Genomic DNA, 40,414 nt, shown 5'->3' with positions numbered 1-40,414 from the left:
TACATCGTTGAAATTAATCAGATTGTAGACTGAATTGAATAAGGGAGCTACTGATATGAAATGGGTAAAATTAAAAAAATATTGCATCGACTCAGGTGATACCGCAAACGCAGTTCATGCCAAACGTAAAAAAGGTGTATGGCTTGATGGGATACAATGTAAAATAGGACCAGATGGTAATATATGGATTAATTTAATTGAGGTTGAGCGATGGGTGGAAAACGGCAACAAGGCAATAGCTCGCAGCCTACGCGCGGTATAAATGTCCGTGAGTGGGAAACGGGGCAATGCATTAGAATTGTTTTTAGATTCAAGGGGGTCTTGTGCCGTGAAACACTAAAAATTGAGCCCACAAAAGCAAACTTAAAATATGCTGAACGGTTGCGCGGTGAAATTATCAATGCAATTGCTTTGGGTACGTTTAATTATGCCGATTACTTTCCAAATTCGAAACGCGCAAGATTATTCGGCCATGTAATCATTAAGGCAACGACTGGTGAGTTGCTCAAAGATTATATGGCAATTGCAGAAAAGACATTGGAAGCAAGCACCTACAATGGCTATAGGAAGGTTTGCGAAGCGCATTTGTATCCAACCTTTGGGAAAATTCCTATTCGTGAATTATCACCGGTGATCATCCGTAATTGGGTGACTGAACTGAATTTAACCGTTAAAACCGTGCGTAATATTCTAACGCCTTTACGCAATATGTTGGATCAAGCACTTAACGATGGGGTGATTGAGCGTAACCCACTTGATAAATTGGTGCTGTCTAAATTGATCAACAAAAAAACCAGTCACAGTGACTGGGAAGTAGACCCATTTGATCAAGATGAGATAAAAGCCATCTTAAATGAAGCAACAGGGCAGGCAAGAAATTTATTCCAATTTGCATTTTTTGCAGGTCTTCGCACATCAGAGCTCATCGCTTTGGAGTGGGATGATATCGACTGGCTGAAAGGAATGGTTCGAGTCTCGCGTGCCGTTGTGTTGAAACAAGAAAAGGGAACAAAAACCAAGTCCGGTTCACGTGATGTTTTATTACTACCCCCTGCTTTGGAAGCTTTAAAAAATCAAAAATCGTTCACTTATCTTGAAGGTAAACGGGTATTTTATAATCCTCGTACCAATAAACCATGGGAAACATCGCAGCAAATTCGTCGTACTCAGTGGATGCATATTTTAAAAAGAGCAGGAATCCGCTATAGAAATACATACCAAACTCGCCATACCTATGCATCAATGATGCTGTCACAAGGTTACACCAAAATTGATCGCCAATTTTTTATACGTATGCTGCATCATTGCCTCTGCGTGGGTTTTTGATCGCAATAATTCATCAAGATGATCAGGTTGTAAATCTGGCTTCTTGATGGCATCGTTAATTGCTTTAATGCAGTCTGATAAGCGCCGACTCTCTATCCATGCGCGCATTGCAATCAATCCCAACTCAAGAACCATGAATGTGCTGGACAGCGCTAAATAATCCGAGGGGGTCAGCGCAGAGATGATCCAATGCGAATCAGTAAATAGTTCAAACCATGAATGAGTCAAGTATTGTTGAAGTTCTGTAAATACTAAGTCACTTGAGATGAGAGTCTTAATCATCTGGGTAATATTCATAAAAAGCCGTAGTCCATGAATAAGGAACCCAAGATAAAGCAGAGCAGTTCGAACAAATGTCAGTACATGCTCTAAAAATTCCCAATGCCCATCAACTATCAAAGGCATTACTGTTGAAAGCAGTAAGCGACACCGCGCAACCAAAATACGTGGCCAGATTGACCGTGAAATCAATCGCCTTATCTGGCGATCAATGTTATAAGCTGATCGTTTCGGCTGAATACTTGAAAAATATTCAAACGCTTCAGGTGTTAAAAAATCAGAGGGTGTAATTGGTTAGTGGACATTATCTTCATCACCCGCTTCTAATCCATGTATCGGATCTAACAGCCACTCATCCATGCTGGGCTGCTGGGGTTGTTTCTTCATCGTTTAGGTTTCCATGGCCTCTAGTAGTGATAGTTCAGGTTTTGTCGGATGTGCAAAGGGGTGTTGAACCATGACTTGGTGGGGTACTGTTGTTTCACGACAAGCCAGATTTTTCATTGATGTTGTCTTGTACCAAATCAATTGCGCAGCCTTCACGGGTGCATGACCTGTTCGCATGATTAAAACTTGGTTGGCGGGCAACCGCATGACTTCATCCGGGCGTAATAATGGCAGCGCCTGATAATGATAACTTTTAGACTGGGAATAGCCTTGTTCCTGGGTGCTTGTTGATGATCCAGTGACACGCACCGTTCGAGTACCCAGTAATTTGCTGACGTACTCCGCATCATTGAGGTCTTCCGTTGCAAACGCAATCTTGGTTTTGATATTGGTAAAGGCTTTGGCTTCATCATGTGAGTATTGTTCATAGGTTTGCGCAATGTATTGCATGATGAGTACACATCGAACGCGGTACTCACGCAACAATTTAAGCGAACGTCGCAAGCGCTCTATTCGGCCGAGTGATGAAAACTCATCAATTAAACAGAGTAACGGATAGGGTTCATCCACTGGATCGGGCACGCGCTTGATCATGAGCGATATGAGTTGCTGCCAAAATAGGGTTAGTAGTGGGGATAACCGCTCCATATCATCATCGGTGAATCCGACATAAATGGTCATTTTCTCACGTCGCAATTGGCTTAAATCAAAATCAGATGAGGATGTGGCTGCGTCAATCATGGGATCATCAAACAATTCAAAATAGCCTGAAAATGTTTCAAGAATAGAGCTTCTCGTCTTTTCGTGATTGTTGAGATAAGAATACCCATTGCGATAAAACTCTGGATCAAAATGTGTTGTTTCTTCTAATACGGATGCCAACCATTCATCGAAACCTGCTTGCTTGACCAAGCGATTAATTTCTCCTAGCGTTGTGGGTCGTTCAGGGGTATCTAATAAATACAACACAGCGACTTTAAATAATTTACGTGATGCTTGTTGCCATATGGGATCTGATTTCTTGCTATCAGGAATTAGGATATGTGCTATGCGTTGAATGTCAGTCAGGCGTAGAGTTTTATCTTCGGAGATCAAGGATAATGGATTATAACGATGTGTTTTTCTATCTTCGCTAGTAGGTGCCCAACAATAGCAGCTATGGCCTAATACGGTTTCACGATAGCCTGAGGTTGTATTAAACATGGTGAGTTTTACATCATTACAGACCACGGAATAAGGATAATGAAACAAGTTCGGAATACCAATACTGCGCGTTTTACCACTGCCTGTGGGCGCAAAAACCAACACATGTTCAAAACCATTGGAATAGAGAGGCGCACCATATTTCTTACCAATGAGAATGCTTTGTTCTTCACGCTTAAAAAATCCGGCTTGATGGGTTTCAAACCCATTGGAAAAATGCGCTTTTCCTAAGGTTTTGCGCGAAGGCCTTAACCGTTCAAATAACACAACGACGACCCCTACGATAACTGTGGCCAGTGAGATGCATTCTGTTTGGATAAACTGATGCCACAGCATGGGTTCTTGATAACGCTGCCAGAATAAATGGGCGAGGCCTTCGTGGCCGTAAAATTGATCTAAATATATCCATGAAAACACCAGGTAACCTAATAAAAACAAGCCTGTTAGGCATAATAAAATCGCGATTGAGGCAAGTGATAAGTATCGTGAAAATCCTGTCTTTGACAGGCCAATGAGGCTTAGAAGAATCCAACCACTCACACATAAGGCCAATTCAGTTTCAATCCAAAAACCATTAGCAATAAAAGCAACCAACGCTGTTGGTGTTACCCATTGAGGGCTACCTATCAAAACTGTAGTGAGTAAACAGGTGATCTCAAGCCACAAGGCAATCTGGATAAAAAGCAAGCTGTAATTAGTGCGCGTTTTTATAATACACCTCCATCAAACGTCGACCTTCATGGGTTTTTGCTACTTGCACGATAATATCTACGACCTCATGTAGGACATTGTAAATATCAGCATCCGTCATGCCCGCAATGGGGTTCAGCTTATAAAGCTGCGCCATGCGCATGAAGGCCACTTTAGGATTGTTGGCATGAATGGTGGCTAATGCGCCGCTATGCCCAGTTGAACAGGCTGATACAAAATCAAAAACTTCCTTGCCTCGAATTTCGCCCATGATGATGCGATCAGGCCTTAGCCTTAATGATGCTTGCACTAAGTCCTGCATGCTGACGTGGTGCGCCTCAACACCTACTTGCTTTAATGCTTTTAAGCGAACGCAATTCGCGTGCGGCACGTTGATTTCAAATGTGTCTTCCAGCGTGATTAAGCGCTCATTCAAAGGAATATGTTGAGCACAGCTATTTAAAAAGGTGGTTTTACCAGAAGACGTTCCCCCTGAAATGATGATGTTTTTCTTCAATTGAATGGCTTGCGCTAAAAACTCCGGCCAATTGAGGGTAGTATAAAGGCGACGTAATATTTCTTCATCTGGTACATCGATTAACGAGCCAGAATCTAAATGTACGCCTTGTGCCCTAGCAAAAAAACCAAGGCTTGCATAGTCATTGAAGGTGAGATTTTTTAGTGTGAATTTTCGAATCGACAACGTTTCATGAAGTGCTGCTCCTGGAATTACTAACTGCACGCGTGAGCCATCATGAAGGTTGCCTGATAAAATCGGTGATGATTCAGAGAGGCACTGCTTATTTTCATTGGCAATCAGTGTAAATAAACGCCGAAGATATTGCGTTGTTAAAACAGGTATATCAAAACGAAGCAATGTGCCTTGCCGCTCAATAAACACTTCTTGAGGTTTGTTGATTAAGATTTCAGATACTTGTGGGTCATCTAAAAAATCTTGCAGTGGCGCTAATAACCCCACTGCACCTGATGAATAACATGCTTTCATGGCTTCCATCATTGTCTTCCTGCAACACGATAAAAGTCTAAATCATGTGCCACAAAGACATTGATAGATGCGCCCTGATTCACCTGTAACGTCGGTCTTGTTTGCATGTCTTGTTGTAGCGTTTGATTGGCGGCCTGTTGGAAACTACCGGCAACATTCATACGGTATTGCGACATGGAGTTGTATTCATCTTGGCCATGAACCCCACCTGTTGCCGTATAAGCACCTAAGACGGACAACAATGCACCGCTACCAAATCGCTCAAAGAAATGGCGGTCAATATAATCAGCCGCTTGCCCTGACCGGCCTATGGAATCGCTAGTTGGGCTATTCAAAGTCACAATAACGCCGTTCGTCATTTGTAAGCGATTCCACACAATAAAGACTCTACTCTGGCCTTGCGTGATTGCCGTATTGAATTGCCCTACTAAGGTTGAGCCTTTTGGTATAAGTAATTTATCGCCTGATAGCGCATAAATATCTCTGGACGTCACGGCACGCACCATACCTGCAAGCTCAGAATTAATGGCGGTTTCAAGTGTTGCAGGAATCATTTCTCCTGCGGGTACGGTCATATTGGGATGGGGTAAACGTTTCGCACTTACCGCGGTAATATCATCCTGCTGGTTTAAAAACTCTGAATTGGCATCATGCCCCATGAGCGCCTTATCTTGACGGTGGCTACCGAGTTTGGATTTAGATTGTGATTCACTGCCATTACCACTGACACTATAAAAGGTGGAGGGCGCATTCATTCGTGCCAATGTTTCTTTGGTCAATGCATCCGAATTTTGTTGAGTTCTTAACACAGGGGGATGCATTGGATCGCCACCTTGATAACCCGAGGAAAGGGTTTTACTTTTGTCTCTCATAGCAGCAATTAGCGCCATATTTTGGTTTAATTGCAGAGACGTATTTTCTTTATTGTTTTCATCAACTATTTGGCTGTTTTTGCGTTTGGGCATTAAGCCGTTTGCGCCAATTCCGACACAGACAAGAATTACGCCTACGAGAAGCACTTTATCTTTTAGCTTCGCATATTTAGGATTTTTAGCGACTCGCGTTCTGCTGCCCACTGACTCTTGGACATTTTTTTCATCTGATTTCATTGAGGTCTCCTGTTTGCAGCAATACGGTTTATTTCTTGTGTGTTAAAAACAGACGTGGCAATCCTGCCTTGCCGTAGCGTAAATTGAGGTGAGATGCGTTGAACGATAAGGTATTTACCTTCTCGTCTGGTGTTTACTGTTGACTCTTTACCGCTTTGATCATCAACGGCAAAAATGGCAGGAACAGCACCATTGTGCGCTAATTCAAAATAGGTGAACTTGCCATCATCAAATACATGCCGTGGCACTAACTGCGGGCTGCCGCTAAAGCGATAGGCCGTATTGAGTGCTTTGGGATGAATGAATGGGTTTACCTTTGGCGGTGCTTGTTTTGTGACTGGTTTCGCAGGAATATTGGTGGGCTGATAAACAAACTTCACCGCATAGGTTTGTTGAGTAGGGTTACGCTCCAATTTTTTGTTAGAGGTTAAATGAAAATAGTAAGCATGCTGATTAGTAATGACCGTCAGGTTGGTACTGGAATCCAAGATGGTTGGTTTTACAAACACAGTATTCGATAATTCTGGGTGATAAGTAACCATCCATGCAGTACTATCACCACCTTCGATATCCAGTATTTCCTCTTTATCACCAAATTGGATTTGTGTGGTGGTGAAGGTCATCCCCTGTATAGAAACCACGTTATTGTCTTGATAGACCACCTGCTTAATTCGTGAGTCCGTTGAAAAAGACACCGGATTATTTTGAGCATGTAATCCTGTGGCTAAGAGAGTGGTTACTGTACCGATTAAAAATTTTTTCATGCATGTTGCTCCACAATACGAGGTTGTTTGCTGTAGCGAATAACTTCAAAACCATCCCAATTTTTCCAACGACGATCAGGTGAATCAGGAGGGCTCGTATAGCGCCATGAAATCATCGCGTTAAAATGCGTGGTGGTGCTTTTACCGGTTGATTTATCGGTATCAACCAGACTAAAAACAACTTCTGCCAAGGCATGGTGGTCTTTATGAATATCGTGTTCATTGGCCAACAACGAATCCAAGAAATTAATGCTGTAGATATGAACTTCTCGTTTGCTATTATTGGCTAATGTATGAATGGGGGAGGCTGCATTTGATGCATCATGCTCAGTTAGATACTCCTTGCCAACGTTATTGTTGGAAAGCAAATTGACCAACTCAAATTGGGCACGATAACTGGATACATCATAGGATTCGCGCAACTCGATGTAGCGCACAATATCACTTTCAACTTGTGCCTGATTAATCGGTGTTTGCTCATTATTGATGGGGTCAATGGTAGTGACACCATTGTCATAATGATGCACCAGCATTGGTACTAACGTTTGATAATGAGCGAGCATACCGATGACAATTAACGCCACCACATTTAGCCCCATAGCTGAAAGAAAGGCTGCCTGATAACGGTTTCGAGACTGTTCCAACCGACCAAACTGATCATCCGCCCAGTGCCTTGCCTGTTTAAAATAATGATTTAAGTCTTTACTCATGATCCCCCCTTGCGTAGATTTTTATGTAATTGTTTCCATAGATTTTGACTGGCAGCACCCATCCGATGGCCTTTTTTGACCAAACTGGATGAGCCACCTAATCCTTGGCGTGAAATACTCATGGGCTTTTGCAACATGGTTTTTGACATTCCCCAAGCGCCAATACTGCCGCCAATAAACCCACCCACCATGGATGCACCACCCGAGGTACACAGTGACCCACCGATGCTTTTACCGATGGCCACAGCTTGCGTGATCCCCATGACACAAAGACAAGCCACGATAAAAATGGGCACCCAAATAGCTGCTGTGAGCTGCTCGGTGTTACCCGATAAGGCAGAGGTGACCCAATGCAATAGATGAACACAAAGACCGACAACGCTTGAGACAAAAATCAGCACAAATGCAAATCCGGTTAAAACGCCTAACCAGCGGTCGAAAAAAGATTTGGTTTGTTCGAACAATGTAAAAATGATGAAGAGTGGCGCAGTACAGAGCGTGATGGCTAACATTAGCTTGGCAATGACGATCTCTATAAAAGCAAGGCCGATGGTGATACTGCCTGATAAAAACACCATCATGCCTGCAAAATAAGGTGTTAATTTTCTTAATGATCCTGCATCAAATAAGGTTGTACCTAGCTTTAAAATTTCATTTAACACATTTTGCAGCCCCTGATTTACAGAACCGCCCGTAGGCTGCTTATGTACCGCTTGCATAAGCGTGGATGCAATTGATTCACTGCCAACAACAAACAGATCACGGATGTGTGAGGCAAACCAATCCCAGTTCATGGCAGCCATATAAATTAAGCCCGCTTTAATGCTAAATTTCAGTAACTCGTGTTGAGGTCGTTCAATGATGCCGCGAGCGATGGCATAACCTGTCAGTATGATATAAAGCACAATCATGGAGCCAAGTGGCGCTTTCAGGAGTGATGCAAGCGCACTGTAACCATCAAGCACAAAGTGATTCGTCAATTGATCGACCTCATTGGCGAGATGAACAATGAAGTTATCGAATTGTAAGCCGCTCATGATTGGCTCACAGGGAAATAATGAGGCCACGTGGTTGCTGCAATTTCTGCATACTTATCGCCTATTTTTTGAAACACGGCTTTATCGGTGAGATCGGATAAAGTGATCTGTTTAAACGCAGGGTAGTGATTTTCTTTGGCAAACTGCACCATGCCCTTGAGTAACTCAGGGCAACGAATATCAACGCTCTTTTTTCCTTCCATGCATTCTAAATAACCATAACCGAACTCATCTTGCTGAATTACAAAGTTCAGGCGTTTTTCAACATTTGCAGAAGCATTCATTAAAAATAGGGCAGATTCTTTGGGTGCGTGCTTTGTTAATGGGTTATCATGATGGCAGCCAGCCAACAGCAATGCTGTTATAACGACCGATATGTTCCAATAGACATTCATGCCTTCTCTCCTTTGATTGGTTCGTCATTAATCGGGTATTGCGGGCAAAACTGGCCGAAGTTGTGGCAAGGAGCTTCCAGATCGGGGGGCTTTGCGCATCCACTTAACACGCCTATTATCAATACAGCGATAAACCATTTGTTTGTCATGCAACTGCTCCTATCAGTGATTCGATAATCGGTTGAACTGCGCCATTTCCGCTCGGTCTTGAAGCTCGGATAAACTTTCTTGGGCGATTTGTTGGCTCGTCAATGCTTGTAGTCGCAAACTCATCAATTGGATAAACCCCAGTTCAGTGATGAGCCTCGAATTCAAATCAACTGCCCCTTTGGTATTGGCGGTTTTTTCAATCTGTTGTGAGAGTTTATGCAAGGCTGCAATGTGTTGATTGATTTCGTTATAGCTTTGGGTGGTTTGAACCTGCACGGCACGATTCACCGCTTTGTCTTCTTTAAAGCGAGCGGCTTTTTCAGGGGTGGTGTAACGTGCATAATCGGTTTCACTTAAGGTGGGGTGATTCTTTTCATAAGCATCAATCAGCGCTTGATAACGCTCAGGATTGCCACCGGATAAATTATGCAAAGCATCCTGCCATGTGCTGACTGGCGATTGCCAACTTTGCAGCGCATCCACACCATTATTGAGATCGCCAAAACCATAATGACCACTGTTCATTGATTTTAATTGGTTGAGATTATCGACTTGGCTTTTAGCCGCTTGATAGGTGTCTGTTAATACGCGATATTGGGTTTGTAATTCGTTCAATTGTTTGAGTGCGACCGCAATCATTTCCGCGTCTGCAACACCGATAATATCCGCATGAAGGCCAGGACTGATGCCAATGGCAACGATGCTAGCCAAGAGTATTTTTTTCATTGCTGGCTCCTTTCGAAGAAAATAGGCAGCCAATGACTTGGGTTATCACCTACTTCATTTATGATTTCATCCAGCAACTTTGTTGAGCGGGTATTCCCTGAAAGCACACGGATGTAATTGCTCAAGCCACTTAAATCAAGTTTGCAAAGCATGGCCTCATTATCTTGCTTGTAAAGGAAGATCCTTGATTCAGGACTATTCTCTTGGATGGCTTGATACTGAGACTCGGTTAATTTCAATTGCTCGATATAGGTCTCCCTATCGGCAAGCGGATTGGGAAACACAAGCATCGTCGCCAAGTTATCAAAAACAACGTGTTTGATGGAGGATGTGGTCACTGTTTTTGGTGATTGCGTCATAAAAATAAAATGGCCATTTTTCTTTCTGATGGTAGGCAACCACTCTTTCAAGCATTTTTCCCAGAAAGGTGAGGCAAACAATTGCCATGCTTCATCAATAACAAAAGATGTGAGGCGTCCATCCATGCATTGGCGCATACGGTGAACAAGGTATAAATAAACAGGTGTCGCAATTAAGGGATGCGTTTGATCTATGAGAAAAGTGACATCAAAGCCTACTTTGTCAAAATTAAGGTTCAGAGCGTCATCAACATTATCAAAAAGCCAGTGGAATTCGCCATCAATCCTTGCGTGATCCTGCTTGAGCCATTTACGTAAATGAGTCCACCGGGGAAAATCGATGGGTAAAAACTGGCTGACATGACTTAACGTTCTGTAGGCAGGCGCTAATTGCTCAAAGGCATAATCGATGCAGTTGTTAATGGTTTCAGCAATATCACTAGGCGTAACACTTTCGCCCTCTGCTTGCACCAATGTGCCAAACCATGTTTTTAAAAATGAACGATTTTCTGGGGAGTCCGGCAATTGCAGTGGATTCATGGCGACTGCATTTGCAGGGTCAATCTTCATATAAGCGCTATTGCCACAAGCCAGAATATAGATTTTGGAAGATTCATCGCGATCGATGTAAAAACTACGCCCTCCAAATCGCATCATTTGGGCATCTAAAAAATTAACCAGCGTGGTTTTACCGGCGTTATTACCGCCAAAGACCGCAGCATGTCCTTTTGAGGGATTCGTGCGCGACCCTTTGGTGTGGTAATTAAAATAGACGGGCGTTTTGGAAGGTGTTTCCAAAAGCGTCACCGCGCCGCCTAGGAAATTCTCATTGTTAAATCCTTGGCTCGCATTATGTAACGGACAAAAATCAACAAAGTTAAGAGAGGTAATCAACGATGCTCGTGCAATAAAATGTTGATTGCAGGGCAACTGACTCCAAAAGGCAGGCTCTAAGCCAAGCGTTTCGCGAGCGACGACAATGCCACTGCTTGCATAGCGCTTAGTTGCTTCAAGTATGAGCGTTTCAAGCAATGCTTTAGTTGGTGCTAATAACATGATTGTGTGGTGATGTGCGCCCAATAGTAAGGTTTCACTGGCAACCCCATCTTCTAAATCCGCTAATGCATCCGTTTGACTAATCGCCTTGTCTTCAGCACTTAATAGTTTGGTGCGCTTGTGATCAATTCGCTTAAGACCTGCATCTAGGCCGATGGAGGCAAATGTATGGGTAGAAATAAACTCACAATCCAATGACAATAGGTGATCTAGTAAAATACTGACGGTGCTTGTTGGGTATTTCTTCAAAGAAAGCATGGCACCGAAGCGGCAATTATCATGGGTATTGCCTTGAAATTGGATGTATTCACCAAAGAGTAGTTGATATCGGCTGACATAATGCCCTAAGTGGCCATGAGGGTATTTTGCTTCTGCTGTAAATGTATTGGGTATTGTGTTGGCTATTGCAGGGCTGTGAATGGGGTGTCTGTATTGTAATGATTGGCCTGCATTGACAACTAAGCCTAAAAACTCGACTAGTTCGCTAAAACCAAGCGTTTCCTCTTTCTCACCTAATATTGAAGCACCAAAGGGCGCTAGATTCGCTTTGAGTTGTTGCATGGTTTGCGTAAGGGTTGTGATTTTCACTTCACGTTGATGTGTCGCGATTTCAGCATGATTTTTTCCTGAAATGCGCTGAACCCATTGCAATAAGGAACCTGTTTTATTCGTGTCATCGCCTTTTAAGACCACCGTGATGTATAGGTGATTAGTGTAAATATTTTGCTCTTTAAAGCGTTGGTGATACTGTTTATCCAGATCATGAGCGAATCCAGATTTGAACGCCCCTGTTAATTGGCAGGTTGTTTTTTGCCGATGCGTGGTCACGTAAACAATAAAACGCGAATCCAATCCAAGAAACGCTTGATGCAGTAAAAATTTTTGGTGATTTAAAGTATCTGGATCTTCGATTTCAAAGGGTACACCACTAACACGGAGTACCGCCCCAACGAAACCTGATTGTGATTCAAAAATACTGGGTGTATTGAGGTGCGTAATTGGAAAAAGATCTGATATCTTGGCTTCTTGATAAACACGCTTGAGCACTTTAGAAAGGTTCATAAGCTCGAGCCCTCCAAATGTAAGCATTAGGTACTTGTGGCAAGGCATGGCGTTTGGCACAAAGGGTAAAAAAGTGTGAGTCATAACGACAAACGACCCATCCAAAGAGGTGAAGTGGTACAAAAATGAGTCCATAAAGTGGCGATATCCCAATGAACGCACACATCGATACAATCAAATTGATCATGTGGTATTCGAAGGTAACGCCAGCTGTCATAGCGGGTCTTGTTAGGGCATTAAATAACGGACTTATCTCTAACTCGCTCACAGGAGTCCCCTTAGCCAATAATTGTTGAATACAAGGAAGATCCACCAAAGATGATGCCCATACCGACCAAAATCATGACGAAATATTCCTTGGGGAATTTTTGAAGAGCCAAACACAGATAGCCTGCAATGATGATGCAAAAAATACCCACAGTTCTTGCAAGACCGCCTTGTAAATAGGTGATGGTTCGGTTAATGATGCTTTCAATGGATTGTGCTTGTGAGATTGAAGGCACCATCAAGCAGACAGCTATCCAATAAAGATTACCCGTGCACTGTGGCCAGCTTTTTAGTCGTCTCATAACGCCACCTTCGCTTTTTCTTGCTGCAATTTTTTTAGATAAATTTCTTCGCGGTCAATGTCGATATGCTGTGGGGCATTGATGCCAATACTGATAATATCGTCTGTGACTTTCAGCACTTTCATTTGAATCAAACCCTTACCAATCAATATCTGTTGCCCAATTTTTCTAGTTAAAACCAACATAGTGTTCTCCTGTGTTATTTGGCTAAAAATTCCTTACACTGCTGCAAACAAGACAAAACAACTGCCGGATTTGCAGGGACATACGTTTCTTTCACAACATCAACAAACGTTTGTTTTTTAATTTGCCTACAGCACTGACGCATTTGAGGCAGTGTAGGCGGCATCTCATAAAACTCTCGGCAATTCAGTATTGCTTGAGTAAGCACCTCATCCGTAAACTCACTTAACGCCTCTTGCCACTCCTTTTTAGCAAATTTAAAAAACACCTCATCTTTAAATTGGCTTCGCCAAATATGCCCATAAAAAGCAGCAAATTTGGAGAACAGTAAATCAATCCGCTTATCAACTTTGTAAATATCTTTGGAGCTGGATGACATTGTTTCTTTCTGGTTCGTCGACATCACAGGGCGGGCAGAACATGTCTGAACCTGCGCCACGTTTTCGAGTATTTTTTGTATGCTCTGCATGCTGTGTCTCCTGTAATGCATCCGTAGAGTGTTCATCCTCCCAGCATCGTTGGGTTAACCAATTCGCCGGATATTTCCAAGGTGGTACCCATGTGCCACGTAATTGCATTGCCTCAACATGATTGATTTGTGTCTGTAAGGCTTGTATGAGCTGCTGAAATAACGTTGGATCAGGGTTTAGCTGTTCAAATGCGGCTTGTGCCTTGTGTTTTGATTTTTTCTCTGGATAAAGCGACCAAAATTTTTCGAATTGCGATAATAAATAAATATAATTATTATCTTTTAGAGGTATGGCGGCTTTTTGTGATTCTGCTATGTCGGCTTTTGAGTACCCAGCCCCCCAACCCTCAGTATTTACAAGGCTTTTCTCATGCTGGTTTGTGGTGGCTTTCTGTGGCGGGTTTATGGCGGCTTTATTTTGGACGGAATAATCCCTATGAGCCAATTCGCATTTTAAAATTAATTGCATCCCTTCTGATTGCACAGTAATAACGCCGGCACGCGCTAAACCAGACATGGCGCGTCTCAGTTGATCACGTGAAAAATTTTGGCTCTTAATGCCTTGATGCGGCTCAACATACAGCTGCTCAGATATCGATTGATAACTGATACGCCTTTTAATACCCACTAATCCGGTTTTAACGTCCATATACGGTCGTATACCTCTCAGATAAGCCAGTTGCTGGATATGCGGTAATCCGCAGAGTGCAGCAAGCTCATTATCGTTAATGACAAAATCCATAAAATCCTCATTTATCCATTGACTTAAGATTTCCGATGACACTTTAAGAAGTAAGCATCGTTATTCTTTTTTTCTTATGCTATATTTGAATTAAATAATAATTTAATTATTGATACTCGTGATAATATTATCACATAGGTGATAATGTCAATAGTTTATTAACTATCTCAAATAGGAAATTTAAAGCGACATGAATGATATAAAGAAATTGATTGGGCAGCGGATCCAGGTCGAGCGAAAAGCTAAGGGGTTAACTCAAGCAAAGCTTGCCGAGTTAGCCGGTGGGCTAAAGCAACCCAGAGTTAATAATTGGGAGCAAGGTATTCGGACACCTGGACCGGAAGAGATTAAACAATTAGCAAAGGTACTCGAGGTCTCCCCTGCATTCTTGATGTGCCTCACCGACCGCAAACAACCACATCCTTTGGATAAAAATTATGTCGGGGCATTAATGCCGTTGTTGAGTCCTGAGCAACTTGATAATCCACAACATTGGATTCAATCCATAAGAGAGGGAGAGTACGACGGTGAAATAACATTTATACCCATCACTATAGAACTTGCTAAAGTGATAGGTGACAATGCTTTTGCGCTGAAAATGGAAGATGAAAGCATGGAACCTGAGTTAAGGCCAGATGATGTCCTAATCGTTAATCCGGATGCGACGCCAAAGCCAGGCAATATTGTTGTGGTCAAAAGTGACGGCAATCCTGAAGTGATTATCCGTCGTTATAAACAGTTATCTATTTCTAAGTCAAGCCTGCAATTTGAGCTACTAGCTACTAATAAAAATTGGGCGGCTATTCAAAGCCATGAACTCGTCGGGTGTAAAATTTTAGGTACTGTTATTAATTTAAGTAGGCAAATAGCATAGGGACTCATTCTACCTGTGCTCTTTTGATGCTTATGCTTTAAAGCATTCCATGCTTGGAGTATCAGCCTCTATTATGGTTTAAAAACATTTGCAAACACCCGGAAATTATTTAGGAATATTAAAATGGCTAGTATTGATTCCGCCACAAACAATCACAAGAATTGATTCTGCTGCATGAATGACACTACCTACATAAACAACAATAAAAAAGGAATTGTTAATTACAGTGAACGGCAAAAGGCGGGGCTCGTCTACACTAGTAATCTTGCAGAATCAACTGTGAATACACTTATTAATGACCGGCAGAAAGGGAAGCAAAAAATGTTATGGGGTCGTGATGGTGCGCACAACGTTTTACAAATCAGAGCTTCTGTTTTTAGTGGTTCATGGGATGGTGATTGGAATAAAGTGGAATCAGAAATATACAAAAAGGTAGCTTAAAAATCATGATTAGGATGCATTAAAGATCAATAATGGTGATGCTTCCGATTTCCACCAACAATCTCATATGGCGCTACATCTTTAGTGACCACCGCACGAGTGCCAATAATCGCACCATCACCAATGATTACACCTGGCATAATTGTCGCGTCATAGCCTATCCACACATCATTACCAATTACGGTATCTTTTTTGCGATTAGGAATAAATGGCACTTCAGGCCAATAAGATTGAAAAATAATGAAGGGAAATGAGGAGAAACCGCCCAAATGGTGACTGCCACCGTTCATTATAAATTTAACATTGGTGGCGATTTGACAGAATTTGCCAATAATCAGTTGGTCACCAATAAAATCGAAATGATAAAGAACGTTTTTTTCAAAATTGTGGACATCAACTGGATCATCATAGTAGGTATAATTTCCCACAATGATGTTAGGATTTTTGATGATGTTTTTCAAAAATGCCGTTCGTGAAGACGCAGGAATGGGGTGCAACTCGTTAGGATTGGGATGCATTTGATTTAATCCTTATAGTTTTTGTTGATTCTGGAAACAAACATTGGAACATAAATAGATAACTGACAGCGCCCTTATTAGTAACCTGTCCTGTCTGTACCAGAAATTATGCCTTTATTGACTGATTTAAATCTGGACGATTGTTTTTGCCGATTTATTGGCCAGAATTTTTGGGCACAAATTGGGTACTTTCCAACGATTTTTGGGTACATTTTGGGATCATCCGGGGACAGTAAAAGACTACAAAAGACAGTGTGCAAATACAACAAAGCCCTTGATTTATAAGGGCTTTTGATGGTCTTAAGTGGTCTTTAATAGTATTTTAAATTGGTGGAGGCGGCGGGAATCGAACCCGCGTCCGCAGATCCTCTGCCTTCAGTTCTACATGCGTAGCCTTGTCTTTTGTTTTAACTGTGAGCTCTCCGACGGGCAGGATGGCACACAGCGATTCCCTGAGTTTCGCATCTTAATCCGGGATAGACTAAAACACTAGCTTATCTTCTATGACCGTTGATTCGATACCAATAAGCGAGCTCGGTCAACGGGGCACTGGGTTTAATGCCAGTACACGTCGATTTGTTTAAATTGATTAAGCTGCAATAGCTCCAGCTCTATCAGAAGAAACATAATCAAAGTATGCATCGTTTTTTGCATTTATATTTAGTGAGTCTGATTTACGAGAGTTCTCATTCTCGGCATGCACCTCTGGTTTTGCAACCCACGTCGAAGCCGGGTCGCCCCCAATTTGTACATTTTAAGTATAACATAAATAATGGCAAATTAGCATTTTTATAACTAAAATTAAAAATGTTTAGGCTCACGTCTACTTTGCGTTTTCCTTAATGAAGGGAAAAAATAGTTAATCATGAATACCATTATGACGTAATAAGGCATCCACTGTTGCAACGCGGCCTCTAAAATCTTTATAAGCTTCAGATGCTTTTCTGGAGCCTCCCACTTCTAAAATAGAATGTAGAAAATTTCGGCCAGTTTGCGGATTTAAAATTCCTTCTTCTTCAAAACGTGAAAATGCATCACTGGATAAAACTTCTGCCCAACTGTAACTGTAATAACCTGCCGCATAACCGCCCCCAAAAATATGACTAAAACTGTGTTGAAAACGATTATAAGGAGCTATAGGCAGTACATTCGTTTTAGTACGTACATCAGCTAAAATATCACTTATCAGCGAGCCATCATTTTTTTTGTATTCTTGATGAATACGAAAATCAAATAAAGAAAACTCCATCTGTCTTAACATAGCCATAGCAGATTGAAAATTTTTGGCGGCAATTAAACGTTTATAGAGTGACTCAGATAATGGCTGCTGAGTTTCAATGTGTGAAGTGAGTAATTCTAATGCACTTTTCTCCCAACACCAGTTTTCAAAAAATTGGCTAGGTAGCTCCACTGCATCCCATTCAACCCCGTTAATACCGGAGGCATCAAGATAATCAACCTGGGTCAGAATGTGATGCAGGCAATGACCAAACTCATGGAATAAAGTGACTACTTCATCGTGTGACAATATTGCTGGTTTATTAGCAGATGCCTTAGCGAAATTACAGGTTAAAGTTGCTATAGGTAATTGGATACTTCCATCGTCCAGTTTTCTTCGGCTCTGAAGAGAATCCATCCAAGCACCACTATGTTTATTTGCTCGAGCAAATAAATCGGTGTACACATAACCACGTACTTGATTATGTTCATCAATTACACAATAGCATTGTACGTCTTTATGCCAAATATCAACTCCTTTGATTTCTTCAATCGTCATGCCATAAAGTTCTTTAATCAGATCAAATAGTCCCTGCATTACTTTAGGCTGAGGGAAATAAGGGCGTAAATCCTCCTGGGACAATGCAAATAAATCCAATCTTCTTTTTTCAGATAAATAACCAAGATCCCATGGTTTGATAGGATCAATATGCCATTTACTTGCGGCAAATTCTTTTAATTCTGAAAACTCATTTTGGGCTTGCTGATGTGCTCGTTTTACTAAATCATTCATAAAGTCCATTACTTGAGTTGTAGAGTCAGCCATTTTGGTTGCCAAAGATAATTCAGCATAATTAGTAAAACCTAAAAGCTTGGCTTCCTCATCACGCAAAGCTAATAGTTCCTCCATTAATGGGGTGTTGTCATAAGTGCTCGCATTAGGACCTTGATCCGAAGCTCTAGTTACATAGGCCTGATACATTTCTTCCCGCAGAACACGATCGTTAGCATAACTCATCACGGCTTGATAACAAGGATATTCCAGAGTAAGAACATATCCTTCAAGTCCTTTCTCTGCAGCCAATTCTTTCGCTGTATTTAAAGCATGTTCAGGCAATCCAGCTAAACGTTGTGGATTGGTGATATGGATAGTAATTGCTTGGGTTGCATCCAATATGTTGTGTTCAAATTGATTGGATAATTCATCCAAACGAATTTGAATCGCTTCAAAACGTTTTTTATCGTGTTCATTCAATGCTACACCAGATAATTTAAAATCACGTAAATTATCAGTAATAATTTTTTTCTGTACTGGATTTAAGGTATGAGTGTCAATGGATTCAATAGCTTTATATAATTTGTGATTATGCCCCATAGCCGCTTCATAAACAGAAAGCAAGGGTAAGCATGCATCATAACATTCACGCAATGATGGAGAATCCATTACCGAATGTAAATGAGACATTGGCGACCAAAAACGCTCCAATTCGTCAGCCATATTCTCTAATGGATACATTAAATTATCCCAAGTGTACAGTTGATTTTCCTGAAGTATACGCTCGACTCGCTCTAAATGACTTTTTAACATTCCATCAAGATGCAATTTAAAATGATTAATATCGATATGACTAAACTGGGGTAATCCAACAGGTGCTGACATGACGTACCTACAAATAGTAATTTAAGATACAAAAGCATAACACTCAATTGCCAAAGGCTCTACTTATGGCTTAGAGAAAACTGCATCCCATCCAGAGCCGTCTTATTTTCTTTGCTAGTTTCAACCTGCTCAATGTCAAACCTTATTATAGGCTCGTTCCTCTTAGCAAAAAAGCTTAATTTTTTTACTCCTCCAGAGGGGATCTCAATAATATCTTTTGGGCGCTTATGAGCAATAATGGGCACTAAAGCAAAATTAATGAAACAAATGAGAACCAAACAAGTTGCTCCCACCAAAGGAATTATTGGGTATGTGGCGACCAATGGTGCAGCACAACACATTGAAAGAAAAATTCCCAATGTACTCATTACGTGAGAACCCAAACGCAATAACTCAAAATTAAACTGCTTATCTAATAGACCTAAAAATTGGTCTATTTCATCTTTATTTTCAGTAGTGATCATAGAGCGATATTTTTTACGCAATTCAGCTAATCGATTCAATTCAATATAAGTACGCACTGAAGACATAGCCACATCAAAACCAAAAAAGGCAATAGATAAATAGATGCCTATCTGGGCTAAAACACCCGTTAAGATAAAAGAATTAACTATCCCCACCCCTACCCATGCTAAATCATTACCTAATTCAAACCAGCGACGTAGCATTTGTCCTTGAAAGCGAATATTCCAGCTTAACATCCTTTCTTCTTGCTTCATCCATGGACCTATTAAGGTATGTTTTAATAAAAGGAAAAGATTCGTGATTAGTCGCGGAACATAAAAAAACCAAGCAACATGACGGAGAAAAGGATCGGTATATTTATCCAGATTACTGATAACACGGTGATACCAATCCGCACTAAAACTTAGGGTGGAAATCAAATCTAATAAGCGTTTCGATCGAATGAATAATAATCGGTATAAATTAATATTAATAGTTTGTACACGCACTTGTTGGGAAAAAGAAGCCCCTACATGAACTTTTTCTTCGGGGAAGATAGCATTGATTTTTTTTAACTGAGTAAATAATTTATAGCATAATTCCATACTAGGCTGTTTTCCATGTACTGAGTGGAGTACAGTAAAATCTACAAGGGTAACATCGATTTCATTTAGCAGTTCACAATAAAGTTGTTGTTGTCTGCGTAAACACTCCACCTCTCTTGGTACAATTAAGTAATATTGGTAAACATATTCCAGTAATGTAGCCAACAATCGTGCAGCAATTAATTGCTCCACAATATGTTCTTCTTTAACAGGATGTGGCGATAACAAATTAGCTCTAATTTGCTGTCCCAGCAAATTGTATTCACTATGTAAAATAAGGTGTGAGCAGACGATTTTACGATAAAATCTGTTACGAACAGATAAAGTCATATTCAATGAGTTTGGATCATCGAATCCAATTGCTTGATCAAAAAGAGTTTCTTGTAAACGTTTTAAAACTGGATTCATAATGTCTTAAAATGATTTATAGATACCAAATAATTACAAAGGGATCCTATTTATACACAAATTGAACTAATTAACAAATTTTATCTTAACAAAAAATATACAAAAAGTGAAATTATTTGCTTTAAAATAAAAATATATGGGTATAAAATTTTCACCTATTGCATTATAAATGCTTATATCTTATTTTTTATCCGGACTTCAACTATTCTTTGTAATATATTCGAAAATTAAAAATAAGCTTGTTTTCTTGCTGATTCACGTCTTCTGAGCGACAATAGCGCACTGGTATAGCGCAGAAGAGAACGCATGAATCGTTTAAGTGAATTAGCGAACGCCATTCGTATTTTAAGTATTGATGCAGTTGAGCAGGCTCAGTCAGGTCATCCGGGAATGCCTTTAGGCATGGCTGATATTGCCACTGTTTTATGGAAAAAATTTTTAAAATATAACCCTAAAAATCCACATTGGTTTAATCGTGACCGCTTTGTTTTATCGAATGGGCACGGTTCAATGCTGCTTTATTCATTGTTACACTTGACAGGTTATAATCTTTCTATAGAAGAGCTGAAAAATTTTCGCCAGTTAAATTCAAAAACTCCAGGTCATCCTGAATTAGGCCATACTCCTGGAGTAGAAACTACCACAGGACCTTTAGGGCAAGGTTTAGCCAATGCAATCGGCATGGCAATAGCAGAACAGGCACTAGCCAGTCGCTATAATCATGCGGAATACCCCTTAATTGACCATCACACCTATGTATTTGTTGGTGATGGTTGTTTGATGGAAGGAATCTCTCATGAAAGCTGTTCTTTAGCTGGAACATTAGGGTTAGGAAAACTGATCGTTTTTTACGACAGTAATGGTATTTCTATTGATGGAAAAATAGACTCATGGTTTACTGATGATACTGCAACTCGCTTTAAAGCTTATAATTGGCAGGTTATAGAGGCGATTGATGGCCATAACTTGGATGTAATTGAAGAAGCTATTGTTAAAGCAAAAGCGAATACAACTCAACCCACCCTGATTATCTGCAACACAATAATAGGTTTAGGATCTTCGGTTGCCGGAAGCGAAAAGTCTCATGGCTCACCATTAGGCGCTAAGGATATTGAAAAAGTACGTGAATTCTTTCATTGGCATCATGCTCCTTTTGTGATCCCAGATGCGATTTATCAACAATGGAATCATGTAGAAGAAGGCAATCACCAAGAACAACAATGGTTATCTTTATTGCATCAATACCAGCAACGTTACCCAAGAGAATATAATGAGTTTTTGCGCCGTATTAATGGTGATCTTCCTGATGATTGGCAAAGTCAAAGCAAGATATTTCTCGAACAATGTCGCACTAATGAAAAAGCTGTAGCGACTCGCAAGGCATCACAACAATGCATTGAACATTTTGCACATTTGTTACCAGAGATGCTGGGTGGTTCTGCGGATTTAACCGGTTCTAATAATACAGATTGGCAAGGAAGCAAACCCATAACCCGTGAAGATTTTTCCGGTAATTATTTATATTATGGAGTGCGGGAATTTGCTATGGCTGCCATTATGAATGGTTTAGCAGTGCACGGTGGCTTTATTCCTTATGGAGGAACATTCCTAGTCTTTGCTGATTATGCGCGCAATGCCATACGCTTAAGTGCACTAATGAAACAACGTGTTATTTATGTCTTTACTCATGACTCTATTGGCTTAGGTGAAGACGGTCCCACGCATCAGCCTGTAGAACATGCATCCATGTTACGTATGACTCCAGATATGAACGTTTGGAGACCTGCCGACTTAATGGAAACGGCTGTTGCATGGCAAAGCGCTTTGGAGCATCATAATGGGCCCACGTCTTTACTGCTATCAAGACAAAATTTACCGGCATTACCCCATACGGCAAACGCTGCTGAATTAATTAAAAAAGGAGCTTATATTATTGTGAATTGTGAAGGCACCCCTAATGCCATCTTAATCGCGACGGGCTCGGAAGTTCAGTTAGCCATTGCCGCAGCAGAACAAGTAAAATCAAAAGGACTAAAAATAAGAGTAGTCTCAATGCCATGCGCTAACCGCTTCCTGGAACAAGACCAGAGCTATAGAAATTATGTCTTACCCCAAGAAGTTGAACAACGCATTGCAATTGAAGCAGCCAGCACTTGCTATTGGTATCAATTTGTTGGGCTAAAGGGTGCAGTAATTGGTCTGGATCGTTTTGGTGTATCTTCACCAGCAGCTAAGGCATATGATTTTTTAGATATTACCGTAGAACGAATAGTTAAAACTTTAGAAACTTCAGGATGTGTTGACATTTCGTCGAACGAATAAAAATGTTAATCGTCCCTAACTGTAAGCAAATATAAAATAGTGTAAATCGCTGTACTTAAAAGACAGTAAAGCACCTAAATTGGGAGAAATAGTATGACAATACGTGTCGCGATTAATGGCTATGGTCGCATTGGTCGTTGTATTTTAAGATCTATTTTTGAATACAACAGACAAAATGAATTTACAATCGTTGCGATCAATGATTTATCTGAGATGAGAGTTACCTCTCACCTCACTCGTTATGATACAACACATGGACGCTTTCCATTTGAAGTAGCTACTGAAGGCAATATGCTCATCATTGACGGACATCCTATCCAAATCACTGCTGAGCGTAATCCAATAAATTTACCATGGAAAGAATTAAATATTGATCTCGTTTTTGAGTGTACCGGGTTCTTTACTGAGCGTTCAGCAGCAATGCAGCATATTACTGCAGGTGCAAAAAAAGTATTGATTTCTGCTCCGGGCAAAAATGTCGATGCAACTATCGTGCATGGTGTCAACGACAATATCTTGCAAGCATCTGATATCATCGTGTCCAATGCATCATGTACTACAAATTGTCTAGCACCTGTTGTGAAGCCATTAAATGATGCTTTGGGTATTGAAAATGGTTTATTAAATACAATTCACGCTTATACCAATGATCAAGTGCTTTTGGATGGAAGTCATCAAGATTTACACCGTGCTCGTGCCGCAACACACAACATCATTCCAACTAAAACAGGTGCTGCAGCAGCAGTGGGGCTAGTTTTACCTGAATTGGCTGGAAAACTTGATGGTTTTGCCATGCGTGTACCTGTTATTAACGTATCGGTGATTGACTTAACGTTCACAGCTCAACGTGAAACCACGGTAGACGAAGTCAATGATATTGTCCGTAAAGCAAAAAGTCGTACCTTACAAATCAATGATGAACCCTTAGTATCTTCTGATTTTAACCACCATCCAGCATCTGCTATTTTTGACACCACTCAAACTAAAGTATTTGGCAAATTAGTTAAAGTGGTTGCCTGGTATGATAACGAATGGGGCTTCTCCAATCGTATGTTAGATACAGCATATAAAATGATGAATTGCTAAAAACCTGTGTGGAGAGAATAATGAATCTGATACAAATGAGCGACATAGACCTTTCAGGAAAGAAAGTGTTAATTCGCGAAGATTTAAATGTTCCCATCAAAGATGGAATAATTACCAGCGATCAACGACTGCAAGCTGCCTTGCCTACTCTGCAAGCTGCTTTGGCAGCTGGAGCAGCAGTAATGGTATTGTCACATCTTGGTCGTCCACAAGAAGGAACCTTTGAAAAACGTTTTTCACTACGACCTGTAGCAGACTATTTACAAAAGGAATTAAACTATCCAGTCCGTTTTGTGACTGATTACCTTAATGGCGTGGAGGTTAGCCCGGGTGAATTAGTAGTTTGTGAAAACGTGCGTTTTAATCTAGGCGAAAAAAGCAATGATGCACAACTGGCACAAAAACTTGCTAAGCTTTGTGATGTATTTGTTATGGATGCTTTTGGTACAGCTCATCGTGCACAAGCATCTACTTGTGGTGTCGCTCAATTTGTTCCCATAGCTGTCGCGGGTCCATTATTAACTAGAGAACTAAAGGCCTTAGAAAAAGCTCTGGCAGCACCACAAAAACCTATTGTTGCCATTGTTGGCGGTGCCAAAGTCTCCTCTAAATTAACCTTATTACGACAATTGGTTGGCATGGTTGATTACCTTATCCCCGGTGGAGGCATCGCCAATACGTTCCTTAAAGCGCAAGGATTTGAAATTGGCGTATCACTTTATGAAGCCAACTTACTTGATGAGGCGCGTTCTATTCTTCAACTAGCTGAAGAAAAAGGCTGTCATATTCCCTTACCAACAGATGTTGTGGTAGGTAAAACGTTTAGTGAAACCTGTCCAGCATATAATAAATCACTGCTCAACGTAGCTGCTGACGATATGATTCTTGATATTGGTCCCGTAACAGTCAGTGACTATGTAGATATCATCAATGAGGCGAAAACCATTATTTGGAATGGTCCCATTGGCGTTTTTGAGTTTGCACAATTTGCATACGGTACTCGTGCTCTAGCAATTGCTATTGCGGAAAGTGATGCCTTTTCAATCGCTGGAGGTGGTGATACTTTAGCCGCAATCGATCTGTATGATCTGAATCAGCAAATATCTTATATTTCGACAGGAGGTGGTGCATTTTTGGAGTGTTTGGAAGGAAAAACATTACCAGCCGTTGCCGTTTTGCAGGAGCGCAAAAAAAATGTTACGTCAAACTAAAATAGTTGCAACTTTAGGACCAGCAAGCAGTGATCCAATAATACTTCGTGCCATGTTGACTGCTGGAGTCGATGTCGTACGCATTAATTTTTCCCATACAGATGCAGATGCATCTGCACTCCTATTAATTACCTTAGTACGACAAATTGCTGAAGAACTGAAACAACCACTAGCCGTAATGGCTGATTTACAAGGACCTAAAATACGCATAGGTCGCTTCAAAGATAAAGCCATTACTCTGGTAGACGGACAAAATTTCACCTTAAATTGCCTTGATTCTGAGCAATTAGGTGATGTTCATGAGGTATTCGTCGCTTATCCTAATTTAGCGTATGAATTGACCCCAGGCGATCATTTGCTGATTAATGATGGGTTAATTGAACTGAAGGTAAAATCCCTTTCCGATTCGAAAATTCATTGTATAGTGATTGAAGGAGGAATTTTATCTGATCTAAAAGGTTTAAATCGAAAAGGAGGCGGTTTAGCAGCCAGAACTCTAACCGATAAGGACATCCAAGATTTGCGTACTGCCATTAGTGCAGAAGTAGATTACATTAGTATGTCCTTTGTGAAAGATGCATCAGACATTCGGCACGCACGAGCACTGATGAATGAATTTGGCGCAAAAAAAACACCTATTATCGCAAAAATCGAGCGCTCTGAAGCTCTTGAACATCTGACCGAGATCATTGAGGAAGCAGATGCAATTATGGTTGCTCGTGGTGATTTAGGTGTAGAAGTTGGCGCAGCTGAAGTTCCAGCCATCCAAAAAAATATTATTAAACAAGCACGTCGTTTGGATAAATTAGTTATTACAGCAACCCAAATGATGGAGTCAATGATTACCAATCCTCAGCCTACTCGAGCGGAAGTCTCTGATGTAGCAAATGCAATATTAGATGGTACCGATGCAGTTATGTTATCTGCAGAAACAGCCAGTGGTCAATTTCCGGTAAAAGTTTTGAGTATGGTTAATAAAATTTGCTTAAGCGCGGAAAAACATGCCAGTTTTTACTACCAGAGCACTTCTGAAGTCTGGCATTGTCGTCGTGCCGATCAAGCCATTGCAATAGCAACAATGCATGCAGCCAATCTTTTTCCCATTCAAGCAATTATTACTTTAACTGAATCTGGTGACACTGCTTTATGGATCTCCAGACAACAGGGTACAGTGCCTATTATTGCTGTTTCAGCTAATAAACGAACCCTGGGTCGTTTAAGCTTAGCGCGTAATGTTTTTCCTGTATTCATGAATTACCACCATTTTGCAGCAGATACTTTAAACCAACAAGTGCTTAGTGAATTAATAACATCACAACATATTGAGAACAAAGGTTTTGTTTTATTAACACGCGGTAGGATTATTGGAATTCAGGGTGGAACAAACAGCATGGAAATTATTAATGTAACGCCATTATAAGTTGCTCAAATTACTCTGTTAACATCTCGCTAGCTTGAATGAGATATTAACAGACCTTCAGTAATACCAACCATTTTAAACGTTATTTTTAATACAACTAAGGTACTCTAAAAAACCTTAATTATCGCATTATCACCAGTTAATCAGTCAATTTTTTATTATTTTTTAGCATCAACTGCGTAAATTTAGTTCGGCCTAATCAATACTTTCCTTTTTTTCTTCAAGACTTCGTGATAAACCTAACTTCTCTTTCAAACGCGCTACAGCATCAGGATCATACTGACGGGTGGATTTATGTTTGACGATTACTGCCGCTGCTGATTTAATTGGCTGGCTCGGTATATTCTGCGTTGCATAAGAACGTGCGGGATAACTAGGTAAATATTCATCCGTTGCGGCGGATTGACTAACTGCCTTAACTGGATAACTTGTTGGCAACTTATTAGTATTAAATTGACCTGCAGTTTTTTCTGCTAGTAGTTTACGAGCGTTTCTTACACCTTTTTCAACACGTTTTTTGATCTTAACTGCAGCATATTCCGCTTCCTCTATACTCACTTCAATCACATCATTGCCTTGTAAATCAACACGCATCTCACGTAATTTCAAGCAGGCTAAATAATCAAGTCGCCGAGTAAATATAACCACAGCTTCTCTCAATTTGCTCTTAGAAATACCCTCTTCTGCAGCCTTATCTGCATGCAACAAAATATCTTCCATAATACCTGTCTTTAAGGGACGAATACGAACTGAATTATCAAATGCGGCGGGAAAATTCGCTGCAAGCCATAGGAGTGCGTTAGTTCGTGCATTCTTAGACTGTATTTTTTGAGTTTTATTTATAACGACGGTGCGTGGGTGCAGCTCCTGTTTTCTCATTAGTGTACCCTTGATTAAAATTAGTTGCTCTATATCTCTAGGCCATAAGTTGCCAAAAACCAGTATCTTTATGTCTGAGAAATATATTTCGAAAGTAATACGATCATTCGCATTAAGAATGAGCGCACAATGTACAATGTTTAGTGATTGTTTGCAAGCACTCTAAGCAGTTCTCAAGACGTTCTGTAATTTCTAATAAAAACCTATGGTCAAAGTAGAGAAATTTATTATAATCAGCCTATAATTAATTTAAATCCTTAATTAATTATCTTTATCATGAAAATCATGAAACGAATACTCATTGCATTTTTTGCTATAGTGGCACCTTGGATTATTATGCTTCTCAATGATAATCCTGGAGGAGCCTTTGTTGCATTGGTAATGCAAGCTACTTTGATTGGCTGGCCTTTTGCAACTATTTGGGCCTGGCGCACAGAATATTCTCCCAAAGCAAAACAAAAAAAATAATCAAGGAGTACCATGTTAATTCGCGTGATAGTAAACGGGGCTAAAGGAAAAATGGGACTACTTGCCTGTGAAACCTTACACAATCATCCCGAATTTGAATTAGTAGCTCAACTGGGTAAACAGGATAACTTAGCTGAGGCTATTCTCGATACCAATGCACAAGTTGTTGTTGATTTAACCCGGGCAGATGTGGTTTATCAGAATTGCTTGACCATAATTCAACATAACGCCCATCCGGTCATTGGTACATCCGGATTACTACCAGAACAAATTAAAAATTTAACGATGCTTTGTGAAACACAACGTTTAGGGGGTCTTATTGTACCTAATTTTTCGCTTAGCGCCGTATTAATGATGCTTTTTTCTGCAAAAGCTGCAGAATATTTTACTGAAGTAGAAATTATTGAAACTCATCATCAACAAAAATTAGATGCTCCTTCTGGCACTGCGCTTAAAACAGCTGAAATGATCGCTGCGGTGCGAAAAAAACCAAAAAATAAATTAAATCTGAAAGAGTTAATTCCAGGGATACGTGGTGGCACTCACTGCGATATCAATATTCATTCTTTACGATTACCTGGAATACTTGCCCGTCAACAAGTTATTTTCGCTAATGCAGGCGAAACCCTTTCTATTGTTGATGACAGCATCAATCGAAGTTGTTTTATGCCAGGGGTAATTTTAGCGTGTCAAAAAGTATTGGCATTGAGCACTTTAGTTTATGGACTAGAACATATACTTTAAACAAAACACTTAGTACAGAGAACAATTTATTTGGCGCCTATTGGAAAAAATCACCCTCCGACTAGCCATCCTCTAAATAGATATTTTAGTCTGTATCGCGGACTTAGAATGCTCCTTTTTAGAAGCATTAAACAACTCTGTACACTCATCTACTTTTATTTTAAATAGTTCATCAAAAGAATTGTTTCGTTCATCAGGCTTTAATAACTGGCGCAGATTATAAATTATCTTTGTTGCCTCAGCGCGCGAAGAGTCTTGCTCACGACGACTTAATATAATTTCAAAGATGCCTCGAATGCGAGCCACATTATTGGGCCCTGCATCTGGATTATTCATTAACGATTTAATTTGCAGTATTCCTTCAGGATTATCCGAATTTTTGAAGAAACGTCCGATACTCCAACACTTTGTGGCAAATTGGCTCATATCATTAAATGCCAGGTATAATGCATTGTAAAGTTCTGTACATCGCTCTTCTCCCAGTTGCTCGGCTATAAGCTTACATAACAAACTGTCTGCTGCAGTTAAATTGCCCTGTTGAACGCTTCCTTTAGAAATTTTCCTTACTTCATTATTTGTAGCCAATAAATCATCATATTTTAAAGAGTTATAACCCAAACGATTAGTAATCTCTAAAGTAATGTCCGCAGGCAAATATTCAGAGGGTGTTTTAATACCTTCAGATCCAGGCGCATTTTGCCCTGCGTGTTCCTGATGATGTCTGGAAATATAAAGATCCGTAACTAAAGAAACAAAATTAGCACGATTAGTAGCCGTATCTTCAAATAAAGGCCAATCTCCATATTTTAAATAATAAAGAACAATTGCATCCGTATGGATTATACTGATGGCTTTCCTATCTTTGCCGCTAACACAAGACCCATAAGAATAACCTTTAATCTGTAAAATGATTATCTGCTCCAAAGAACTCAGGAATAACTCCCTACCAAAGCCACATACTAATTCAAGAACGGTGGCTGAACCTCGCCGAGACTGTAAGGTATTCTTATAATTTTCAAGAAGTTTATTCAAACCCGGAACACTATCAGCATAAGGTTCTACAACTTCTAAAAATGCCACAACATCAGGATCTGTCTCTACAGTGTAAAGAACAAGTTTTGCTTTATTCAATGGGTGATTCGTTTGCACTGTTGGCTGTACAAAAGTTTCATTTCCAATGATAGATCGAGCCATTTGATTTAATTGAAAATCTGGGATAATTGAAGATACAAGTGGTATAGGACTAACTAAAGTCTGAAACAAAACAACTTGATCCAGCCCAGCACCTTCCAGCACTTTGAGCAGGTTCATAAGAACGTGTCGACGTTGTACTGCAAGAGGCCACTTTTGTTTTATTCCCTCACGCGATGCGATGTGACTTGAACGCATTACTGGAGAAAATAGCAGACGGAACTCCCCTTTAGCTGTAACCGAATATAAACTATGACTTGCAAAATTTGCTGGTAACGGTAGAGTACGATGACGACTGGATATAAATGACACAGCTTCTTCCACAGTTGTTTTACTCTTAAGGACCTTCTCCAAAAAAAATTGTTGATGATCCGACAATACCCAATACCATTGAGGAATCTTGGTAATTTGATTTAATGTATTCTGATATTTTTTACCAATAAGCTTCAGTCTAAACTGGTTAAGTTTTTCATCAATGCTGACTACTTTTTCTGTGGCTAATACTCTCATCATTTCTTGATGATGCAATGGCAATTTATCAAACCAAACTGGAAGTGGTGATTTTCTGTGAGCAATATTTTTCAAATCATTATTAATTTTGATTGCCTGACATTTTATTTCTTTCCAAGTAATCAAAAAACTATCAAAGTCACCAATGACATCAAGTATTCCTGTGGTCAAATTACAAAAATAACCTTGCATGAAGTGGTCACTAGCAGACTCACGAAACCAAAAAGGAGTTTTCGGATAACCTTCAGCTTTTATTTGTTTTAATTCAGCAATGATCTCCTTATAATGAGCAGGTAGTGATTCTTCCAGCTGAAGTACATATTCCGTATCATCATCTTTACTCAACTTCATAGAAATTAGTGTTGCCAAATGAACACGACCTTTGAACATCAGATCATATTGTTCGGCTTCATTTAATAATTCGACTGCCTCTGGAGCCAATCTATTCCATCCTGCACCAACAGCATTGATTATTTTATCAGTAAAATATACTAGCTCGTTTTGTAATTCTTCTATTGAATTACTGTTATTATAAGCAGCTCTGCATTCTGCCGCATATGCTTTTAAAGTTTCCTTAGTTAAAGGAAAAGGAGGAGAGGCATCCAAAAGAAATTCAAAAGCACGATACAAAGCATTGACTCGCCTTTTAAAACTTCGTGGATAATTAGGTTCTAAAGAGTAGAATTCCAACTGATAATCAGGAAAACGTTTTTTTAAATTATCACGTAATTCATCTGATAAGTTGCTCCCATCTGGTACACGTATCCTTCCTTTTGGCATCGTAGTATCCTTAAAACTACTTAGTCCTGGAATTACATTAGAAGTTATGAGAATTGGTTGACATTTCTCTATTTTGACTTCTGGAATTCCATTATTATTGTATAAATAGTTCTATGAAACAATTACAATGCTCAACTTAATTAAAAAAATCATAAAGGGAGTTTAATGATGGGATACCTAGTGCAACATTATGTAGGCGGTAAGATAATTAACGAATCAAGCACTGCAAGCCACCCTATTTATAATCCTGCATTAGGTGAATTAATCGGACAAGTACATTTTGCATCTCAAGCTCTTTGCGATAAGACAATCACTACTGCTAAAGAAGCGGGTATTGAATGGGGACGAACCCCAGCCATTAGAAGAGCAAGAATTCTTTTTAAATTCAAGGAACTAATGGAAAAGTATCAAATGGATTTAGCCAAAATGGTTACTAAAGAACATGGCAAAACAATCGATGATGCCAAAGGCTCTGTGGCGCGAGCTATTGAAGTGATCGAATTACATTGTGGTCTGGTGAACCAACTCAAAGGAGACTTTTCTGGAGATGTAGCCAGCGGTATTGATTGTCACACATTCAGACAACCAGTGGGCATTAGTGTAGGTATTTCTCCGTTTAACTTCCCAGTTATGGTTCCCATATGGATGATGGTACCAGCTATTGCCTGTGGCAACACCTTTATATTGAAACCCTCAGAACAAGATCCCTCCACACCTGTTCGTTTATTAGAATTGTTACACGAAGCGGGTTTACCAGATGGGGTTGCTAATTGCTTACATGGGAACAAAGAAACTGTAGATTATTTACTGACTCACCCGGATATTGCCACAGTAACTGCAGTGGCCTCGACTCCTGTAGCTCAGTCTATTTATGCTAAAGCAATAGCGCATGGTAAACGTGCTCATACTTTTGGAGGTGCTAAAAATCATTGCGTGGTAATGCCTGATGCAGATTTTGAGCAAGCAGCTTCTGCGATTGTGGGCGCCGCTTATGGTTCTGCCGGAGAGCGTTGTATGGCAATTTCAGTTGTAGTGGTAATAGGCGATCTCGTTGCTGATGCATTAATCGCCAAAATGACCCCACAAATTCAGAAAATGAAGATCAATGCTGGCGATGTATCCGGCACTGATATGGGACCATTGATTAGTAGCGCCCATAAACAAAAGGTTGTAACAGCCATAAACCAAGGAGTAGATGAGGGAGCAAAACTCCTTATTGATGGCCGAACATTTAAACATCCAAAGCATGATCAAGGCTTTTTTATAGGCCCCTCTCTGTTTGATGAAGTCACAGAACAAATGTCTATTTATCAAAATGAAATTTTTGGTCCCGTTCTCGTTATTGTTCGCGTTAATGATTTTGAGCAAGCCGTAGAGTTAGTCAACAAACATCAATTTGGAAATGGCACCGCCATCTTTACTCGGGATGGTTTTACTGCGCGTGAATACAGTCAACGTATTCAGGTGGGGATGGTTGGCATAAACATTCCAATCCCTGTGCCTATTGCCAATCATCCTTTTGGCGGCTGGAAACATTCCTTTTTTGGTGACATCGCTATGCACGGTGCAGAAAGTATTTCTTTTTATACCAAATTGAAGACTGTGACCAGCAAATGGCCGGTGAGCAAATTAAAAGAAAATGCTTTTATTATGCCAATACATGATTAACCTGGAGAAATGAATGACAAAAATTGGATTTGTTGGTTTAGGTCATATGGGTCTGCCTATGGCTATTAATCTTGTTAAAGCAGGACATCAGGTCACAGGATATGACTTACAACAATTAGCCCTACAGAATTTTGCCAACTCAGGTGGCATCATCGCCCAAAACTTGCAAGAAGTTGCCCAAGAAAAAGACATTATCATTACTATGCTGCAAACCGGGCGCCAAGTAATAAATGTTTGTGATGATAAAAAAGGAGTGTTTAGCGTAATAAAACCAGGAGCCTTATTCATTGATTGCTCCACTATTGATGTTAATAGTACCCATGAGCTGCATCAATTAGCTAAAGCCAAAAATATTTTAGCAATTGATGCACCGGTCTCTGGTGGTACCTCTGGTGCTACTGCAGGTACATTGACCTTCATGGTCGGTGGCGAAGAGTCTGCATTTCGAGCAGCGCAGCCTATACTGACGGCAATGGGGCAAAAAATTATTCATGCAGGAAATGCCGGTAGTGGTCAAGCAGCAAAAATATGCAACAACATGATTCTTGGTATTTCAATGATTGCCATTTCTGAAGCTTTTGTTTTAGCAGAACAATTACAGTTATCTCCACAAAAACTATTTGAAGTAGTAAACAGCTCCTCAGGACAATGTTGGGCCATGAGTAAATATGCCCCCGTAGCTGGAGTGCTAGAAAATGTTCCATCAAATAACAACTACATACCGGGATTTGCAGCAGCAATGATGCTTAAAGATTTATTGCTTAGTCAAGATTCAGCTCGCTCGGTCAAGATCACAACTCCTTTAGGAGCCAAAGCAACTGCCCTTTATCAGCATTTTATTGATCAAGGCTTTGGCGAGTCTGATTTTTCAGCCATTATAAAACTCATTGCCCACAGTAACGAGGTACCAGATGACCAAGCCTAAACTAACATCCACTGAAGAGTCTTTGGCTGAATTCTGGTCAGAAATAGCTAGCCAAACTGTAAAATGGTTACGCCCTTGGACTAGTGCATTCAATGGAGATTTAAAACATGGAAATGTAACCTGGTTTAAAGGTGGACAGTTAAATGTGAGCATGAACTGCTTAGATAAACATTTGCCTCAAAACGCCAATAAACCTGCTCTTATCTGGGAGGGTGATAATCCTAACCAGCAAAAAATACTAACCTATGCAGAATTGTACACTGAAGTATGTCGCATGAGTAACGTACTTAAACAATTAAGAGTAAAAAAAGGAGATAAGGTAGCCATTTATTTGCCGATGATTCCTGAGGCAATAATTACCATGCTTGCTTGTACACGCATTGGCGCTGTTCACACCGTCGTATTTGCCGGCTTTTCTGCGCATGCATTAAGACAGCGTATAATTGCTGCCAATTGTGTCTGTCTTATTACTGCAGATAGCTTTTATCGGGGTGGAAAAATAGTTCCATTAAAAGAACAGGTGGATTCGGCCTGTGAACATTTATCTCTGCCACGTCTTATTATAAAAAACACCGCCGCTCCAATTGCTTTTGCAAAAGATACTGATTATTGGTGGCATGAATTAAAAACCAAGGTAAGTACCCATTGTCCTCCAGAACCAATGGATGCTGAAGATCCCTTATTTATTCTCTATACCTCAGGCAGCACTGGCCAACCCAAAGGAGTGGTGCACACTACGGGTGGTTATCTGGTGCAAGTAGCCTATACTCAGCAACTTATATTTGCCTGTAAAGAAAAAGAAGTATTTTGGTGTACTGCAGATGTTGGTTGGATCACGGGACACAGCTACGTAGTTTATGGACCACTGTGTAATGGGATAACAACATTAATTTATGAAGGCATTCCCACATGGCCTGATGCTTCAAGAAGCTGGCAAATTATCGATAAACATCAAGTCAATGTATTTTATACTGCACCTACAGCTATACGAAGCTTAATGCGTTGTGGCGATCAATGGCTGGATTCAAGCTCAAGAAGCTCTTTACGCTTATTGGGGTCAGTCGGCGAACCGATTAATCCTATGGCCTGGCAATGGTATTATGAAAAGGTGGGCCAAAAGAGATGCCCCATTATTGATACCTGGTGGCAAACAGAAACCGGTTCCATCATGATAAGTCCTAGAGCCAATGATCCTGTAATCAAACCTGGAGCAGCAAGACAACCGATACCGGGTGTGATTCCAGTACTATTGAATGAAGAGGGAAATGAATTAACTCATGCTGGAGAAGGACTTTTAGCAATAAAATACCCTTGGCCCTCCATGGCACGCACTATTGCTGGAGATCATCAGCGTTATTGTGATACCTATTTACTTAATGGTTATTATATTACTGGTGATGGCGCCAAACGTGATGACGATGGCGATTACTGGATTACTGGCCGTGTCGATGACGTAATTAATGTATCAGGTCACCGTTTAGGCACTGCAGAAATTGAAGGTGCTTTAGTCAGCCATCCTGCAATTGCTGAAGCTGCTGTAGTAGGCATTCCTGATGATTTGAAAGGTCAAGGTATTTATGCCTATGTTACCTTAAAGAAAAATTTCACGGTAACTGAGCAATTATATGCTGAATTAATTGCTCAGGTAAAAAAACAAATTAGCTCCATTGCAAAACCAGATATTATTCACTTCACCAACGAATTACCTAAAACGCGCTCAGGAAAAATTATACGACGCATTTTGCGTAAAATTGCGGGTAAAGAAGTTCAGGAGCTTGAAGAATTAGGTGATTTATCAACTTTAGCGAATCCACATTGTCTTAAAAAATTAATGGAAAACACGGATAAATACCCTTAATAATAGTCGTTCACTTTTTTCTAAAACAGATTGCAAAAGCAGCAAATAAGTTCTGTGATTTCTGCATTTAGACGGGAATTATACTATAGTTTTATTAAGTAAATACCACTATATATCTCTTATGAAAGTCACTTTATCTAAAGAAGACTATGAATCCATTTCAATAATTGTAAGAAAACAGCTACTTCAATTAATGCCTGACAATGAATTGAATAAAGGCCAAATTATATTTGGCCCGGAGTTTATGGCAATACCACTTAGAATTTCTACGCCGTCGACACAATTTAAATTTGATGAAAAACAACTAGAATTTGTTTCCATCGTGCGTAAAAATATTAATGAAAGCAATGAATCCCATGAAAAAAAATTGCGCAAGATACAGCAATTAGAAAGTATCATTCTGTTTGGTCAGTTATTGTTTTCACAATCGGCCAGTCTTCATTTTTTACAAAAAAATACGACTCAACCATTGATTGAAGCGCAATTGGAAAAATTACGTAAATTAATACATAAAGATGGTATTCAATATAACTTTTCTAAATTTGAAGTTTTGTCGCAAAGAAAAGCATTCAATAATCATTTGGGAATAATTAAATGCTCAATTAAAAAAGCGCCTCTTAATCCAGTAGAAAAAAGCGCTTTATTAAAAAATTTATATAAAGCGCAAAAGTTTTATTACCAAGCCAATGACTTCAATTTTAAATATGCCAATAAGCCCTCGCGCTCTTTTTCAAATTTTCTTGATCAGTGTGAACGCTTTGGTTCCAAAACCGCTTTAGCAGCATCAATTATTGCCATAGGTGCAACCGCCCTTGCATTAATACCTCCCTTAACACCAATTATGGGTCCTATAGCCCTCATAACTACCATCATTGCATTAGCAATTAATATCCCCCTTGCAATGAAAAGTTTAGGGACTATGTTTTATAACCTAATCAATTTTGGTGCTGCTCCTAAACCAAGTGAATTAATTAATGCCGTCGGTCTAGCAACTGGTGTTGTTCTATTAGGCACAGGCAGCCTTATTACACAAGCAATTAACACTGCCCTAACGGGACCGAGTGCAACGCTCCTCTCCCAAGGAATTCCTACATCTCTTAGTACAGGGAAAGTAATTTTGGATCTTAGAGGGGAAATTAATAGATTAAGTGCTCAAAAAAAAGCACATCAGTACAAATCTGACTTAAAAAAGTTAAAAGAGAAACAGGAGCAAGTGAACGACATAAGCTCCATGCAAAAATTGTGATAAATTTCTGCTACTCTAACACTTGGACTTTAGCTTTTTTGCAGTTCCCCGCTATGAATCGTCGCTTAGGTCAATGCCAGCCATTGATTAAGCAAAACAATAAGCTCATTTACTCCTTCTTTTTTTAAAGAAGAAAAAGACTGCACACTAATTAAATGTTCTGCTAATTCATAATGCTTACGTACCTTAAGCAATCTATTTTTTACTTCGCTGTGACTTAACTTGTCAGACTTGGTCAACAAAATATGTACTGGCAATTCACGATTTAAAGCCCAATCAATCATCATTTGATCCAAGTCTTTTAACGGATGACGTACGTCCATCAATAACACTAAGCCTTTTAAGCTTTGTCTGATTTCAAGATAATGCGCCAAATGTTTTTGCCATTCCAATTTTACTTGCAGAGCAACTTTGGCGTATCCATAACCAGGTAAATCAACCAAACGACGTTCATTATCCAGACTAAATAAATTAATTAACTGGGTACGCCCTGGTGTTTTACTGGTACGTGCCAAACCTTTAATTCCAGTTAAACAATTTAAAGCACTGGATTTGCCTGCATTTGAACGACCTGCAAATGCTACTTCATACCCAGTGTCCTCAGGTAGATGAATAACTTTTGCGGCACTTTTTAAAAATACTACTTTAGAATAAGGATTTTTTAACATGAGATATAATATTTTGGGATTTTGACCGAGGCAGTGTACCATTACTTTGCGAATTTATATAACTTTCACTAAAAAACATAAATTGGGCTGTAAAAACCCCATATAGGCTTCTTTGAAACTCGCTGCAAAGCACCATTTGCTAATCCAGTGGCATTTCGAAAGAACTTTAATGACTATTAGCATGACAATCTAAATACTGAGATATCGATGAAAAAATTAGCGCTAACTGTTATTTTATGCATTCCAATCGTTATGTACGCCCAAGAAAATTCCACGTACATAGCAAATAAAGCGCTTGTTTGTTCCGCCTGCCACGGTCAAAAAGGCAATAGTTCTAATCCCGAATGGCCTAATTTGGCGGGGCAACATCCAAAGTATTTGATTAAACAGCTTAAGGAGATAAAAAAAGGAACGTTACGCAATGCTCCGACCATGAGTGCATTGATTGCACCACTCAGTGAACAAGAGATAGATGACTTAGCAATATATTATGCTAAAATGCCACTTGCCCAAGGAAGTACCCCGAAAGAGTTTCTGCACCGAGGAGAACAACTCTACCGCGGAGGAGATTTTGCAAAAGGGATAACGGCATGCATAGCCTGTCATGGTCCTAATGGTATAGGTAATGCGCAAGCAGGGTTTCCAGTGCTTTCTGGCCAGCATGCTGCCTACACAGTATCGCAATTACAGGCATTTAAAGACCATAAACGAAAAAATGATTTAAACCATATCATGCAAGATATCAGCAGCAGAATGAGTCAAGAAGATATGGAAGCGGTAGCACATTATATTGAAGGTTTACATTAGGGAATTTAAAAATGTTAAAAAAATTAATTTGTTTATTTTTACTCGTACCAACTATAGCGTTAGCTACATCCTTCGTTGAAGGCAAAGATTATCAAATCATTTCTAATCTAGGAGCAACTGCGAATAGAAGTAAAACGCCAATTATCCAGGAGTTTTTTAGTTACGGCTGTCCTTGGTGTTATAAAATAGAAGAGCCTCTTAACGAATGGGTTAATAAAATGGGAAAAAGTATTCAATTTGAGCGTATTCCCGTCGTATTTAAACCCACTTGGGAACTTTATGCAAAGGCGTATTACACTGCAAAAACATTGGCGCTTTCTGACAAATTAAACCCTTTATTATTTAAAACCATACAAACTGATAAAAAGCCATTAGATTCAAAACAAACCATGATCGATTTCTTTGTTGCTCAAGGAGTAGATAAAGAAATTGCTAAAAGTGCTTTTGAAAATTCAGCAACTATTGAGATGAAGGTTCAAGCTGGTATGGCACTGATGCCAACCTATCAAATTAGTGGAGTGCCTGCTTTTATCGTAAACCATAAATACAAAACAGACGTAAAATTGGCTGGTAGTCCCGAACATTTATTCGAAATATTAGATTATTTAGTAAGAAAATCGACTTAAAATTGCACTATAGGCTGGTTATAAGAAGTTCAACCGACCCTTTAGACATTCATTAACTTAATGGGTGTCCAAAGGGTATTTTTTAAGAGTTACGCTCTACCTCCAGGATTTTCTAAACTTAAAATTCCTGTATTAAAATCATAAGCAAAAAGCTCTGCGTAACGCCCCCAATCAATCATTGTACGCAAAACACGCTCGGCTTCTTTCTCACTTAAATAATCTTCAAGCTTACTTAAAAAACGTTCTTCAGAAACTCTATGACCTACTTTTTCATCTAAAACGCGACTAATATAACGTGCTAGTGGTACTTTTTCTAATAATCGTTGCGCAAACAATTGTTTGCGCGCTTGCAAATCAGCTTCGGAAAACTGTTTGCCTAAATCACTTAATTGAATATCTCCTGCGGAAACTTTCGCAAAACCCAAGATTTCCAAAGTCTCTAAAATAGGGAATAGATCATCAATATTCATCATCAATTCGTCGGCAAGCTCAGGGAGATCAATACGCTCTGCAAAAGAAGTCATGGTTTCAGTCAAGCCTATTAACTCAGAGGGTTCTACGTCAGGAAGACGATATCCTAAACCGATTTGTCGCTCACGTTGCGCACGTTTTTCTTTTTCTTTGGGGCCGGTAGTCATTAATGTATAAATTTTATCAACTAAAGCGCGAAACTCAGGAGATTGAGGATCCCGAGGTTGTTGTAAAGTTACTGGAAGTTCAGCACGAATATACCCAGGATCATTACCAAAAATTACAATTCTATCTGCTAAAGTGGCCGCTTCTTCAATGTTATGAGTGACTAATAAAATACCATTAGTATTGGTTTTCTTTTCTTTCCATAACTCCAATAAGTCTGATTTTAAGTTTTCGGCTGTAAGTACATCCAGTGCAGAAAAAGGTTCATCCATCAGTAAAACATCAGGATTAATTACTAAAGCACGAGCAAAACCAACCCGTTGACGCATACCCCCAGAAAGTTCCTTTGGGAAAGCGGATTCAAATCCATCCAGACCGATAATATCAATCGCTTCAATAGCACGATGCCTACGCTCTTCACGACTCACACCTTGTGCTTCAAGTCCTAGCTCCACATTTTCTAATACAGTAAGCCAGGGCATTAAAGCAAAAGACTGAAACACCATGGCAATACCTGCAACGGGTCTCACAACAGGTTTGCCTCTATAAGTGACCGTACCACTTGAAGGAGGAATTAAACCAGCAATAATTCGTAATAAAGTGGATTTACCAGAACCTGATTTACCCAATAAGGCGACTATTTCGCCTTCCTGCAGCTTAAAATTAACGTCTTCTAACACAAGTAAATCTTGCTCAGAAGCTTTTTTAAAAGACTTTCGTAAACTTTCTATAGCAATAATGGTTTCAGACATAAATAGCTCACAAACACTAATTTAAATTAAAACGTTCTTCCGCTAATCGATACAACGGACGCCAAATAAGGTGATTAAAAGTAAGCACATACAAACACATCATTGCCGTACCCAAAGCAATTTGAGGAAAATTTCCTGTAGTTGTACTGGCTTGGATGTATGCACCTAAACCGGTTGCCTGCAGTGTTGTATTTCCCCAGCTTACCCATTCTGCCACGATACTAGCA

At 39.8% G+C, this 40,414-nt stretch carries 38 protein-coding genes, 1 other RNA gene and 3 pseudogenes; 17 read left to right on the top strand and 25 right to left on the bottom strand.

Features of this window, described 5'->3' with window-relative positions; genetic code table 11:
• Positions 1 to 55 precede the first annotated feature (55 nt).
• A complete protein-coding gene (locus WA877_RS09560) occupies positions 56 to 262 on the top strand; it encodes an excisionase (RefSeq protein ID WP_425170687.1) in 207 nt (68 codons plus the stop codon).
• A complete protein-coding gene (locus WA877_RS09555; protein WP_425170686.1) occupies positions 211 to 1,326 on the top strand; it encodes a tyrosine-type recombinase/integrase in 1,116 nt (371 codons plus the stop codon). The genes WA877_RS09560 and WA877_RS09555 overlap by 52 nt, the downstream gene beginning before the upstream one ends.
• Here the strand turns inward: WA877_RS09555 and WA877_RS09550 are convergent.
• The gene (locus WA877_RS09550) at positions 1,252 to 1,623 is read right to left on the bottom strand and encodes a hypothetical protein (RefSeq protein WP_425170685.1); all 372 of its coding nucleotides are present in this window, start codon (positions 1,621 to 1,623) and stop codon (positions 1,252 to 1,254) included. The genes WA877_RS09555 and WA877_RS09550 overlap by 75 nt on opposite strands.
• 56 nt (positions 1,624 to 1,679) lie before the next feature.
• Between WA877_RS09550 and WA877_RS09545 the strand changes: the two genes are divergently transcribed.
• Positions 1,680 to 1,895, top strand: a complete 216-nt coding sequence (locus tag WA877_RS09545; protein WP_425170684.1) for a hypothetical protein — start codon at positions 1,680 to 1,682, stop codon at positions 1,893 to 1,895.
• A gap of 100 nt (positions 1,896 to 1,995) precedes the next feature.
• Here WA877_RS09545 and WA877_RS09540 read toward each other — a convergent pair whose 3' ends face one another.
• Genes WA877_RS09540 through WA877_RS09470 form a run of 15 tightly spaced genes read right to left on the bottom strand, consistent with a single transcriptional unit; the run spans position 1,996 to position 14,222 of the window.
• Positions 1,996 to 3,861: a type IV secretory system conjugative DNA transfer family protein gene (locus tag WA877_RS09540; protein WP_425170683.1), complete on the bottom strand. Its 1,866-nt coding sequence runs from the start codon at positions 3,859 to 3,861 to the stop codon at positions 1,996 to 1,998.
• Positions 3,862 to 3,889: 28 nt separating this feature from the next.
• Positions 3,890 to 4,900, bottom strand: coding sequence for a P-type DNA transfer ATPase VirB11 (gene virB11 / locus WA877_RS09535; RefSeq protein WP_425170689.1), 1,011 nt, complete (start codon positions 4,898 to 4,900; stop codon positions 3,890 to 3,892).
• The gene (locus WA877_RS09530) at positions 4,900 to 5,967 is read right to left on the bottom strand and encodes a TrbI/VirB10 family protein (protein WP_425170682.1); all 1,068 of its coding nucleotides are present in this window, start codon (positions 5,965 to 5,967) and stop codon (positions 4,900 to 4,902) included. Before WA877_RS09530 ends, virB11 begins: the two co-directional genes overlap by 1 nt.
• Before the next feature lie 29 nt (positions 5,968 to 5,996).
• Positions 5,997 to 6,764, bottom strand: a complete 768-nt coding sequence (virB9, locus tag WA877_RS09525) for a P-type conjugative transfer protein VirB9 (RefSeq protein WP_425170681.1) — start codon at positions 6,762 to 6,764, stop codon at positions 5,997 to 5,999.
• Positions 6,761 to 7,474, bottom strand: a complete 714-nt coding sequence (locus tag WA877_RS09520; protein ID WP_425170680.1) for a virB8 family protein — start codon at positions 7,472 to 7,474, stop codon at positions 6,761 to 6,763. Before WA877_RS09520 ends, virB9 begins: the two co-directional genes overlap by 4 nt.
• Complete coding sequence (locus tag WA877_RS09515; RefSeq protein WP_425170679.1) at positions 7,471 to 8,454, bottom strand: type IV secretion system protein; 984 nt, start codon at positions 8,452 to 8,454, stop codon at positions 7,471 to 7,473. The genes WA877_RS09520 and WA877_RS09515 overlap by 4 nt, the downstream gene beginning before the upstream one ends.
• 53 nt (positions 8,455 to 8,507) lie before the next feature.
• Positions 8,508 to 8,906 (bottom strand): T4SS-associated protein LvrD, encoded by a 399-nt coding sequence (locus WA877_RS09510; protein ID WP_425170678.1) that lies wholly within the window; start codon positions 8,904 to 8,906, stop codon positions 8,508 to 8,510.
• A complete protein-coding gene (gene lvhB7, locus WA877_RS09505; protein ID WP_425170677.1) occupies positions 8,903 to 9,055 on the bottom strand; it encodes a T4SS-associated protein LvhB7 in 153 nt (50 codons plus the stop codon). The genes WA877_RS09510 and lvhB7 overlap by 4 nt, the downstream gene beginning before the upstream one ends.
• 13 nt (positions 9,056 to 9,068) lie before the next feature.
• Positions 9,069 to 9,782, bottom strand: coding sequence for a type IV secretion system protein (locus WA877_RS09500; RefSeq protein ID WP_425170676.1), 714 nt, complete (start codon positions 9,780 to 9,782; stop codon positions 9,069 to 9,071).
• A complete protein-coding gene (locus WA877_RS09495; RefSeq protein WP_425170675.1) occupies positions 9,779 to 12,259 on the bottom strand; it encodes a VirB4 family type IV secretion/conjugal transfer ATPase in 2,481 nt (826 codons plus the stop codon). The genes WA877_RS09500 and WA877_RS09495 overlap by 4 nt, the downstream gene beginning before the upstream one ends.
• Complete coding sequence (locus tag WA877_RS09490) at positions 12,246 to 12,527, bottom strand: type IV secretion system protein VirB3 (protein WP_425170674.1); 282 nt, start codon at positions 12,525 to 12,527, stop codon at positions 12,246 to 12,248. Before WA877_RS09490 ends, WA877_RS09495 begins: the two co-directional genes overlap by 14 nt.
• Positions 12,528 to 12,537: 10 nt before the next feature.
• Entirely contained in the window at positions 12,538 to 12,828 is a 291-nt protein-coding gene (locus tag WA877_RS09485; protein ID WP_425170673.1) for a TrbC/VirB2 family protein, read from the bottom strand.
• Complete coding sequence (locus WA877_RS09480) at positions 12,825 to 13,013, bottom strand: carbon storage regulator (RefSeq protein ID WP_425170672.1); 189 nt, start codon at positions 13,011 to 13,013, stop codon at positions 12,825 to 12,827. The genes WA877_RS09485 and WA877_RS09480 overlap by 4 nt, the downstream gene beginning before the upstream one ends.
• Positions 13,014 to 13,027: 14 nt before the next feature.
• Positions 13,028 to 13,390 carry a Vir protein gene (locus tag WA877_RS09475; protein ID WP_425170671.1) on the bottom strand — a complete coding sequence of 121 codons (363 nt, stop codon included), beginning with the start codon at positions 13,388 to 13,390 and terminating at the stop codon, positions 13,028 to 13,030.
• Positions 13,356 to 14,222: a hypothetical protein gene (locus tag WA877_RS09470; protein ID WP_425170670.1), complete on the bottom strand. Its 867-nt coding sequence runs from the start codon at positions 14,220 to 14,222 to the stop codon at positions 13,356 to 13,358. Before WA877_RS09470 ends, WA877_RS09475 begins: the two co-directional genes overlap by 35 nt.
• 190 nt (positions 14,223 to 14,412) lie before the next feature.
• Here WA877_RS09470 and WA877_RS09465 point away from each other — a divergent pair, with 190 nt between their 5' ends.
• Together WA877_RS09465 and WA877_RS09460 are read left to right on the top strand one after the other, a co-directional pair.
• Positions 14,413 to 15,096, top strand: coding sequence for a helix-turn-helix domain-containing protein (locus tag WA877_RS09465; RefSeq protein WP_425170669.1), 684 nt, complete (start codon positions 14,413 to 14,415; stop codon positions 15,094 to 15,096).
• 189 nt (positions 15,097 to 15,285) lie between these two features.
• Positions 15,286 to 15,537: pseudogene (locus WA877_RS09460) on the top strand (ISKra4 family transposase); the annotation flags it as partial.
• Between the two features lie 47 nt (positions 15,538 to 15,584).
• On the opposite strand, the pseudogene WA877_RS09455 reads toward WA877_RS09460, so the two are convergent.
• The 4 genes and pseudogenes from WA877_RS09455 to WA877_RS09440 all read right to left on the bottom strand — a co-directional run.
• Positions 15,585 to 16,055, bottom strand: a pseudogene (locus WA877_RS09455) (CatB-related O-acetyltransferase); the annotation flags it as partial.
• A gap of 328 nt (positions 16,056 to 16,383) precedes the next feature.
• Positions 16,384 to 16,797, bottom strand: a transfer-messenger RNA (tmRNA) gene (ssrA, locus tag WA877_RS09450).
• Positions 16,798 to 16,914: 117 nt separating this feature from the next.
• Complete coding sequence (locus WA877_RS09445) at positions 16,915 to 18,933, bottom strand: M3 family metallopeptidase (protein WP_425170668.1); 2,019 nt, start codon at positions 18,931 to 18,933, stop codon at positions 16,915 to 16,917.
• Between the two features lie 59 nt (positions 18,934 to 18,992).
• Positions 18,993 to 20,390, bottom strand: coding sequence for a hypothetical protein (locus WA877_RS09440; RefSeq protein ID WP_425170667.1), 1,398 nt, complete (start codon positions 20,388 to 20,390; stop codon positions 18,993 to 18,995).
• 306 nt (positions 20,391 to 20,696) lie between these two features.
• Between WA877_RS09440 and tkt the strand changes: the two genes are divergently transcribed.
• The 4 genes from tkt to pyk all read left to right on the top strand — a co-directional run bounded on the left by tkt (position 20,697) and on the right by pyk (position 26,429).
• Complete coding sequence (tkt, locus tag WA877_RS09435; RefSeq protein WP_425170666.1) at positions 20,697 to 22,712, top strand: transketolase; 2,016 nt, start codon at positions 20,697 to 20,699, stop codon at positions 22,710 to 22,712.
• 93 nt (positions 22,713 to 22,805) lie between these two features.
• On the top strand, positions 22,806 to 23,798 hold the full coding sequence (gene gap, locus WA877_RS09430) for a type I glyceraldehyde-3-phosphate dehydrogenase (protein ID WP_425170665.1): 993 nt from the start codon (positions 22,806 to 22,808) through the stop codon (positions 23,796 to 23,798).
• Between the two features lie 20 nt (positions 23,799 to 23,818).
• The gene (locus WA877_RS09425) at positions 23,819 to 25,009 is read left to right on the top strand and encodes a phosphoglycerate kinase (RefSeq protein WP_425170664.1); all 1,191 of its coding nucleotides are present in this window, start codon (positions 23,819 to 23,821) and stop codon (positions 25,007 to 25,009) included.
• Complete coding sequence (pyk, locus tag WA877_RS09420; protein ID WP_425170663.1) at positions 24,993 to 26,429, top strand: pyruvate kinase; 1,437 nt, start codon at positions 24,993 to 24,995, stop codon at positions 26,427 to 26,429. The genes WA877_RS09425 and pyk overlap by 17 nt, the downstream gene beginning before the upstream one ends.
• A 195-nt stretch (positions 26,430 to 26,624) precedes the next feature.
• On the opposite strand, the gene WA877_RS09415 is transcribed toward pyk, so the two are convergent.
• The gene (locus WA877_RS09415) at positions 26,625 to 27,308 is read right to left on the bottom strand and encodes a ProQ/FinO family protein (protein WP_425170662.1); all 684 of its coding nucleotides are present in this window, start codon (positions 27,306 to 27,308) and stop codon (positions 26,625 to 26,627) included.
• 285 nt (positions 27,309 to 27,593) lie between these two features.
• On the opposite strand from WA877_RS09415, the gene WA877_RS09410 reads away from it, so the two are divergent.
• Together WA877_RS09410 and dapB are read left to right on the top strand one after the other, a co-directional pair.
• Positions 27,594 to 27,776, top strand: coding sequence for a hypothetical protein (locus tag WA877_RS09410; RefSeq protein ID WP_425170661.1), 183 nt, complete (start codon positions 27,594 to 27,596; stop codon positions 27,774 to 27,776).
• A 12-nt stretch (positions 27,777 to 27,788) separates the two neighbouring features.
• A complete protein-coding gene (dapB, locus tag WA877_RS09405) occupies positions 27,789 to 28,520 on the top strand; it encodes a 4-hydroxy-tetrahydrodipicolinate reductase (RefSeq protein WP_425170660.1) in 732 nt (243 codons plus the stop codon).
• 72 nt (positions 28,521 to 28,592) lie between these two features.
• On the opposite strand, the gene WA877_RS09400 is transcribed toward dapB, so the two are convergent.
• Complete coding sequence (locus WA877_RS09400) at positions 28,593 to 31,001, bottom strand: oxidoreductase (RefSeq protein WP_425170659.1); 2,409 nt, start codon at positions 30,999 to 31,001, stop codon at positions 28,593 to 28,595.
• A gap of 168 nt (positions 31,002 to 31,169) precedes the next feature.
• Between WA877_RS09400 and WA877_RS09395 the strand changes: the two genes are divergently transcribed.
• The 4 genes from WA877_RS09395 (at position 31,170) to WA877_RS09380 (ending at position 36,698) form a co-directional block, all read left to right on the top strand.
• Positions 31,170 to 32,669 (top strand): CoA-acylating methylmalonate-semialdehyde dehydrogenase, encoded by a 1,500-nt coding sequence (locus WA877_RS09395; RefSeq protein ID WP_425170688.1) that lies wholly within the window; start codon positions 31,170 to 31,172, stop codon positions 32,667 to 32,669.
• A gap of 13 nt (positions 32,670 to 32,682) precedes the next feature.
• Positions 32,683 to 33,594, top strand: a complete 912-nt coding sequence (gene mmsB, locus WA877_RS09390; protein WP_425170658.1) for a 3-hydroxyisobutyrate dehydrogenase — start codon at positions 32,683 to 32,685, stop codon at positions 33,592 to 33,594.
• Complete coding sequence (acs, locus tag WA877_RS09385; protein WP_425170657.1) at positions 33,581 to 35,452, top strand: acetate--CoA ligase; 1,872 nt, start codon at positions 33,581 to 33,583, stop codon at positions 35,450 to 35,452. Before mmsB ends, acs begins: the two co-directional genes overlap by 14 nt.
• Before the next feature lie 121 nt (positions 35,453 to 35,573).
• Positions 35,574 to 36,698, top strand: a complete 1,125-nt coding sequence (locus tag WA877_RS09380; RefSeq protein ID WP_425170656.1) for a hypothetical protein — start codon at positions 35,574 to 35,576, stop codon at positions 36,696 to 36,698.
• A 65-nt stretch (positions 36,699 to 36,763) separates the two neighbouring features.
• On the opposite strand, the gene yihA is transcribed toward WA877_RS09380, so the two are convergent.
• A complete protein-coding gene (gene yihA, locus WA877_RS09375) occupies positions 36,764 to 37,366 on the bottom strand; it encodes a ribosome biogenesis GTP-binding protein YihA/YsxC (protein ID WP_425170655.1) in 603 nt (200 codons plus the stop codon).
• A gap of 207 nt (positions 37,367 to 37,573) precedes the next feature.
• On the opposite strand from yihA, the gene WA877_RS09370 reads away from it, so the two are divergent.
• Positions 37,574 to 38,173 (top strand): c-type cytochrome, encoded by a 600-nt coding sequence (locus WA877_RS09370; RefSeq protein WP_425170654.1) that lies wholly within the window; start codon positions 37,574 to 37,576, stop codon positions 38,171 to 38,173.
• Between the two features lie 11 nt (positions 38,174 to 38,184).
• Complete coding sequence (locus WA877_RS09365) at positions 38,185 to 38,799, top strand: thiol:disulfide interchange protein DsbA/DsbL (protein ID WP_425170653.1); 615 nt, start codon at positions 38,185 to 38,187, stop codon at positions 38,797 to 38,799.
• An 89-nt stretch (positions 38,800 to 38,888) separates the two neighbouring features.
• Here WA877_RS09365 and WA877_RS09360 read toward each other — a convergent pair whose 3' ends face one another.
• Complete coding sequence (locus WA877_RS09360; protein WP_425170652.1) at positions 38,889 to 40,187, bottom strand: AAA-associated domain-containing protein; 1,299 nt, start codon at positions 40,185 to 40,187, stop codon at positions 38,889 to 38,891.
• A gap of 16 nt (positions 40,188 to 40,203) precedes the next feature.
• Positions 40,204 to 40,414 (bottom strand): annotated as a pseudogene (locus WA877_RS09355) (sulfonate ABC transporter permease); the annotation flags it as partial.

It is taken from the genome of Legionella sp., assembly GCF_049790535.1.
GTDB lineage: Bacteria > Pseudomonadota > Gammaproteobacteria > Legionellales > Legionellaceae > Legionella.
This window is presented reverse-complemented; position numbering and strand designations above follow the sequence as displayed.

Excerpts from the sequence above, each read along its gene's own strand:
- WA877_RS09560 (WP_425170687.1), top strand. The coding sequence starts at position 56 with ATGAAATGGGTAAAATTAAAAAAATATTGCATCGACTCAGGTGATACC.
- WA877_RS09555 (WP_425170686.1), top strand. The coding sequence starts at position 211 with ATGGGTGGAAAACGGCAACAAGGCAATAGCTCGCAGCCTACGCGCGGT.
- WA877_RS09550 (WP_425170685.1), bottom strand. The coding sequence starts at position 1,623 with ATGAATATTACCCAGATGATTAAGACTCTCATCTCAAGTGACTTAGTA.
- WA877_RS09545 (WP_425170684.1), top strand. The coding sequence starts at position 1,680 with ATGTCAGTACATGCTCTAAAAATTCCCAATGCCCATCAACTATCAAAG.
- virB11 (WP_425170689.1), bottom strand. The coding sequence starts at position 4,900 with ATGGAAGCCATGAAAGCATGTTATTCATCAGGTGCAGTGGGGTTATTA.
- virB9 (WP_425170681.1), bottom strand. The coding sequence starts at position 6,764 with ATGAAAAAATTTTTAATCGGTACAGTAACCACTCTCTTAGCCACAGGA.
- WA877_RS09520 (WP_425170680.1), bottom strand. The coding sequence starts at position 7,474 with ATGAGTAAAGACTTAAATCATTATTTTAAACAGGCAAGGCACTGGGCG.
- WA877_RS09510 (WP_425170678.1), bottom strand. The coding sequence starts at position 8,906 with ATGAATGTCTATTGGAACATATCGGTCGTTATAACAGCATTGCTGTTG.
- lvhB7 (WP_425170677.1), bottom strand. The coding sequence starts at position 9,055 with ATGACAAACAAATGGTTTATCGCTGTATTGATAATAGGCGTGTTAAGT.
- WA877_RS09500 (WP_425170676.1), bottom strand. The coding sequence starts at position 9,782 with ATGAAAAAAATACTCTTGGCTAGCATCGTTGCCATTGGCATCAGTCCT.
- WA877_RS09495 (WP_425170675.1), bottom strand. The coding sequence starts at position 12,259 with ATGAACCTTTCTAAAGTGCTCAAGCGTGTTTATCAAGAAGCCAAGATA.
- WA877_RS09485 (WP_425170673.1), bottom strand. The coding sequence starts at position 12,828 with ATGAGACGACTAAAAAGCTGGCCACAGTGCACGGGTAATCTTTATTGG.
- WA877_RS09480 (WP_425170672.1), bottom strand. The coding sequence starts at position 13,013 with ATGTTGGTTTTAACTAGAAAAATTGGGCAACAGATATTGATTGGTAAG.
- WA877_RS09475 (WP_425170671.1), bottom strand. The coding sequence starts at position 13,390 with ATGTCATCCAGCTCCAAAGATATTTACAAAGTTGATAAGCGGATTGAT.
- WA877_RS09470 (WP_425170670.1), bottom strand. The coding sequence starts at position 14,222 with ATGGATTTTGTCATTAACGATAATGAGCTTGCTGCACTCTGCGGATTA.
- WA877_RS09465 (WP_425170669.1), top strand. The coding sequence starts at position 14,413 with ATGAATGATATAAAGAAATTGATTGGGCAGCGGATCCAGGTCGAGCGA.
- WA877_RS09445 (WP_425170668.1), bottom strand. The coding sequence starts at position 18,933 with ATGTCAGCACCTGTTGGATTACCCCAGTTTAGTCATATCGATATTAAT.
- WA877_RS09440 (WP_425170667.1), bottom strand. The coding sequence starts at position 20,390 with ATGAATCCAGTTTTAAAACGTTTACAAGAAACTCTTTTTGATCAAGCA.
- tkt (WP_425170666.1), top strand. The coding sequence starts at position 20,697 with ATGAATCGTTTAAGTGAATTAGCGAACGCCATTCGTATTTTAAGTATT.
- gap (WP_425170665.1), top strand. The coding sequence starts at position 22,806 with ATGACAATACGTGTCGCGATTAATGGCTATGGTCGCATTGGTCGTTGT.
- WA877_RS09425 (WP_425170664.1), top strand. The coding sequence starts at position 23,819 with ATGAATCTGATACAAATGAGCGACATAGACCTTTCAGGAAAGAAAGTG.
- pyk (WP_425170663.1), top strand. The coding sequence starts at position 24,993 with ATGTTACGTCAAACTAAAATAGTTGCAACTTTAGGACCAGCAAGCAGT.
- WA877_RS09415 (WP_425170662.1), bottom strand. The coding sequence starts at position 27,308 with ATGAGAAAACAGGAGCTGCACCCACGCACCGTCGTTATAAATAAAACT.
- WA877_RS09410 (WP_425170661.1), top strand. The coding sequence starts at position 27,594 with ATGAAACGAATACTCATTGCATTTTTTGCTATAGTGGCACCTTGGATT.
- dapB (WP_425170660.1), top strand. The coding sequence starts at position 27,789 with ATGTTAATTCGCGTGATAGTAAACGGGGCTAAAGGAAAAATGGGACTA.
- WA877_RS09400 (WP_425170659.1), bottom strand. The coding sequence starts at position 31,001 with ATGCCAAAAGGAAGGATACGTGTACCAGATGGGAGCAACTTATCAGAT.
- WA877_RS09395 (WP_425170688.1), top strand. The coding sequence starts at position 31,170 with ATGGGATACCTAGTGCAACATTATGTAGGCGGTAAGATAATTAACGAA.
- mmsB (WP_425170658.1), top strand. The coding sequence starts at position 32,683 with ATGACAAAAATTGGATTTGTTGGTTTAGGTCATATGGGTCTGCCTATG.
- acs (WP_425170657.1), top strand. The coding sequence starts at position 33,581 with ATGACCAAGCCTAAACTAACATCCACTGAAGAGTCTTTGGCTGAATTC.
- WA877_RS09380 (WP_425170656.1), top strand. The coding sequence starts at position 35,574 with ATGAAAGTCACTTTATCTAAAGAAGACTATGAATCCATTTCAATAATT.
- yihA (WP_425170655.1), bottom strand. The coding sequence starts at position 37,366 with ATGTTAAAAAATCCTTATTCTAAAGTAGTATTTTTAAAAAGTGCCGCA.
- WA877_RS09370 (WP_425170654.1), top strand. The coding sequence starts at position 37,574 with ATGAAAAAATTAGCGCTAACTGTTATTTTATGCATTCCAATCGTTATG.
- WA877_RS09365 (WP_425170653.1), top strand. The coding sequence starts at position 38,185 with ATGTTAAAAAAATTAATTTGTTTATTTTTACTCGTACCAACTATAGCG.
- WA877_RS09360 (WP_425170652.1), bottom strand. The coding sequence starts at position 40,187 with ATGTCTGAAACCATTATTGCTATAGAAAGTTTACGAAAGTCTTTTAAA.